Consider the following 56,453-nt stretch of genomic DNA (forward strand, 5'->3'; position numbering starts at 1 on the left):
CGGCCTGCCAGTAGAGCAGACAGGCCCGGCGGGCCTCGGGATCGGCCGCCACGACGATGCTGTCGGCCACTGCCGTGGCCAGGACGTGGGGGTCGGTGGCCATCAGGCCTCTCATCGGTGTCTCCTTCGTCGGCCGGTTCGTCGGCCGGGGTTCCTCGGGGGTGGGGCGGTGGCTTCCGCCGGGGGAGTCACGGGTGCGGAACGGGGTGGCCCGTGTGCGTGGCGTACGGCCTGCAGCAGGCCGGCGGCGACGAGGGCGAGGAGGGGGACGAGGTACAGGGCGGCCGGCAGTCCCCACACCCGGGCCAGGGTTCCGATGACGGGCGGTCCGGCGAGGAATCCCACGCCGCCGACCGCCGTGACGGCGGCGATGGCCCGTGCGGACGCGCGGCCGTCCAGGTGGCCCGCGGTCTCGACGGCGGCGGGCACCACCAGCGACAGGCCGATCCCCAGGACGGCGAATCCGGCGACGGCCGCTGCCGGCCGAGCGCTCGCCAACGCTCCCGCGAAGAGCACCGCCGCGCCGGCCGCGCCCCAGGCCGCGGACCGCAGGGACCCCCAGCGCGCGGTCAGGCGGTCGCCTCCGAGGCGCGCCGCCGCCATGGCCGCGCTGTAGGCCGCATAGCCGAGGGCGGCGTATCCGGTGCTGCTTCCCAGGTCCTCGTGGAGGTGGACCGCGGCCCAGTCGGCGCTCACCCCCTCGGCGGCCAGTCCGCACAGACAGGCCAGGGCGAGCAGGACCACCGGTGCGCGGCGGGCCGGTGGGGAGGGCGGCACCGCGCGATCGGGTGGACCTGAGGGTCCCGGCGGGTTCCCGGACCGTCCCAGGAGCACGCGGCCGGCGGCCAGGTTCGCCGCGCCCAGGACCGCGCCGACCGAGGCGAAGTGGACCGTGCACGTCACCCCGTGCGCGGCGAACCACGCGCCGGCTGCCGCACCCGTCAGCCCGCCGAGGCTGTAGGCGGCGTGCAGGGAGGACATCACGGAACGCCCGGCCGCCCTGCCGACCTCCACGCCCTGCGCGTTCATGGCGACGTCCGTCACGCCGAGCAGCACGCCGAAGACGGTGAGAGCCGCCCCCAGGGTCCACGGGTCGTCGGCCAGGGCCAGGAGGGTCGGCGACGCGCAGGCCGGCAGGACGCCCAGGCGGCACAGCGGGGCACTGCCGTGGCGGGTCACGAGAGGCCCTGCCGCCGCCTTGGCCAGCAGCGCTCCGGCGGCCATGGCCCACAGGCACACGCCCAGGCCGGCGGTCCCGACGCCCGTCCGTTCCTTGACGTCGGGAATGCGCGAGGCCCAGGACCCGAAGAGGACACCGCCGGTGAGGAAGACACACGTCAGGGCGGCCCGCGCGTCCCGTACACGCCGGTGGTGCCCGAGGGCCGTCGGTCTGAGCATCACACCCCGTCACGTTCTCGGATGGTTCGGCGCCCCCTTCCCCGCGGGGGGCTTCGGCGGCGCCGCTGGGAAACGTCCCCCGGGACTCCGGGAGCGAACCGGACCGGATAATGCAGGAAGTTGATGTTCCGGAAGAAGAACTTCCTAGGTCGGGAACGGCCACCGCATTACGGTGGCCGCATCACTTGATCTTCACCCGAATCGCAGTGACGTTTCCCCGATCAGCAGCAGAAGGGAGCGAACATTTCGTGCGCTTTGTCGACGAGGTCAACCAGGAGGACGCCGGCGCCGCGTCCCGACCGCTACCGGAAAACCGTTACCTCTCCGATCTGTTGAAGGCCTCCACCGGACCCGTGGTGCGCGACGAACGGGCCCTGCGCGCGCTCCTGGCCGACAGCGACCCGCTGTTGTACACGGCACAGCGGGACGCCGAGCCGCACCGCGTCCTGCCCGATCGGGCAGGATCCCTCTACTGGCGCGGTGACCTGGTGCACTACACCGGCGGCATCCTCGCGGACGGCGAACCCGTCCGCTCGATCGGGCACTGGAATCCCCTCGAACAACTGGAGGTCTTCCAGGTCGTCTCGGGCAGGGTCGTCCTCCTCATGGGCGACGACACCACACCGGCCACACTCTCGATCAGCGTGTACGGCCCGGGAGACACGGCCGTGGTGCCACGGGGCTGGTTCCACCTCACCGGAGCACCGTGGGGGCCCGCCACGGTCTTCAACATCTACACCGACCGGCGGCACGGCGGCGGTACCGACGTGGCGGGCAAGTACCACGCGCGGGCGCCGCTCCCCTACCTCGTCGTCATGAGCGACGGTGTCCCCGTGGCCGAACCGGCGGCGGGCGCCCCCGCCGAGGCGCCGGTACTGCTGACGGAGCCGTTGCGACCAGCCGGCCTGGCCCTGCCGGACGATCTGCGCCACTGGATGAGAGCGGGCAGTACGGCAGAACTCGAAGCGCTGCGACAGGAGTTGGAGGCGCTCTCCGCGACCGACTGGCCGCGGGCCGCATGACCGGGCAGCCGGCACCGCACACCGCCCGGCCCGCGCCCGGCCCGCCGCCTCCCCCGACGGCGTCCTCCCCGACGGCGTCCTCCCCGCTCGCGCGGCACGCCGCACGGCTCGGACTGGCGTTGGCCGGCCGCCTGGACAGCGGGGGGTCGGAGTCGGTGTGCGCCCTGCTGCGTGACGACACCGGGACACGATACGTCCTGAAGTACCTGGAAGCGGGCGCCGACCGTGTCGACGGACACGGTCTGGGCACGTTCCGGGCCAAGGAGCGGCAGCAGCGGTACCTGGCCGCGGCCGCTCCTCGGGCGGCGGCCCGCTACCTGCCCGTGCTGCACTCCGAGCACGGGCAGGGATGGTCGGCCTATCTGCTGCCGTACAGCCCGTACCCGTCACTCGCCGACACCGGCCGCACCGTGGCGGAGAGCGACTTCACCGGGCTGCTCTCCACGGTCCTCGGCTCCCTCGTCACGGACGGGTACACCACGGGCTGCCGTCCCGCGGACCGCGATCTGTGGCGCACGCTCTACCTGGAGCGTCTGCCGCGCCGGCGGTGGATCCTGCGGCGGCACCTGCCCGCCGACCTGTGGCAGGACTCGGTGGTGGTCAACGGAAGGCGGGTGGCCACCATGGAACCCCTCTGCCGGGCGGCGAACGCTCCGCGGATCGCCGCGCTGTTCGCGGACAGCCGGCTGTCCGTGCCCGTGCACGGGGACCTCAACCTGCGCAACATCCTGGCGGACCCGCACCCGCGAGACGACCCCGCGTTCCACCTGATCGACCCGCGCGGCACCCTCCAGCCCTGGGACGTCGTCTACGACCTGGCCAAGATGCTGTTCACGCTCACCCTCTTCGACGACACGATGCGCGGCGGCTGCGCGATCGCCTCGCCCGGCCCGGGCGAATACACCGTGGCGCTGTCGGAACCGAGCGGGCTGCGCCACGCCCTGCCCGGATTCCTCGGGCTGCTGCCCCGCGTGTGGTCCGGTCTCGCCGCGGGCGGCCTCGGTGAGGGGCCGTGGCTTCCCCGCCTGCTGCTCGCGCACGCCAGTCACGTCCTGGCCGAGTCGGCCTGCCGGCTCTCGGACCGCGCGGCGCCGCCGGCGACCCGGCTCAACCGGGCCCTCGGACTGCACCTGTACGGCCTCGTGCTCTTCGACGACCTGCTGCGGCGGCTGGACGGGCACGGGCCCGTGGACCCCGTGGAGCACCTGAAGGCAGCCGCCTCCTACCTTCCCTGACCCCGTGCGCGCTCGAACGCCGGCGGTTCACCGCCCCTCCCGCCTCCCGGCCGCCCCTCAGGCCCGGGACGCGGATCGATCACCGTCCCACGACGACACCCGGGAGTCCTGCATGCCGTCCGTCCACCGCGTGACCGCCCGAGAGGTGCTGGACGCCCGAGCCGTGCCCACCGTGGAAGCAGACGTGGTCCTCACGGACGGCAGCCGCGGCAGGGCCTCGGTGGCGGGCGGCATCTCACGCGGTTCCTTCGCCGTCGAACTGCGCGACGGCGGAAGCCGGTTCGGGGGCATGGGGGTCACCGCCGCGGTCCGGCAGGTCATCGGGACGATCGGTCCGGCGCTCGCCGGTCACGAGGCCCACGACCAGCGCGGCGTGGACGGCCTGCTGTGCGCGCTCGACGGCACCCGCGACAAGTCCGCGCTCGGCGCGAACGCGACGCTGGCCGTCTCCTGCGCGGTCGCCCGCGCCGCCGCGGCCTCCGCGGGCAGGCCTCTGCACGCGCTCCTCGCCGGGGACCGGCGCCCGACCCTTCCGGTGCCCCAGATGAACGTGCTCTCCGGCCGCGGCCCCGGCGCGTCGACGGACGTACGCGAGTTCATGCTGATGCCCCACGGTGCGGCCTCGTTCCGGGAGGCCCTGACCTGGTGCGCCGAGATCCACCGGTGCCTCGGCTCCCTCGTCCGCGCCCGGGGCTGGGACACGGCGGTCGACGACGAGGGCGCCTTCGCGCCCCCGCTCGGGAGCAACGACGCCGCGTTCGAGCTGCTGGTCGAGGCGATCGAGGCCGGCGGGCTCTCCCCCGGACAGGAGGTCGGGGTGGGCGTCGACATCGGTCCCGTCCGACGGCCGGACGGCCTGTACGACCTCGACGGCGCCGTCCACGACGTGGATTCGGTGACCTCCCTCTACCTCGGATGGCTGGAGCGCCACCCCCTGCTGCTGATCGAGGATCCCCTCGACGCCGAGGACTGGGCCGGCTGGACGTCCCTCACCGCCGCACTCGGCGACCGCCTGCAGCTGACCGGTGACAGCCTGTTCGCGGGCCGGGTGGAGCGGCTGCGCAGAGGAGTCGCGGACGGTGCCGCGAACGCCGTCCTGGTCAAGCCGGGCCAGATCGGCACGCTCACCGAGACCCTGGACACCATGGCGTGGGCCGACGGGGCCGGGTACCGCTGCACGGTCAGCCATCGCACCGGCGAGACGGACGACCCGCTGATCGCCGAACTGGCGGCTGCCACCGGGTGCGGGCAGATCAAGAGCGGCGCCCCCGTGCGGGGCGAACGGGTAGCCAAGTACAACGAGTTGCTGCGCATCGAGGAGGAGCTCGGCCCGGACGCCCGGTACGGCGGCGGGACGCACGGCGTCCCCGAGGGCATCGCGCCCCGGACGGAGAAGGCATGACCGGCGAACTGGTCACCGCACGGCTGGTCCTGCGCCGGTGGCGGCCGGACGACCTCGACGCCCTGACGGGTCTCTTCGCCGATCCGGGCTTCTCCTGGCATCCCTTCCGGCGCGCCCGTACCGCGCAGGAGGCCGAAACCTTCCTCACCGCGGTCCTCGACCACTGGCGGCGCAACGGCTTCGGCAGGTGGGCGGTGTGCGAGCGTCCGGGAGGCCGGCTCATCGGTTACGCCGGAGCCGCGACGGCGTCCTGGCCGCCTGACACGAGCGGCTGGGACATCGGCTGGCGTCTCGCCCCGCACGCGCGCGGGCGCGGCCTCGGCGGCGAGGCGGCGACGGCGGTGGTCGCCGACTGCTTCACCCGTGGGGCGGAGACACTCGTCGCCGTCGTCGAGTCCGGCAACGACGCGAGCCTGCGCGTCTGCCGCCGCCTCGGCATGCGGGACACGGGAACCCGGACGCACCCGGCCTTCGGCACCCCGCACACGGTGTTCGTCCTCGACCGTAAGGCCGGGCCCTCCCCCCGGCGGGCGGGGCGGACCGACGGTGATTCCCGGCCCCCGCCCCGTCGGCCCGCCGGCACACGACAGGCCGGCACAGCCCCTTCGTCACCCCCGCCGCGCCGAGCCGCGCCGCGGGACCGAACCACGGGAGTGGACATGCGCAAGGACGAGTCGACCACGGACGGGGCGAGGCCGCCCCTGGCCGCGGACCAGCGGATCGCACCGGCCCCCCTGCCCGCCGCGGGCCCCGGGACGGGCGCACCGCCGGCGCCCTCGCCCCTCTCCCCGGTGCCCGAGGCGACACCGGCCGCCCTGCTCCCCCTGCCGCAGAGCTGTACCGGCCGGACCGGACCCGGACTCGTTCTCGGCGCGGACACCTGGATCGACGCCGGTACGGGCACCGAATCCACCGCGCGGTGGCTGAGCGGCACCGTGGGCGCCGCCACCGGACTCCCCCTCCAGGTCCAAAGCGGCCCGGGCTCCGAGCCCGGTCCGGCCGTACGGCTCCGCCTGGACGAACACCTCGGAGAGCGACTCGGTGCCGAGGGCTACCTCCTGGAGTCGGACGCCGCGGGGGTGTCGATCACCGGTGGCGGACCGGCCGGACTGTTCTGGGGCGCCCAGACCCTGCGCCAGCTGCTGGGTCCCCCGGCCCACCGCAGGGCCCCGCTGCACCGGGGGGCGACCTGGACGGTTCCGCCGGTCAGCATCAGGGACGCGCCGCGATTCCGCTGGCGGGGCCTGATGCTCGACGTCGCCCGGCACTTCCTGCCCAAGGACGGGGTGCTGCGCTATCTCGACCTCATGGCCGCCCACAAGCTCAACACCCTGCACCTGCACCTCACCGACGACCAGGGCTGGAGGGTGCAGATCCGGCGCTATCCCCGGCTGACCGAGGTCGGCGGCTGGCGTCCGCGCAGCAGGATCGGCCTGACCGCCTCGACGCTGTGGGACGAGCGGCCCCACGGAGGCTTCTACACCCAGGACGATCTGCGGGAGATCGTCGCGTACGCCGCCGACCGGCACATCACCGTGGTCCCGGAGATCGACATCCCCGCCCACTCGCAGGCGGCCATAGCCGCCTACCCCGAGCTCGGGGTCACCGACGTCGTCGACACCACGGCTCTGCGGGTGTGGACCGAATGGGGCCTCAGTCCCAACGTGCTGAGCCCGTCGGACACCACGCTCCGCTTCTACGAGGGCGTGCTGGAGGAGGTCCTGGAGATGTTCCCCGGGCCGTACGTCCACATCGGCGGGGACGAGTGCCCGATGGAACAGTGGCGTGCCTCCCCGGCCGTGCAGGCGCGGCGGGAGGAACTCGGGCTGCCGGACGAGGTCGCCCTCCAGCACTGGCTGGTACGGCACTTCGCGGTGTGGCTGGCGCGGCGGGGCCGGCGCGCGACGGGCTGGGACGAGATCCTGGACCGGCGGGCACCGGCGTCCGGAGCCGGCGCGCAGGCGGCCGCCTGGTCCGACACCGGCGCCGCGTTCGGATCCGTGTCCGGGGCCGCACGGGCCGATGTGGGGCCCTCGGCGGGGCGGCCCGGCACGTCCGACCTGCCGCCCGGGACCACGGTGTTGTCCTGGCGCGGCACCACCGGCGGAATCGCCGCCGTCCGGTCGGGGCACAGCGCGGTGATGTGCCCGGAGGAACACCTCTACCTGGATCACCGCCAGGCCCCGGAGGGCGAACCCGTACCGGTCGGGTACGTATGCACGCTCACCGACGTCTACCTCTTCGAGCCGGTCCCCCGCGAACTGACGGCGGAGGAGGCGGACCTGATAGCCGGGGCCCAGGCCAACGCCTGGTCCGAGACCATGGAGACGCCCCAGCGCCTGGACTACCAGGTGTTCCCCCGGCTGGCCGCGCTGGCCGAGGTGACCTGGTCGCACCTGCCGGCGCCCCACGAACGGGACACGGCCGGCTTCCTGGCGCGCATGCGCACGCACTACGCACGGCTCGACGCCCTCGGCGTGGACTACCGCGCGCCCGACGGTCCGCGCCCCTGGCAGCGGCGTCCGGGCGTCCAGGGCCGCCCCATGGCGTGAGGCCTCACCCGGGCCCGCCGGTACCAAAGTGCCCCTACCGCTGCCCGGACTGCCCCGAACGCTGCCCGCTTTGACGCGATGGCCGCAAGGTTTCGAATCTAGGCTGGCCGTCCCACGGACAGACGACACCGAGGTAAGCGATGAGCGGCAACCGCCGAACCGGCGATGAACAGAGGGAGACGGGCGCCGGACGACCGCACCGGCGCACCGCCCCCGCACCCACGGGTCCCTCACCCACGGGCGGGCTGGCCGGGTTGCAGCAGAGTGCCGGCAACGCGGCCGTGGTGCAGATGCTTCGCCGGTCGGGCCACCTCCACGAACCGGGGGCGGGGGCGGAGCCGGCCGCGGATCCGCTGAAGGGCGTGCAGGCGGGAATCGCGGAGGTGATCTCCCGCAGCGGCAGCCGGCTCGACGACACCCGGCGCAAGAAGGCCGAATCCGTCTTCCAGGAGGACTTCTCCGACGTCCGTGTCCACACCGACGCGGTGGCGCAGCGGTCCGCCCGCAGCGTCGAGGCACACGCCTACACCGTGGGCGACAACATCGTCTCCGGAACCGGCAGCATCGACGACCGGACCCTGTACCACGAGCTGACCCACGTTTCCCAGCAGCGCAGAGGGCCCGTCTCCGGAACGGACCGGGGCGACGGCGTCCGCGTCTCCGACCCGCGGGACCCCTTCGAGCGAGCGGCGAGCGCCAACGAACGCCTGGCCGACGCACCGGCCGCCCCCCAGCACCACGCCGGTGACGGGCACGCCCACCACGGCGTCACGGCGCAGCGCGGCAGCGCGGCGCCGCTCACCGCGCAGCGCGTCCCGCTCGACGGCGACCGGGAGAACGAGCCCGCCCAGGCGGTCCGCCGCAACGTCCTGGTGGTCTGCGACGAGAGCGGGCTCGGGCTCGGCGGCGTCCCGGTCTTCAACATGGAACTGGTCAAGGGGCTCCACCACGACCACGACGTCACCCTGCTGACCGTCGACAACCACGGTGACTACGACGCCGCCAAGATGGCCGCCCAGCACGGCGGCGCCACCATCATCAACGCCAGTGTCCCCGGGGTGGAGGAGGGCAGGGACCGTCTCGACGTCGTGGCCGGCGGCTCACCCGGCCAACACGGCCTGCCCACCGCCGAGGACGCCTTCGACATCGTCATCGGCCACTCCCGCTTCTCCGGACCCGCCGCGCAGAAGATCCGCGACGCCTGGTATCCCAAGGCACGTGTGGTGCACTTCCTGCACACCAGCCCGGTACGGCTCGACAAGATCAAGCACCAGCCGGACAAGGGCGCGCGGAAGGCCACCACCGAACGCAGGCTGATGCACAAGGCCGACCTGGTGGCCGGTGTGGGGCCGCTGCTCGCCAGGGAGGCGGAGCGCCTCTCGGAGCAGGTCCTCAGGATCCCGGCCCTGCACGGGTTCGTACCGGGGACCGAGATCGGCACACCGGTCGATCCGTCGCTGCTCAACAAGACCAAGTACCTCCTGCACCTGCCGAGGAAGCTCAAGCTGCTGCTGCCGGGGCGGGCGACGGACGAGATCAAGGGGGTCGACGCGGCCGTCCGGGCGATCGGGATCCTGCGCCGTCCGCGTGCGCAGGGCGGCCAGGGCCTCGACGTCCGCCTCACCATCCGCGGCGGACCGCACCCGGAGAAGAACCCGGCGGAACACGCCCAGTGGACGTCCATCATCAACACCCACGGGGCGGGCGGCGTCACCATGCTGCCCTTCAGCACCAACCCGGCGGACCTGGAGCACGACCGCGAGACCACACACGCGCTGATCATGCCCTCGTTGCACGAGGGCTTCGGCCTCGTGGCCACCGAGGCCGCCGGCCGCAGCATCCCCGTCCTGGTCAACGGGGAGAGCGGCGCGGCCGAGTTCCTCCAGCAGGTGAGCAGCCGGGGCGCGGGCATGACCGTCGACGCCCCGTTCACCATCGACTCGCAGAAGGGCACGGAGGTCGAGGGCGGAACGGACCAGCGCGCTCAGGCCTGGGCCGCGGCCATCACGACCCTGCGCGACCGGTTGCCCGCGGCCCGCGGGGAGGCGGGGCAGCTGTACGACATCCTCAAGAGCTTCACCTGGCGGCACGCCGCGCAGGCGCTGGTCGCGGCGACCATGGCGACCGCGGAACCGCTCCAGGACCCCACCCGCCCCGAGCAGCACCCCCATCGGGGAGCGGTCACCCAGCAGGGCCCGAACGGTACGTACGCGACCCTCAAGGACCGGTCGGACTGGCAACCGCACGACTTCTGGGACGGCTCGACCCCCCAGCCGACCACCGGCCTGTGGAGCGAGGCGGAACAACTCGCCCGTCTGTCCGAGCTCGCCGGTGTCCTGGACCTGAGCGGTGCGCCCGCCGCCCCGCGGGTCCGGCGCCAGGACACCGTCTGACGGACCCCGAGTACAGCTGGACATCACGGCCGACAGGCACACAGACGAGGGTTGACATGGCACGAGGTGAACTGACGTCACTGCTCCGGTACCGCAGGACGCAGATCGATCCGGCGGACGTGGGACTGACCCACCGCGGCGGCAGAGGGCGCAAGGCGGTCGGCCTGTCCCAGGCGCAGGTGGCCCAGCTGCTCTTCCGCACGGAGCGGTGGTACGGCCAGTTCGAAAGGGGCGGGGTCAGCGCCCCGCACCCCGACCTGCTCGAGGACGTGGCCCGTGTCCTGCACATGAGTGAACACGAACGGGCCGCGCTCTACCTCTACGCCCTGGGCCAGGACCCTCCGGACCGGCCCGCGGGCACGCCCCGGGAGGAGACCGCCCAGGACGTCCGCGAGGACATGCCCTGGCTCGGCCTCCTGGACGACGTCTCGCCCCATCCGGTGGCCGTCACGGACGTGGCGTGGAACGTCATCGCCCACAACCGGCGTTTCGAGGCCTTCCACGACGCCGTCGGCGGCCCGGAGCGGAACCCGGCGACGCCGGACGGCTTCAACCTGCTGCGCTGGCAACTGCTGGACGAACGGGCACGGGACGTCCAGCTGCTGGACTGGGAGACCGGGTGGGCGCGGACGGCCGCCGCACGGTTGCGCTACTCGCTGGCCCGGCATCCGAACAACCGCTGCCTGAGGGAGATCGAGGAGGACGTACTGGCCGACCCCCGGGCGAACGCGCTGTACCGCGACTCCGCGCACACCTTCGAGGTGACGCAGCCCTGCCATCCGATCCACCTCGAGGGCTGGGGCTCGGGGAGCCTGGTCATCATGTCGATGCGTCTCTACAGCAACAACAGGGCCTGGCTCAACATCATGGTTCTCGACGAGGGCGGGACCCGGCGTCCGGGCATGTCCGTCCCGCGAACCGGAAGCCGACGGGAGACCTGACGGAAGAGAGGGCGGCGGCGCGGGCCGCCACGGCCGACACCGGCGGCTCCCGGCCCGGAGCGCTCCGCCCGCGGTCCGGGCCACGGCACGCGGCGTTCCCTCCGGCCGGCGGACCTGGCGCCCACTCCTCCCCTCGGCTCCCTTCCCCACCGAAGTTACCCGTGCGTTCCGCACGTCGGATTGATGACAGCGGCAACTGTGCGGGCCCCCGCGCCACGTGACAGCGTCTTGCCCTGTCAGCGATCGGTGGGAGGGAGAAGGCGTGAACAAGGGCTACGCCGTGTACTGCGACGCGGACCCGCACTTCTACGACGCTCCGTACCGCACGGTCCCCCGTACCGGCTCCGGGCGTTCCCGGTACGCCGCGGCCTCGTTGCCCGTCCCGGCGGGATGGCAGCGCAACGAGAGCGGGGACTGGCTCGCCCTGCGCCCGGTCGACGCCGCCCTGCCCGACCAGGGCTGGAAGATCCATGTGTCCGCCTGCCTCGACAACGCCGAGTCCGTGCTGGAACGCGTGTGGCGGCACTGCGTCGCCGGCGGCACGGCCTTCAAGTTCGTCCCCAGCCGCTACCTGCTGCACCAGCGCAACGCCAAGTACGCCGACCGGGCCGGCAGCGGCAAGTTCATCACCGTGTACCCGGCGGACGAGGCCCGGTTCGAACAGCTCGCGGGCGAGCTCTCGACCCTGCTGGCCGGCGAGGCCGGGCCGCACATCCTCAGTGACCTGCGGCTCGGCGACGGCCCCGTGCACGTCCGCTACGGCGGTTTCACCCGCCGCAACTGCTACGACGCGAACGGCGAGTTGCGGCCCGCCGTGACCGGTCCCGACGGAGAGCTGGTCCCCGACCTGCGCGGTCCCGTCTTCCGGGTGCCGGACTGGGTGAGCCCGCCCGCCTTCCTGCGCCCGCACCTGGACGCCCGCTCCGCGGTGACCGTCGCCGACCTCCCCTACGCCATCGAGTCGGCGCTGCACTTCTCCAACGGCGGCGGTGTCTACCTGGCCCGTGACACCCGCACCGGTGAGCGGGTCGTCCTCAAGGAGGCCCGTCCGCACGCCGGGCTGGCAGCCGACGGCGCCGACGCCGTGACCCGGCTGCACCGCGAACGCCGGGCGCTGGAGAGTCTGTCGGGTCTGGACTGCACGCCCGAGGTGCTCGATCACCTCAACGTCGGGGACCACCACTTCCTCGTGCTGGAGTACATCGACGGCAAGCCGCTCAACACGTTCTTCGCCCGCCGCCATCCGCTCATCGAGGCCGACCCCGGCGCGGAGCGGCTGGCCGAGTACACCGCCTGGGCGCTCGATGTCCACGCCCGGGTGGAACGGGCCGTCGAGGACGTCCACGCGCGGGGCGTGGTCTTCAACGACCTGCACCTGTTCAACATCATGCTCCGGGAGGACGGCAGCGTCGCCCTGCTGGACTTCGAGGCGGCGCACCAGGTGGACGAAGCCGGTCGGCAGACCGTCGCGAACCCGGCGTTCGTGGCGCCCTCCGACCGGCGGGGCGTGGCCGTGGACCGGTACGCGCTGGCCTGTCTGCGGCTTGCGCTGTTCCTGCCGCTCACCAGTCTGCTCGCGCTGGACCGGCGCAAGGCGGCGCATCTCGCCGACGTGGTGGCGGACCAGTTCCCGGTGGACCGCGCCTTCCTGGACGCGGCGGTCGAGGAGATCACGGCCGACGCCGTCGGCGCGCCCGCGGCCGGCGCGGTGCGGTCCGCCGCCGGGGCTGCGGCCGAGCCGTTCGTGCCGGTCCGGCCGGGCGACTGGCCGCGCAGCCGGGAGTCCATGGCCGCGGCGATCCACGCGTCCGCGTCACCGTCCCGCACGGACCGTCTCTTCCCCGGCGACATCGCGCAGTTCGCCACGGCGGGCGGCGGGCTGGCCTTCGGCCACGGCGCGGCGGGGGTGCTGTACGCCCTCGCCGAGAGCGGCGCGCGGCGCAGCGAGGACGGCGAACAGTGGCTGCTGGAGCGGACCAAGCAACCGCCGTCCGGCATGCCGCCCGGTTTCCACGACGGGCTCGCCGGGATCGCCTGGACGCTGGAGTACCTCGGCCATCGCGACCGTGCCCTCGACCTCACCGACCTGCTCCTCGACCAGCATTTCGACCATCTGACCCCGGACCTGCACAGCGGCACCGCCGGACTGGGCCTCGCCCTGGACTCCCTGGCCGCCGCCACCGGCGAGGCCGCACTGCACGCCGCGGCCCTGCGCTGCGCCGACCTGACCGCCCGCGGCACACCGGCCGGGAGCGGGAGCTCCGTGCGGCCGCGCGCGGGCCTGCTGCACGGCGCGGCGGGCGGCGCACTGCTCTTCCTACGGCTCTACGAACGCACCGGGGACCGCGCGCTGCTCGACCTGGCGGGCGACGCGCTGCGCCGGGACCTGGCGCGTTGCGTCCGGGGCGCGGGCGGCGCGCTGCAGGTCGACGAGGGGTGGCGCACCATGCCGTACCTGGGCGCGGGCAGTGTGGGCATAGGCATGGTGCTCGACGACTACCTGGCGCACCGGGACGACGAGGAGTTCGCGCGGGCGAGGAACGAGATCGTGGCCGCCGCACAGGCCATGTTCTACGCCCAGCCGGGCCTCTACCGGGGCGTGTCCGGGATGGTGCTGTACCTCGGCCGCACCGCCGCCGCGACGGCCGGCGCCACGACCGCCGGCACGACTCCCGGCACCGGGCCCGAGGCCCTGCGGCGCCAGCTCGACGCGCTGACCTGGCACGCCATGTCCTACCGCGGCCACCTCGCCTTCCCCGGCGAGCAGATGATGCGCCTGTCCATGGACCTCTCCACCGGAACGGCCGGATGCCTGCTGGCTGTCGCCTCCGTCCACGGCGACCGGCCCGCCGCCCTGCCGTTCCTCCCCCCGCCGCCGCCTCACCGGCCGGCGGCCCCGGACTCGGCCCTGTCAGGGGTCGTGATGAAAGAGCAGCACCCGTTGCCACACGAAGGGAAGATGTCATGAACCTGTTCGACCTGCAGTCGCTGGAGACCCCCAAGGAAGAGGCCATGGGGGACGTCGAGACCGGCAGCCGCGCGAGCCTGCTGCTCTGCGGCGACAGCAGCCTCAGCGTCACGACCTGTAACTGACGCCCGAGCCGACCGCCGCGGCGACGCGGTGAGCGACGCCGCTCGGCACCGGTGCCCCGGGTTCCCGCCCGGGGCACCGGTGCCCGCGCGCACGGGCACCTCCGCCACGCGCCCCGTCGCGTGCGCGAGCGGTGTCCCGGCAGGGGGACGGAGGGGAAGGGGTTCGTGCGGTGGTGGTGACGACCGGGCCACGGGCACGGCAGGTGCCCACGGAGCGTGACGGAGCCGACGGCAGCGAGCCGGGCCGTACGCCCGAACTGCTGGTGCTGCTCTCCTCGGTCGGGGCGGCGGTGGCGGCGGTGGCCCAGCCCTTCGTGCTCGGCCGCACCCTCGATCTTCTGCTGCGCGACGGTGACGCGGGACACTGGCTGACGCTCAGCGCCGCGCTGCTCGTCGGCGAGATGCTGCTGGACGGCCTCACCTCGCTGTTCACCGTCCGCTGCAACGCCGACTGGACGGCTGCCGTCCGTTCGCGCGCCTTCGCCGGGCTGCTGGGCGCCGTACCGGACCGCGCGCGAAGCCACACCCCGGGGGATGTCGGCACCCGTCTGACCCTCAACGCCGCCGACGCGGGCGGTGCCCCGGCGGCCCGCGCGGCGCTGGCGGCCTCGCTGGTCACACCGGTGGGCGCGCTCGCCGCGCTCGCCGTCGTCGACGTGTGGGTGGCGGCGTGCGTGCTGGCCGGGCTGCCCGCCCTGGCGCTGGTGCTGCGGTCGTTCGCCCGCGACACCGGTGCGTCGGTGGCCGCCTACCAGCGCGCCCAGTCACAGATCGCGTCCCGGCTGCTGGAGGCACTGGAGGGCGCGGCGACGATCGCCGCAGCGGGGACCGGCGCCCGTGAACGCGAGCGGGTGCTCGCGCCGTTGGGGGAACTCGCGGCCCTGGGCCGGCGCATGTGGGCACTGCACGGACGGGCGCTGGGCAGGAGCGGCGTCCTGGTGCCGCTGCTGGTCCTGGCCGCCACGGCCGTCGGGGGCCTGCGCCTCGCGTCGGGCGCCCTGAGCGTGGGCGACCTGCTCGCCGCCTGCCGGTACGCGCAGCTGACGGCCGGCGTCGGCGGTGCCGCGTCCCTGCTGGGCGCGGTCGTACGGGGCCGCCGGGCACGGGACCGGACCCTGGAACTGGAACGGCTGCCCGCGCTGGCCCACGGGACGCGCACCTTGCCGCCGGAGGGCCGGGGCGCTCTCGAACTGCGCGGTGTGCGCGTGGTGCGCGACGGCAGGCAGGTGCTGCGCGCCGACGGCGTGCGGATACCGGGCGGCACCACCGCCGCGGTGGTCGGCCGCGGCGGAGCGGGGAAGTCCGTGCTGGCGGCCGTGGCGGGGCGGCTGATCGACCCCGACGAGGGACAGGTGCTGCTGGACGGCGTCCGCCTCGACCGGCTGAGCCGCGAGGCGTTGCGCACCGAGGTCTCCTACGCCTTCGAGCGGCCGGCGCTGGGAGAGGGCACGGTCGCCGATGCGGTGGCCGCCGGGCCGCGCACCGTCTCCCGCGAGCAGGTACGGCAGGCCGCCCGGGCCGCCGGCGCCGACGGCTTCGTACGCCGGCTGCCGCACGGTTACGACACCCCGCTGCCCGCTGCGCCGCTGTCGGGCGGCGAGCACCAACGCCTCGGGCTGGCACGGGCGTTCGCGCACGCCGGACGGCTGCTGATCATGGACGACGCGACGTCCAGCCTGGACACCGCCACGGAGCACGAGGTGGACCGGGCGCTGCGCCGGTCGCCGCGGCCCGGGACCCGGCTGGTCGTCGCGCACCGCCCGTCGGTCGCCGGCCGGGCGGACCTGGTGATCTGGCTGGAGGACGGAAGGGTGCGGGCGGTAGCGTCGCACCGCGACCTGTGGCGCGAGGCCGACTACCGGGCGGTCTTCGGCATCGGCGGCGCAGACCGCGCCGACGGCGGCGGCAACGAGCGGAACGACAGCACCGGCGGCAGCGGCGCCGGCACCGGCAAGGCCCCCGCGCCCGGCGCGGGGGCCGCGCGGCTGCCCGAACCCGAAGAGCGGCTGCCCGAACCCGAAGAGGCGCGGCCGTGAGCCGCCGCGGCGACGGCCGGGCCCACCACGCGGGCGACGGGGCCGGGGCCCTGCGCCGGATCACGCCCCAGGCCCGTCGTTTCCTCGCCCGCCGCAGAGGAGTCCTCGCGCGGCTCGCGCTCTGGTCACTGGCGGAGGCGGGGCAGGCCTTCCTGGTGGGCTACGGCGTCGCCCACTCCGTCGACCAGGGGTTCCTCGCCGGTGACACCCGCAAGGGGCTGCTGTGGCTCGCGGTCGCGCTGGTCGCGGTGCTGTTCGGCGCTCCGGTGATCCGGGGTGTCTTCGCCCAGTTGGCCGGGCTCACGGAGCCGCTGCGCGACGGCCTGGTCAGGCGTGCCGTCGACCGGGCCATGGACCGGGCTCCGGACGCGCCCGGCGGGGCCGACCGGGCGGCCGTCTCCCGGCTGACGAACCAGGTCGAGATCGCCCGGGACAGCTTCGCCGGCCTGGTCCTGACCCTGCGTTCGTTCCTCTTCACCGCCGCCGGAGCGCTCCTCGGGCTGCTGTCCCTGCACCCGGCCCTGGTCGTGGTGGTCCTGCCGCCGCTGATCGGCGGCCTGGCCCTGTTCCTGGCCACGCTGCGGCCCATGGCCGCGGCCCAACGGCGCGCCCTGGCGGCCGACGAGGCGCTGGGCGACCACGCGGCCCGTGCCCGGGCGGCGCTGCGCGATCTGACGGCCTGCGGGACGGGCCCCGAGGCGGCACGGCGCGGCGCGGACCTGGTCGCCGATGCCGCCGCCGCGTCCCGTGTCCTGGCCGCCTGGGCGGCGGTGCGCACGGCGGCGCTCGGCATCGCGGGCCAGCTGCCCGTCCTGGCGTTGCTGGTGGCGGTGCCGTGGCTGCGCGGCCGAGGGGTGACGGCGGGCGCGCTGCTGGGCGCGTTCACCTATCTCGTCCAGTCGCTGCTGCCCGCCCTGCACACCCTGATGACCGCGCTCGGCGCGGCGGGTTCCCGGCTGCTGGTCGTCCTGGACCGGATCGCCGGTCCCGCCCCGTCACCGACCGCCGCGGACCGTACGCGGCCGGGCCCGGCGCCCCCTGCGGAGCCGCCCCCGGCCGTCGCCGGTGCCGCCACCACCGCCCCGGCGCCCTACCGCCACGGCCGTCACGCGCGCTCGCGGCCCTCCGCGGACGGCGGGCCGGCCGCGGCGGTGGAGCTGCGGTCCGTGACCCTGTCCTACGGCGTCCGTGCCGAGCCGGTCCTCGACTCGCTGGACCTGCGCGTCGCGCCGGGTGAGCACCTCGCCGTCGTCGGACCGAGCGGCATCGGCAAGTCGACGCTCACCCGCCTGGTCGCGGGGACGCTCGCGCCCAGCGGCGGTGAGGTGCGGGTGGCCGGACGCCGGGTGAGCGGGCGCGCCGCACTCGAACTCGCCGCACTGCGCACGCTGGTGCCCCAGGAGGCGTACGTCTTCTCCGGCACCGTGGGCGACAACCTCGCGTATCTGCGTCCGGACGCGGGCCGGACGGATCTCGACGCGGCCGTCCGGGCCCTCGGCCTGCGGTCGCTGGTCGATCGTCTGGGCGGGCTCGACGGCGCCGTGCGGCCCGGTGAACTCTCCCCGGCCGAACGGCAGTCGGTCGCGCTGGCGCGCGCGTACCTGTCACCCGCGCCCCTGCTGCTGCTCGACGAGGCCACCTGCCATCTGGACCCCGCGTCCGAGGCCCGGGCGGAGGAGGCTCTCGCGCGGCGGCCGGGGACGCTGCTGGTGGTGGCGCACCGCCTGTCGTCGGCCGTCCGCGCCGACCGGGTGCTGGTGCTGGACGGCGTGGCGGCGGTGTGCGGCAGGCACGAGGAGGTGCTGGCCCGTTCGGCTCTCTACCGCGACCTGACGGGCCACTGGAACGGCGGTCCCGACCGGGAGGCCTGAACGCGGGACGACGGGCGGGCGCGGGTGGGGCACCGCACGGTTCCTCAGGTCCAGCCGGCGTTCTGGACTATGCGTATCGCGTCGACCCGGTTGCGGGCGCCGACCTTGCGGATCGCCGTGGCCATGTAGTTGCGGACGGTTCCCCTGGACAGGTGCAGACGGGCCGCTATCTCGGCCATCGGCGTCCCCTCGGCCGCCAGGGACAGCACGCTCAGCTCACGGGCGGTCAGGGGCATGACCGCGCCTTCGAGCAGGGCCACGGTGAGGGCCGCGTCGAGGAAGCGCTCCCCCTTGGCCACGGTGTGCACCGCCGTGATCAGCCGCTCGGCCGGGGCGTTCTTGTCGACCAGACCGAGTGCGCCGGCGTCGAACGCCCGGCGCAGGACGCCCGGACGCCTGGGTGTCGCCAGGACGACGAGCGGCTCCCCTCGCCGCGCCCGGAACGGCGCGTCGTGCCCCTCCCCCGGCCCCTGCAGGCACTCCCCGTCCACGACGCACACGTCCGTCGGCAGCACCTCGTCATCGCCGACGTCGGCGTGGGGGGACGTGGCCGAGACCTCCAACGTGTCGTCGGATCTCAGCAGTTCCACCAACGCCGAACGCAGTAATTCCTCGTCGTGCACCACGCGGATACGGACCATCTCCCCCACCCCTGTCAGCGGCTGTTTCGCCAGGCCTCCGGCCGGGCTGCTCACGCACCAGGGCCATGTGCCCTGTTTCGTCAGGGGAGAACACCGCACAGGAGGACGGGGACGGCGCATCGGATGCAATCCGCCGCTTCCGGCGCGCGAAAGGGCGCGCGAAGCCGCTGCTCGCGCCGTCGAAAACGGCGGAGACGTTCTCCGGCCGCCGACGGGGACCGACGCCCGGAGGTCCGGACGGCGGGCCGACACGCGCCCCGTCACCGTCCTCGGCTCCCTGGCCACGGCGGCGGACCGCCCCCGCGGACCGGCGGTACCCCGCCGGACGGGAGGTAAGGGACAGCGGTGCGGCACCGCCCGGAGCCCGGCCGGAAACGGTCCTCTTCCCATCTGACGCGAAACCGTCGGCCCACCGGACAGCTCCCCTGCCGCCCGCTGTCGCGCGGGACGGGTCCCCGAGGAGGCGCGTCGCGGCCCCCGAGGGTTTCCGGATCCTCCACAGCGGCTGGGGGGCACGGGAGTCGTTCAGGAGGTGAGAAGGCCGGCCCGGCGCGGCCGGGCAGCGATCTCCCTGTCCGCCTGGTCGACTCCTTCACCCCGCACGGCCGGTCCGGTTCCGCGGGCGGGCCTCAGACCGGGCCCAGGTCGGCGTGGAACACGTGGTGGTCCGAGTACGGGGTGGGGCGCACGCGGTGTGCGAGGGGGGCGATGCCGCGCAGGAAGACGTAGTCGAACTTGCTGTGCCAGTCGGTGGTCGGCGCGCAGCTGCCGGTGGACGAAGGACGGCACCGCGGGTCCGCGTCCGCGGCCAGTGCCCACATCCGGGTGAGTTCGGGGGCGTCCGGCACCGCGTTGAAGTCGCCGAGGACGATCGCGCGGTCGTGGCGGGCGACTTCCTCGGCGAGCACCGCGGCCTGCTCCGCCCTGACCGCTTCCTGGCGCCGTTCGGCGAAGTGGGTGTTGAAGACCCGGACGGACCGGCCGCCGACCGTGGTGGTGACGGCCATGTACCCGCGGTCCTCCGATCCGCCGTCGGGATACTCCACGACGACGCGGTCGGTCATCGGGGCCGCCGAGAGCAGTGCCTGGCCGTAGGCTCCGGGGCTCCAGGGCATTCCGCCGCAGCGGCCCCAGTTGCGCAGGACCGTCCCGTACTCGACGCGGTAGACCAGCCCGTAGAGGTTCTCCAGGTGGTCCCGGATCCTCTCGACGTCACGCGCGCACGCTTCCTGCACCGCGATGACCTGGGGCGCGTACGTGGCGATCTGCAGCGCCCGGTCGGCATTGTCCGTGTCGCAGGGATTGCAGAGGTTCCACGTCATGACCCGGTTCGGTACGACGTCCCGGACGGCGTGGGCGGGCAGTGCCCTGCCGGAGAGGTCGTCGTCCGGCGCACCGCGGCCGACGAGCGCCACACAGACCAGGGCCAGGATCGCGGCGCCCGCGAGCAACGGCATGCGCCTGCGACTTCCGGACACCCTTGCCTCCTCGCTGTGGGGCACGCACGGCAAAAGACGGCCCCGGCAACGAGATTACGGGACGGGGCGGTCGGCGACACGTGCTCGCCCCCCTCGAGCCCGCGGCGCCGACCGCGCCGGCCCCCCGGGGCCCGGCCGTGAGGGGCCGGCCCCCCGGGGGGCGGGGCGGGGGCGTCAGCTCACGGTGCCGATGCGCTCCACGCGCTCGTCGACGCCGTTGCGGAGTTCACCGAGCGTCGTACCGGGTGGGGCCGTCTTCGGCGTCGAGGACGGCGGCTGCGTCTCGTCCGCGCAGGTCGTGCCCGAGGCCGGGACGTCGAGGTCCACCAGGTAGCCGACGACCGCGTCCGTCGCGCAGGCGCTGCGGCCGAACGCGGTGTGCCCCTCGGCCTCGAAGGTGAGCAGCGAGGCGTTGTCGAGCCGCCGGGACAGCGCCACCGCGTCCTGGTACGGGGTGTCCGGGTCGCCGGTGGTGCCGAGAACGAGGATCGGCGACGATCCCTTCGCCCGGTAGGAGCCCTCGTAGCGGCTGACGTGCTCGCCGGGCCACTGGGCGCAGGCGGTGGCGTGCTGGTGGTCGTACGTGGGCGGGCCGTACGCCATCGCCGGGCCGAGCAGGGGCGCCGCCTTCGCGTTGGCCGTGACGTTCCGCTTCAGCAGGCGCGGATCGTGCGGGTAGTCGCGGTCGACGCACTCGACGGCCACGTTCGGGCCCAGGAAGTCGAAGCTGGCCGGGGACGGGGGCCGCAGCAGGAAGGAGGTGTTGTCGCGCAGTTGGGCCTTGCGCAGCGCCGCGCCGAACGAGGGCCAGATGACCTTGCCCTCGTTGATGTTGAACATCAGGCGGTAGACCAGCGTGTAGCCGTTCGCCAGGCCGCCGTTCGCGGTCGGTACGGGATCGGCGTCCAGGTCGGCCTTCAGCTTCTCGAACGCCGCGCGCGGGTCGCCGTCGCCGAACCCGCAGGTGGCCTGGTCGGCGGCGCACCAGTCCAGGAAGCGGCTCATCGCGCCGTCCAGCGCCAGGTACTGCGGCCGGTCGTAGGCGTACGGACGGTCGGCGTAGTGCACCGGGTCGTACGCGCCGTCGAGGGCCAGGGCCCGCACCCGCTTGGGGAACAGGGCGGCGTAGACGGTTCCGATGTAGGACCCGAACGAGCGCCCGTAGTAGGTGAGTCGTTCTTCCCCGAGCGCCTCGCGCAGCAGGTCGATGTCGCGGGCGACGTACGCGGTGCCGATGTGGGGGAGCAGCTCGCCCGCGTTGTCCACACAGGCCTGGTCGAACTCGGCCGCCTGACGCAGCGCCGGCTCGTAGGCGTCCGGGCCGGGCACGCCCTTGGCCTCCGTGACCGCCCGCGTGTACCGCGCGTCGTCGAAGCAGGTCAGCGGTGAACTGCGGCCGACGCCGCGGACGTCGTAGCCGAAGACGTCGAACGAGTCGCGGAGCGCGGCCGGCAGGCCCGCGTGGTTGTTCCGCACGAAGTCCACGCCGGAGTTGCCGGGCCCGCCGGGCTGCATGAAGAGCGTGCCCTTGCGCTTCGCCGGGTCGGCGGCCGGCTTCCGGATCACCGCGAGGGTGATGGTCCTGCCGTGCGGATCACGGTAGTCGAGCGGAACGTCGGCGTTCGCGCACTCGAAGCCGCCCTGGCAGTCGGTCCAGGCGAGGGACGGCACGGGTGGCTTCGCGGGCGGCTTCGACGAGGCCGCCGCCTGGGTCGCGGTCCCCGTCACGGCGGCCGCGAGCGCCGTCAGCGCGGCCGCGGCGGCGGTGAGCCGTCGCAGCCGTCTCGGTATGCGATGTGGAGTGGTCATGGTCCTCTTCCCCCTGGGTCGGTATGGGGCCGAGTGCTCGCCGCGCAGGGCGAGTTCGGCCAACTGGACAGAGGGGAAACGAAGGGGAACGGTGCCATCGGAGCGGGCCTTTCCCCGATCTCGCCGAAAAGGCCCGAGCGTGCACCGGCCGTCATGCTCCGTGCCTGGTACGGGCGGCACGCCTGGTACGGGCGGCCGTCAGACCCGTTCCTGGCGCGGGCGCCGGACGCGGTTCACTCGTCGTCCGGTGACACCGTCCGGACCGCCTGCCGGGTGATCGCCTGTGCCTCCTGCGTGGCGGCCCAGGAGGCGAGGAGACGCAGGCCCTCGTCGGAGGGGGAGCCCGGCTCGGCGGTGCAGACGGTGAGGGTGAGACCGGGTTCGGCGGCCATCTCGAGGCCTTCGTAGGCACCCGGGACGGCCGACGGTCACCTGCAGGCAACGCCGAGAGGCAACCCCATGGAATTCGTCAAGCCCCCGTCCACCGGCAAGGCGCCGGCCGACCGGTTCACCGGAGACGTGTGGTGGGACGTCATCGTCGCCGGTCAGGAACCGTCCCGGATGCGGGCGAACCTCGTCCGCTTCGCGCCCGGCGCCCGCACCCACTGGCACTCCCACGCCGTGGGCCAGACGCTCCACGTGGTCTCCGGCATCGCGCTGACCGGTGTCCGCGACGGCACCGTCCTCGATGCCCACCCCGGTGAGACCGTCGGCTGCCCGCCCGGCGAAGAGCACTGGCACGGCGCCGCCCCCGACCGTTTCATGGAACACATCGCCCTGTGGGAAGGCCCCGGCGACGACACCCCGGAGACCGTACGGGCCGAAGCCGTCGCCGACGAGCAGTACGGGGGCACCCGCCTCCGCAACCGGTGGCCGGCGGGCGACCGCGCGAAGGCGCCGGCCGGCGTCGTGCGCACTCTCCCCGCCGCGGTCGGCGCCCACGCCGGCGCGCCGCTCGCGCGCCCGCCGGGAACCGGACCCGGTGCCGTGGCGCCGGGCGCCGCCGGCCGTCAGGCTGGTGACAGGGACGACCGTGGCGCGGGCCCACCCGGAGCCGGCCGTGCCGGGCTCGGACGGCAACGGACGCTCGCGGGGGTGCCGGCGGTGTCACGAGGACAGGCCCTGGTGCACGGCCCAGAGCCGGCCGTGTCGCGACGACAGGCCCGCCTTCGCGGCCCGGACGGTCCCGCCCGCCGCGGCGGGCGGGCCAAGGACGGGGAGGTGGTCGTCGTCCCCGCGACGGGACCGGCACCCACCGGCACGTTGGCGGCACGCGCTGGTCAAGCGGCTGCTCGCGGTGGAGGCGCTCGGCTCGACGACCGTGATCTGCACCGACAAGACCGGCACGTTCACGCAGGCGGAGATGACCGTCACGAGGGTGTGGGCCGGCGGCTCGCCGCACCCGGTGTCGGGGGTGGGCTACGCGCCCGTCGGCGAGGTGGAGGATCCGGCGCCCGTGCGGGAGCTGCTGCGCGTGGCGGGGTCGTGCTGCGACGCCCGGCTGGTCCCGCCGGCGGGTCTGCGGCCCTGGAGGGTGCTCGGCGACACCACCGAGGGAGCGCTGCTGGTCGCGGCGGCCAAGGCCGGTGTCGACCTGGACGCGGCGGAGGCGGCCACGCCCCGCGTGACGGAGTTCCCCTTCGACTCGGACCGCAAGCTGATGACCACGGTGCACCGCGGGCCCCGGCGCGGAACCACCACCGGCGGGGCGGGACACGGCGGGCACGGGGGTGTCGCGAGCGGCGGCCGCGCGGGCCGACAGGCCCCGGGCGGGGCCGGACTGCCCTCGCGGCGTCGCGTCGGAGCGGTCAGGCTTGTCACGAGCCCAATCCGGCGAATCACCGACACGCCGGAGTGAAGGAGCTGATCGCCATGGCACACCTGGCCGCGTTCCCGGAGCGCCCGGTCCGGGTGAACGCCCGTGTCGACGCGCCGCTGTCGCGATGGCTGTGGCTCGTGAAGTGGATCCTCGCCGTTCCGCACTACGTGGTGCTCTTCTTCCTCTGGATCGCCTTCTGCGTGGTGACGGTGATCGCGTTCTTCGCCATCCTGTTCACCGAGCGATACCCCCGCGCCCTGTTCGACTTCAACCTGGGGGTGCTGCGCTGGAGCTGGCGGGTGGCCTTCTACTCGTACGACGCGTTGGGAACCGACCGGTACCCCCCGTTCAGCCTGGGCGAGGAACCGGACTACCCGGCCCGGCTGGACATCGCCTACCCCGAGCGGCTCTCCCGCGGCCTGGTGCTGGTGAAGTGGTGGCTGCTGGTCATCCCGCACTACCTGGTCATCGGCTTCCTCGTCGGCGGCGCGCACCTCGGCTGGTGGTCGAGCGGGCTGATCGGCGTGCTGACGCTCGTCGCGGCCGTGATCCTGGCCTTCACCGAGAAGTATCCGAAGGACCTGTTCGACCTGATCATCGGCCTCGACCGGTGGGTGCTGCGCGTCTTTGCCTACGCCGCGCTGATGACGGACGCGTACCCGCCGTTCCGTCTGGACATGGGCGGCCCGGAAACGCCGGCCGTCGAAGAACGGGGCTGACCGCCGCGCCGGAGAACGGGCCTGACCGCCGCGCCGAGGGGCGCGTCCTCTCCCCGGGCGCCGCCCGCACGGCCGCTCATCCGTGCTCGGACCGCAGTTCGCGGACCCGGGCGCGGAACACGCGCCAGCGCCTGTCGTTGTCGTGCACGAGCATCGCCGACTCCGCCATCAGGTCGGCCGCCCGGTCCAACAGTTCGGAAGCCGCGTAAAGGTAGCGGGGGGCCTCGCGCTCCCCCGCCAGGTCGGCCCTGAGCGCGGCCGGGGAGAAGTCGACCCGGGCCAGCAGGTCGAGGGCGCGGCGCAGCAGCCGCGCGAGCAGGGTCTGCAGTCCCGCCGACTGCCAGTCGTTGGCGATGATCCGGTGCCGCTCCCCCAGCAGGTCGGCCAGCGCCGGGTAGGCGGCCAGGCTTCCCGCGATCTCCCAGGCCTGCTCCATCGCCCGGGCCAGCCAGGCGGCGCCCTGCTCGGTGTCGTCGGCGATCGTGCCGACTTCCCTCTTCAGTCTCCGGAGTTCCGCGGGCTCGTCCTCCCCTTCCATGAAGAGGATCCCCGACTCCGCCACGAGACCCGGGGCGTTCAGGTCCTCGGTGCCGGCGAATCCGATCGTCGACGTCCGCTCACCGGCCTCGGCCTCGCTCCACCGGTCGGCCAGTGACTTCAGCGCCCGAGAGCGCGCCTGGAGCTCCACGGCCTGCCGTAGTGGCGCCTGTGAGTAGTACTCCTCGTGCTCCCGGTGGAACCGCGCCAGGTTGTCGATCACCCGCAGCAGTGGGTCCGAAGGGGTACGCCGCGTCTCGTCCTCGGGCATGCCAGCAGTGTGTACCAGCGCTGAGGCACGGGCACCGGGGCCGCGTCCGTCAGGGCGACCCCGGTGAGGGCCATCAGGCCGTCCTCTGCCCGCTCATCCGCTTGCGGGCCCGATAGGCCGCGGCCTTGATCTTGTTGCCGCACGGATCCATGGCGCACCATTCCCGCCGCGCCCCCCGGGACCGGTCGACGTAGACCTGCGAGCACTCGGGATTGCGGCACTCCTTGAGCAGGGAGGCTTCCGGCCCGCCGAGCACCGCGACGGCGTCCCGGGCGACGGCGGCGAACACCTGCTCGAGGGAGGCCTCGACATGCCGCCCTGTCGCGCCGAGCTGCGGGACGGGGGTGGGCCTGCGGGCGTACGCGTTCACGAGCGCCAGCGCGTCGTGGTCGTAGGCGGCACCGGCCATCCGCGCCAGGACCAGCTGGTGAACGGCCTCGCGGAGTGCCAGGGCCGCACGGAGATCCGTGGCCTCGCAGGGGATCTCGTGCTCCGCGATCCCGCTCTCACGGAACCACGCGCTGAGGCTTTCGGGCGAGGAGAGGTCCTCACGGGGCTCGGGGCGGTGCCGGTAGCGCAGCGTTCCCGCGAAGTCGAGCGCGGGGGCACCTCCGGGGAAAGCATGCATCATGTCACCATTCTGGACGGTGACGCATCGAGATGCAAGGAGCCTCTCCTCCCGGGGCGCGGTCAGGGGCCGGCTCCCGGTCCGGGCGCGGTGGGAGAGGGCCGGGGACCTGGCAGGCGCCCGCGGGCCGCCGTACGGCCCACGCGGCAGGGTCGTACGTCCCCTGGAAGAACGCCGGTCGGCGCGGTGTGATGGAGGGGAATGGAACCGAAGGCGGCGGTCGCGACGGCCGGACGAGGTGTGCCATGGACGACTCCACCAGCCTCACCCCCACCGGGCGGCTGCACCGCCTGACGGGCGCGGTCCTCTCTCCCCGGTGGGAACCGGTGCTCCTGGCCGTCACGGCGGCGGCACTGGCGGCCGGTGGCATCGCCCGGCTCGTCGGCGCCGACGGTCTCGCGGACCTGTTCTGGGCTCTGGGCACGGTGTCCGCCGTCGTCCCCGCGGTGGGGTGGGTGGTGGCCGCGCTGCGGCACGGGCGCGCCGGCGTCGACCTGATCGCCGTGCTGGCCCTGGGCGGCACCCTGGCCCTACTTCTCGCTGGCCCCGTGAGAACGCGCCCCGCTCCGGGCGAGCGCACCCGGCCGCAGTGCGGCCCGGCAACGAGACAGGCCGGCAGCACCACACCGGGAAACCCGGCGAGGCCGACCGGCATCCGCCCGCTCCGTCCCGTGCACCCGGCCGCCGGGCCCGCATCAGGCGTCCCGGGTTCCACCCCGGTGACACCTCACGCGCCGTGCGCGGCGAGATCCCGTGTGCCCACCGGTACAGGCCGGTTTCGTTCCTGTCCCGCAGCCGGCGGCGGGCCGTCGCCGACCCCTTCCTCCTCGCCCAGGTGCTCGGGCAGGCCGAAGAGCGGGAAGAGGCGCTCGGTGTCGCGGAAGGCCGTGATGCCGGTGATCCGGTCGCCGGAGAAGTCGATGACCTGGAGGGCCCAGGGGGTGAAACCGCCGCCGTCCGGGCGGGGCCGGTACTGGCCGAAGGCGGGAGAGCCGTTCGCCGTGGTCGGGATCAGGCGGGAGCCGCGGCAGCCGACGGCAGGGCCGGTCAGCCACGCCTGGATGTCGGGGACACCGCGCATCCACTTCGCGTACGGCGGCAGGCACAGGGTGGCGTCGACGTGGAGCAGCATGTTCAGCTCCTCCATGTCGTAGCGGGAGAAGGCGGTGGCGTACCGGTCGGCCAGTACCCGGCGGATGGCGTCGGCCGGCTCCAGGACGGTGTCCCCGGCGCGCTCACGGTGGCCGGCGAGCGTGGCCCGGGCCCGCTGCAGTGCGCTGTTGGCCGAGGCGACGGTGGTGCCGTGCAGGTCGGCGACCTCCCGGGCCGAGAAGCCCAGGACGTCCCGCAGGATCAGCGTGGCCCGCTGCTTGGGCGGGAGGTGCTGGAGCGCGGCGACGAAGGCCAGCCGTACGGACTCGCCGGTCGTCGCGCTCGCCTCGGGACCGTCACTCGGGCAGGGCTCCACCCACAGGGCGGCGTCCGACGGAGCGGCGGGCGGAGTGCTCCCCCCGCTCGGAGCGGAAAGGTCCATGGGCAGCGCACGCCGCTTGCGGGAGGCGAGAAGGTCCAGGCACACGTTGGTCGCGATGCGGTACACCCACGACCGCAGCGCCGACCTGCCCTCGAACCGCTCGATGCCGCGCCAGGCCCGCACGAGGGTCTCCTGCACGGCGTCCTCGGCCTCGGCGTACGCCCCCAGCATCCGGTAGCAGTAGCCGGTCAGCTCCCCCCGGAACGCCTCGAGCCCCTCCGCCGCCGCGTCGGCCGCGCCGGTGTCCCCCATACCGCACTCCTTCGAGACAGCGTTCCAGGCGCCGTCGGCCCGGGGCTTCACTGTAGGACGGAGCGCCTGCCGCGCGAAGGCCGCCCGCCGCGTCGCCCGGCCGCCGCGGGCGGGCGCTCGCGGGCGTCCCTGCGGGGGACGTCACGAACCGGCCGATGCCGGTGCCCGTGGCGGGCGTGTGGGGACGCGGGTGCGCCGCCGAGGCGTGCGCGGCGGTACTCGGCTGGTTCGCGGACGCGTTTCCCGGTGAGCCGGTGGTGCTCTGCACCCGGACCGCCGACGACCGCTCGATGCGCCTCGCGGCGAAACCGGGGTTCACCGAGGTGCGACGGTTCGAGGAGTGGGGCGCCGAGCAGTGGATGGGCGTGTGGTCCTCGCTCACGCCGTCCGGTTGGGTCCGGCCGCCTGCCGAACACCGTCGGGCGCCGCGTCCACGAGCTCGGGCGCCACCGCCCACACCTTGCCGAGCAGTCATACAATGTTGCGCATGACGCAAGACAACGGTGAGCTGGACAGTCTTGTGCGCAAACGCATCCGTGCGCTGCGCCTGGCTCAGGGGTGGTCCCTGGAGGACCTGGCCGGCCGCGCCAACCTCAGCCAGTCCACGCTGTCCCGCATCGAGAACGGACAGCGTCGCCTCGCCCTGGACCAACTCGTCACCCTCGCCCGCGCCCTGGACACCTCGCTCGACCAACTCGTCGAGAACGCCGCCGACGACGTGGTCTCCCACCCGACGGTCGACGCGACGCGCGGGCAGATGCGGTGGCCCGTCAAGGCCGAGCCGGGCATGACCGTCGTACGCCGGCGGATGACCGACCCGCCGCCCGACGATCCGTCACGGATGCGGGCCCACCCCGGTCGCGAATGGCTCGTCGTCCTGTCCGGCACCGCCGTCCTGCTCCTGGGCAACCGGCGCCTGCGTGTCGAGACCAACCAGGCGGCGGAGTTCCCCACGATGCTCCCGCACGCCATCGGCGCGGAGGGCGGACCGTGCGAGATCCTCGGCATCTTCGACCGCGACGCGCGCCGCGGCCACCAGCGCGGCGGCGACACGGACCGCAAGGACCGCCCGGCGCCGTGACGGCCCCGTGGACGTGACGGTTTGCGTGTTCCGCGCTCCAGCGGGCCGTTTTCTTGCGCATTCCGACACGGAGCGGGCCGCACGCCGATCGCCTGCCTAGCGTGGCCGCATGAATCAACCCACCCCTGACACAGCGTTCCTCGGCGCCCGCCACGCTCACGGGCACGACACGGGCGACCAGACGGAGATCCTCGACCTGGACGCCGAAGTGCTCGCCGAACACACCGCGTCCATCACCGCCTGGCTCCCCGTCGGGTCCGCCCCTCGCCACATCGTCGACCTGGGCTGCGGCACCGGAGCGGGCACCCTCGCTCTGCTCGAGCGTTTCCCGCAGGCCGAGGTGACGGCCGTCGACTCCTCCGCCGTGCACCTGCGTCGCCTGCGGGAGAAGGCGGCCGCCGCCGGAGCGGCCGAACGCGTTCACGTCGTTCACGCCGACCTCGACGCCGCGAGGTGGCCGGACCTCGGCACGCCGGACCTGGTGTGGGCGTCGGCCTCCCTGCACCACATGGCCGACCCCGACCGCACGCTGCGCCAGGTCCACGACCTGCTGTCACCGGACGGGCTGTTCGCCGTCGTCGAACTGGCCGGCTTCCCCCGGTTCCTGCCCGCGGACGCCCCGGAAGGCGCTCCCGGTCTGGAGGAACGCTGCCATGCCGCACTCGCCCACCACCACGCCGAGCACGTCCCCCACCGTGGTGCCGACTGGGCGGGCAAGCTGACGGGAGCCGGCTTCACCGTCGAGGGTGAGCGCACCGTCACGGTGGCCATCGGCCCGCCCCGGAGCGAGGCGACGGGCCGCTACGCCCGCAGCAGCCTGCGCCGCGTGCGCGGCGGTGTCGCGTCCGTCCTGACGGCCGGGGACCTGACCGCCCTCGACCAACTGCTCGACGACGACAGCCCTCGCAGCATCCTGCGCCGCGACGACCTGACCGTGCGCACCGAGCGCACGGTGTGGGCGGCACGCCGCACCCGGTGACCTGAGTCGGAGATTCGTCGGCGGTGGGCGGCGACTTCGTCGAGGATCTCGTGGGCGGTCTTCGTCCGGATGGGCGGCCCGGGGTGTTCGTCCAGAGGGACGGCCCGGGGTGTTCGTCCCAGTCGGCGAGCCGGCTGCGGATGTCGCGTTCCAGGACCTGGACGAAGCGGTGGACGCCTCGCTTGACAGACCCCCGGACCGGCCGAGACGCGACGCGGAGCGTGCTCACCTGACCGGGACGCCGGACGGGGATGCCACGCTGTCACGCCGGATCGGCCCCGGAGCGGGGGTTCGGGGCCGACCCGGCATCCGAAAAAGCATTCCGTCCGGGCGTTCTGCAGGTGCTCTCGCGTGGTGGGCCTGCCGGGCGTGACCGCACGCGCCGCCACGGCCCGCATCCGCCGCCACCACGCGGTTCGGCGGCCTGTCGACCAGCGGTGTCACGGCCGACTCCTCGAGCCGGCCGTGCCCGGTCGAGGTCATCCTGACGGTGCCGTTCCAGAACACCGCCTGCGTGCGCTCCTGGACGGCCCGCACCACCGGACCCTCGCGGGGCTCGCCGCCGTTCCCGTACGACTGCCGGGCCGGGTCGGTTCCCTCCGGGAACCGGAACCAGCGGTGGTCGGCCGGGTGGCCAGGTCGGCCAGGTCGGCCAGGTCGGCCAGGTCGGCCAGGTCGGCCAGGTCGGCCAGGTCCAGGCTGCCGCGATGGGCCGGCGGGTCGTCGGCGCGCAGCAGTCTCCGCCGGAAAGCACGAGCGCCCGTTGTCCGGTCGCGGCGGCCCCGGCACCGGCCGCCGGTGCCCGGTCGAGGGGGAAGCCGCTGGAGCGGAGGCGACGCCGACGGCCTCGGCCTGAACACCCCGTGCTTTGGGCGTCCTCGCCATCTGTACCAGGGTGACCTGCGAGAACGGGAACCGGGAGTGCATCTTCCCGTCACCGGGCGGCGCCCCGCCGGTACGTTGTCCGTGTCAATCCAGGTGTAGCGTCCTTGACATGGACTTTCGTACCACCGTTGAGCGCGCTCAACGCCTCAAGCAGCTGCACGCCGAGTACAAGCCGCTCGTGCTGCCGACCGTCTGGGACGTCTGGTCCGCGCGGACGGCAGCCGCCGCCGGGTTCCCCGCGCTGACGATCGGCAGTCATCCGCTGGCCGACTCCCGGGGGGCCGGCGACCATGAGGGGCAGACCTTCGAGGAGGTGCTCACCGCCGTCAGGCCGATCATCGCGGCGGTCGACGTCCCCGTGTCCGTGGACCTGGAGGCCGGGTACGGGCAGAAGCCCGCGGATCTCGTCGCCGGGCTCATCGAGGTCGGCGGCGTCGGTCTCAACGTCGAGGACACCGTCCACTCGGACGGCGGCCGCGTGCGCAGCACGCAGGAGCACGCGAGCTACGTCGCAGGCCTGCGCGCGGCGGCTGACGACGCGGGGGTCCCGGTCTGGGTGAACGGGCGCACCGACCTCTTCCTGCACGCGCAGGACGCTTCCGGCGTCCTCGACGAGGCGATCGAGCGACTGCGGGCCCTGGAACAGGCCGGCGCCGACAGCGTCTACCCGGTGGGTATTCAGGACGACGACGACCTGCTCACGGCGGTGACCGGCGCCGTCGCCGTTCCCGTCAACTCCACGGCCCATCCCGTCAGGCACGATCTTGAGCGTTTCCGCCGCCTCGGCGTCGGCCGGATCACCTACGGCCCACTGCTGCAGTTCGCGATGACGGATGCGATGAAGAACATGCTCGGGCCGTGGGCGCCCTGAGGAACTGACCGAGCGACGGGGCCGGCCGTCGGTGTCCTTCACCTCACGGCGAAAGCGACGCGTGTGCTTGTCGAACTCGGCTGTGCCGAACGGGGCTTCCCCGGTGCAGTCGTCGGCTTCGACGGACAACGGCGGCCGCCCGGCCTTCGGGGCGACGAGGCCGGTGTCTGCCCGCGCACACCCCGCGTCGGGGTTCTTCCAGGTGCCCGTCGCGGGAAGGACGACCTCGGTGACCCACCGATCCCGTCGGGGCGTCGGCACAGGCAACGTGGCCGCGAAGGCTTCGGCCGGCTCACCGGCCACCGGGTGACGGCCGAGCTTCGGGCGAATCGTCGTGACGACCGTCATCGCGTGCGAGGAACTCGAGCGGCCCGCGCTCCTGGGCGAGGCGCCCGTCCCCTCGGGCCCCCGGTCCCACTCGGGTCCGGCGGCGGCCGGCCCGTCCTTGGTGAACAGGCTCGCCTCCTGCCCGCCCCGGGTGCGGCCGCCGTCGACGGACAGGCCATGCCGTCGCGGATCGTCGGCACTGACGGCGTGGCAGTTCCTGATCGACGTCGGACACGATCACCCCTCGCCCTTCCAGGAGGTGAGGCATCGCCCGGTGCCGCTCGACGCCGACACCACGGTGTTCGTCGACGGCGCCGCGGGCGGCGTGGGGAACTTCGCGCTGCAACGGGCCGAATGGAAGGGCGCACGCGTCATCGCGGTGGCGTCGGGCGCCCACGAGACGTTCCTGCGCGAGCTCGGCACCGACCGGTTCATCGACTGCACCAAGGGCCGTCCCGCGGAACTCGTGCGCGACGTCGACCTCGTTCCCGACACCGTCGGCGACCCCGGCGGCAGGCGCTTCCTGCGCACGCTCAAGGCAGGCGGCGCCCAGTTCCCCGTGCTCCCCGGGACTTCGACGAAGAAGAGACCGCGAAGCCGGGCGTCCCGGTCTCCAGCGCCCAGGTCCGCTCCAACGGCGCGCAGCTCGCCGAACCGGGACGACTGCTCGACACGGGCACGGTGCGCGTCGCGATCGACCGCGCGTACTTGCTCATGGACGCCCGGGCCGCGCGCGAACGCGCCGCCCGAGGACACGTGCAAGGCAAGATCGTGCTCACTGCCGCCCGGTGACGAGCCGTTCCGGGAACAGGCAGCCCGGCGGTGGCACCTGGGAAAGTCGACGGGCGAAGCGGCGGGCCCCTTCGGCCATGCCCGGCGCATGCGCCGGGCGACGGGCTGACGCGGGCCGGACGGGGCATCCGCAACTGCACCAGGAACAGCCCACCCACCGGGAGCCACCCGTGACCCGACACCTCGCCCTCGCCCGCGCCTGCCGCGTCCTCGCCCTCGCCGAACTGGCCGCCGCGGCCTGGCTCCTCGTCAACCACGAGTGGCTGCTCGGCATCCTCGTCGCCTGGGCCGCGCCCAGCCTGCTCGCCGCCGACGCCGTATGCCGGTGCGCCCACCACCGCGCGCGGGCCCAGGCGCAGCGCGCGGCACGGCTGGAGGCCGGCGAGCAGGTCCGGCCGCTCACGCCGTGCTGCCCGTTCTGGAAGCACTCCGACGGCCAGGCCCACGGACCGGGCTGCACCCGCCCGCCCCTGCCCCGCCGCGACACCTACCGCCTCGACGACGCCGGCCGAGCCGCGTTCGACGAGATCGTCCGCCACTACAACGACCGGAGCGCGGCCTGACCGGCCCGTCGTCCGCGCCGAGTCGAAGGTGCGGAGGCGGCCTGGCCGTCGCGGTCGAAGAGCTGCATCAGCAGCAGCTCCTGTCCCGGGTGCAGGTTCAGGACGCGCAGCATGGCGGCGGCGTGGCCGCGGTGGGCGCGGGCGAGCTGGAAGACGGCGTGGCTCAATCGGCCGTCGCGCACGGCGTCCGGTGGCTCCGACGAGGTGGTGACGGACATCGCTGCTCCCTCGTCACAAGAGTGGGGTGATCGGTCAGTCGACGGTGAGGACGATCTTGCCGCGGTTGTGGCCGCCGTCGCTCGCCTGCTGCGCCTTGGCGGCTTCCGCCAGCGGGTGGACGGCGCCGATCGTGGTCACCGGTGTGCCGTCGGCGGCCTGCTGAGCCAGCTCGGCCAGCCGCGCGGCGGAGCGGCGCTGCGGGCCCTCGGCGAAGACGATGCCGAGTTCACGGGCGCGGAAGTCGGCGGTGGTGACGATCCGGTCGGTGCCGCCGCGCAAGGTGATGGAGCCCTCCAGCGCGCCCTTGCCCGCGGTGTCGAAGACGGCGTCCACTCCGTCGGGGGCGAGCTCGCGGACCCGCTGGACCAGGTTGTCCCCGTAGACCAGCGCGGTCGCGCCGAGCGAGGTGACGTACTCCTGGTTGGCCGGTCCGGCGGTGCCGATGACGCGGGCGCCGCGGGCGACGGCGAGCTGGACGGCAATGGTGCCGAGCGCGCCGGACGCTCCGTGGATCAGGAGCGTCTCACCCGGGGCGACGCCGAGCAGGTCCAGCACGCGTTCGGCACCGTCGCTCGCCACGGGCAGGGCGGCGGCGCGTGTCCAGTCCAGGCCTGCCGGCTTGGGCGCGAGGACGGCCGCGGACGCCAGGGCGTACTGGGCGTAGGAGCCGGTGTCGGACCAGCCCAGAACCTCGTCCCCCACCTTCAGGTGGTCGACGTCCTCGCCGACGGCGTCGACCACACGACCGGGAAGGTTTTCCGAGTCACCGGGTACGCGTCACACGGTGTCCGCGGCCGGTGCGCCCGCCGGCCAGACGGCGTGCCGGCGGGCGGCCACGACAAACACCGTTGCAGTGCTGACCCCGGCCGTGTGGCTCGACGGCCCCCGCGGCCACCGGCCTCGCACTCCTCGCCGGGTCGGGTCAGGCCAGGTCCGCCTGTCCCGACCCGAGGGCACCACGACGGGGGACGGGTCAGGAGCCGACGACGCCGCGGACGTTGTCCAGCGTGCCGCAGCCCGCCTTCAGTTGACGTTCCCGCTCCGCCAGGAAGGCCTCCCCCAGCTCCTCGCGGCGCTCCATGGCGACGTTCTCGCGTGCGCCGTTGAGAATCGTCCGCTCTTCCTCGTCGGCGTGGTGGGTGACCGCCTCCACCAGTGCTTCCAGCTTCTCGTCCCACTCCTCGGAGCCGACCTCCTCGACCTCCAGGAGTTCGAGGAGCGCCTTGTTGCCCTCCTCGTGCTCCTCCTCGCCGTGCTCGACCTCGTCGTCGTCGATCTTCTTGTAGCGCTTGAGGGCGGGATACACCTTCGCCTCCTCGGCCAGCGCGTGCGCGATCAGCAGGTCGGCGAACTCGCGCAGGGCGGCGGCCCGGTCGGCTTCGACGCTGCGCATCAGGCGGAAGAGGTCCTCCATCCGGCGGTGGTCCTGGAGGATGAGTTCGACGACGTCTCGTGTCTCGGCCATGGAACAGGCTTCTCTTTCGTACGAGGGAACCTTGCCGGAACCGACTACCCCCGCCCGACGACTTCAGTGTTCCCGGCACCGCGGCGGGGCGCGGGAACGGCGGACGGCCCCGCCCCGAGCCGGCAGGACCGGCGCGGCGGGCGTCGGCGCCGCCGAGCACCCACGGGCAGGTCCACCCTTTCGCGACCCCTTGCGCAGTACCCGCCCCCACCCGTCCCGCGCCTTTCGAGACGGGCCACGGAACATCGGGCGGGGAGACGCGGCACCGACCTCCCCGGGCTGCGCCGCGTCTCCCCGCCGCTCCGCGCACCTGCCCGAAAGATGTCGGCTCATCCCCGCCTGTCGTGGTGCGGCAGCCGGATCGGCCGGACCGTCCCCCGTCCGGCCCGGGAACCGGCCGACTACTGCGGCCTGGTCGCGATCTGGATCAGGTTTCCGCAGGTGTCGTCGAAGACGGCCGTGGTGACGGGGCCCATCTCCAGCGGCTCCTGGGTGAAGCGGACGCCGAGGGCGCGCAGGCGCTCGTACTCCGCCGTCACGTCGTCGACGGCGAACTGGGCGAGCGGGATACCGTCACCGACGAGTGCGTCGCGGTAGGGCTTGACGGCCGGGTGCCCGGCGGGCTCCAGGAGCAGTTCGGTGCCGTCCGGCTCGTCGGGCGAGACGACGGTCAGCCACCGGGCGTTCTCGCCCAGTGGGACGTCGTACTTCTTCACGAAACCGAGAATCTCCGTGTAGAAGTGCTCGGCCTCGGCCTGGTCGTCGACGAAGACGCTGGTCAGATGGATCTTCACGGGGTGCTCTCCTGCGGTCCGGAGGGGTCGGGCACGAGCCAGCGCTCGGCGATCTGCCGCAGCGGCGTCGTGTTCAGGTCGTGGAACTTGTAGCGGCCCTCCCGCCTGGTCTCGACGAGCCCGGCGGCCTCCAGCACGGCGAGGTGCTGGGACACGCCCTGGCGTGAGATGCCCAGCCGGTGCTTCATGGTCAGCCGCGAGCAGATCTCGAACAGTGTCTGCCCGGTCTTCTCGGTGAGCTCGTCGAGGATGGCACGGCGGGTGGGGTCGGCCAGAGCTTTGAAAACGTCATCGGCCACATCCCCCAGAATAGGCAAGAAACCACTTGCCTATCAAGCCGTCGCTCCGGCGTCGGCGCCCCGATCCGGTCGACGCCTCCGCATGGGTGCGGCGCGGACCGAGTGGCCGCACCAACTCAACCGCGACTGAACTTAACCGGTTTCGCTCGGATGGTTGTCGTGCGCCGAGTCTCCTTCCAGCCTCTCTCACGACCGCCGGACGAAAGATCGCCCCTGCCACCCTTTCCCCCTCCGACCGCGGGAAACGGGTAGTGGTCCGCGGCGGTCGTCCGACGTCCCGCCGCCCGGTGCGAGTCGCGCTTCGGATCCGGGCGACGGGATTCCCGGCAGGCGCGCGGCACCCCTTTCCGGGCCGGAGCACAGCCCGGTCCGGCGAGCACGCGTGTCCGCGCCCGTGACGACTTTGGGAGCAGCGATGAGAAGAGGACCGGCCACCGCGGCGGGAGCGCTGCTGGCCCTCGCGGCCTCGCTACCGGCCGCCCCGTCCCCGACGCAGGCGCAGACGCGGGCGGTATCGGGGTTCCACGTCGACGACGGCCGTCTGCTGGACGCGAACGGCGACGACTTCGTCCTGCGCGGCGTGAACCACGCGCACGCCTGGTACCCCACCCGGACGCCCCAGGCGCTGAAGGAGGTCAAGGCGCTGGGCGCCAACTCGGTGCGCGTGGCCCTCGCCACGGGGGACCGCTGGACCGGGACCACCGCCGCCGAGGTGGCCGCCGTCATCACCGCGTGCAAGCGGAACCGCCTGATCTGCGTCCTGGAGGCGCACGACACCACCGGCCACGACGAACAGGCCGGGGCGGCGTCCCTCGCCCGCGCCGTGGACTACTGGATCGGCGTCCAGGACGTGCTGTGGGGTCAGGAGAAGTACGTCGTCCTGAACCTCGGGAACGAGCCGTACGGCAATTCCGGCTACGGGGCGTGGACCTCGGACACGCAGAACGCGATCGCGCGCATGCGTGCCGCCGGTTTCGACCACACCCTCATGGTCGACGCGCCCGACTGGGGACAGGACTGGTCCTTCACCATGCGGGACAACGCCGGAAAGGTCTTCGCGGCCGACCCCGACCGCAACACGGTCTTCTCGGTCCACATGTACGGCGTCTTCGACACCGCCGCGGAGGTGAACGACTAACTGAACCGGTTCACTTCGCAGAAACTTCCTCTTGTGGTGGGTGAATTCGGCAACGACCACTCGGACGGCGACCCGGACGAGGACGCCGTCATGGCCGCCGCCCAGCGGTTCGGCATCGGCTATCTGGGCTGGTCCTGGAGCGGCAACGGCGGCGGCGTCGAGTACCTCGACATGGCCACCGGCTTCGACGCCTCCCGGCTCACCGGCTGGGGCCGCCGCATCTTCGACGGCACCGACGGCATCAAGCAGACCGCACGCGAGGCCGGCGTCTTCGGCTCCGTCCCGGACGACGGTTCCACCGGGGCAAGCTGTGCGGTCACCTGCCGGCTCGGCGACTGGGGCGACTCGTTCAACGCGGACGTGACCATACGCAACACCGCTGCCACGGCCGTCGAGGGCTGGCGGCTCGACTTCGCCCTCCCCGGCGAGCAGAAGCTCGACCACGCCTGGAACGCCCGGGCGACCCAGCAGGGGCGCCAGGTGCGGGCCACCGGCGAGTCCTGGACGGAGACGATCCCGCCCGGCGGCACGGTGAGCTTCGGCTTCAACGGCTCCTCCACCGCGGGAACCAACGGCGTTCCCGCGTCCTTCACCCTCAACGGCAGCACCTGCAGAACGAGTTGACGGCCGCAGGCCGACGCGCGCAGGGCCGCGTCCCCCGGTGGAGCGGCCCTGCGCGCGTCGGCCGGACTACCCACCCGCCCCGGGCGCCCGGGCGGTGGAGCCCCGTGGTGTCAGCGTGGGTGTCGGGGCCTGGTGCGGACCGGTCCGCGTCCCGTCGACCACGTCGAACAGGACCCGCGCCACCTCCGCTCCGAAATGGTGCACGTCGTGGCTCATCGCCGACAGCGTCGGATGGGTGATGCGGCACAGCTGGGAGTCGTCCCAGGCGACCAGCGACAGGTCGTCGGGGACGGTGAAGCCCATCTCGGCGGCGACGCCCGCGCCCGCGACCGCCATGATGTCGTTGTCGTAGACGATGGCGGTGGGCCGGTCGGCGGCGAGCAGCAGCGAGCGGGTGGCGCGGGCGCCCTCCTTCTCCTCGAAGCCCGTGGCGATCTGCCGGGCCTCCTCCAGCCCGAGTTCGCGCATGGTGGTCGCGAACGCCCGCGTGCGGATGGCGCTGTGGCCGAGGTCGGCCGGGCCGCCGACGCGGGCGATCCTGCGGTGGCCGAGCGCGGCCAGGTAGCGGACGGCCTCGCCGACCGCGGAGGCGTCGTCGGTCCACACCGCCGGGAACGGACCGGTGAGGGAGGGGTGGCCGACGGCCACGGCCGGCAGCCCGGCACCCTTGAGGGCGGGCAGCCGGGGATCGTCCTCACGGAGGTCCACCAGGATCGCCCCGGCGATCATCCGGCCGCTCCACCACGCCTTGTGGACGGCGACCTCCTCGTCGAGGTCGCGCACCAGTCGCAGCAGCAGCGAGCACGACCGCTCCGCCAGGACGCTCTCGATGCCGGAGATGAACTCCATGTAGAACGGTTCGAGGCCGAGCAGCCGGGCGGGCCGGCACAGCGCGAGCCCGACGACGTCCACCCGCCGGCTGGACAGGCTGCGCGCGGTGGCGCTGGGGGCCCAGCCCAGTTCCCGGGCCGCCTCGAAGATCCGCTCGCGGGTGGCCGCGGAGACGCCGGGCTTGTGGTTGAACGCCAGCGACACCGCGCCCTTGGACACCCCGGCCCGGGCGGCGACGTCCTTGATGGTGACCCGGTCCGTCGAGCTGTTCACGTCACGTCCACGCAGTGCAGGGCGGCCCGGACGTCCTGTACGTCGACGCTGTCGCAGCCGGTGACCCGGATCCGGACGTGTTCGCCGGGCAGCAGGGTCGCAAGGCCCCGGTCGCCGACGGCGGCCGGGCCGAGCCGGTCTGCCTGGAGCAGGAGGTCTCGGACGAGGGTACGGGCGCTCACCACGACGTCGACTCTATCCCGCTGTCCGGGAACGGGCTCCACGCCGACGTCGTAGACGGGCCGCGGGTAGGCGAAGTCCTTGTCGGCGACCGGGAAGTGCAGGGCGCGCAGTCCTTCCCCGCTCCCGTCCCCGTCCGGGCGGGGGGACGCCCCCGCGTCGGCGACCAGGAACTCCTTCGCCGACCGCGCGTCCGGGACGAGGTCGCGGGGCACCGGGAGCCGGACGACCGAGCGGGGCCCGACGGTCACGTCGAGGACGCTCTCGTGGACCAGGGTTCCGTCCGCCCGCCACCGGCGCAGCGTCACCGCCGTCGGCCAGGGCTCGGCGGCCTGGTTGACCGCGGCGAGCACCGGGCCGTCGGTGCCGGGCTGCAGGGTCAGGAGCCGGTCGGCGTAGACCCGGCGCAGCTCGTGGTAGAGGGGCTTGGGGCGGCCGTCGCTGTCGACGGCCGCCCAGGAGGTGACGGGCCAGCAGTCGTTGAGCTGCCAGACGATCGTGCCCGCGCAGACGGGCCAGTGTGAGCGCCAGTGTTCGATGCCCGCCGCGACCGCCCGGGCCTGCACGAGCTGGGTCAGGTAGTGCCAGCGGTCGAAGTCGCCCTCGGGCAGCGGGAAGTGGCGTGCGACGCCGCGGTCGAGCTTGCCGTTGCCGTCCTCGGCCTTCTGGTGGTGGAGCATGCCCGGGGAGTCGGGGGCGAGCCGCTCGCCGGGCAGGGCGCGCCGCAGGGTGGCCTGCGCGGGCGGCGCCTGCCAGCCGAACTCCGCCACGAACCGGGGGACGTTCGCCCGGTACTCGGCGTAGTCCTGGCGGTTCCACACCTCCCAGGAGTGGTGGGTGCCGTGGGCGGGGTCGTTGGGGTGGTGGTCCCAGGAGCCGGACCAGGGGCTGCCGGCGGTGTAGGGGCGGGTCGGGTCGAGTTCGGCCACGACGCGGGGCAGCAGGCCGAGGTAGTAGCCCTCGCCCCAGGAGTCGCCGGCGAGCGCGCCCTCCCAGCCCCAGTCGCGAAAGCCCCACAGGTTCTCGTTGTTGCCGTTCCACAGGATCAGGGAGGGGTGCGGCATGAGCCGGACAACGTTGTCGCGCGCCTCCGCCTCCACCTCGCCGCGCAGCGGCTGTTCCTCCGGGTAGGCGGAACAGGCGAAGAGGAAGTCCTGCCAGACCATCAGCCCCATCTCGTCGCAGGCGTCGTAGAAGGCGTCGTCCTCGTAGATCCCGCCGCCCCAGACCCGCACCAGGTCGATGTTGGCCCCGGCGGCCTGGGTGAGCCGGGTCCGGTAGCGCTCCGGGGTGATCCGGGAGGGGAAGGCGTCGTCGGGGATCCAGTTGACGCCGCGGGCGAAGATCCGCACGCCGTTGACGACGAGGGTGAAGCCGGTGCCGTGCTCGTCGGCCGAGCGGTCGAGTGCGACCGTGCGGAAGCCGATCCGGCGGTGCCAGGTGTCCAGCGGGCCGCTCTCGTCGTCGCTCAGGACGAGGTGGAGGTCGTACAGGGGCTGTTCGCCGTATCCGCGGGGCCACCACAGGCGGGCACCGGGCACCTCCAGGTACAGCACCGCCTCGTCGCCGGTCAGGACGGCCTCGGCGCGGGCGCCGGCCAGCCGGGCCTCGGCGCGCAGCGTGCGTTCCCGCCCCCGCGCGGTGCGTTCGACCTCCAGCCGCACCTCCACCCGGCCGGTGCCCTCGTCCACGGTGACGAGCGGGCGTACGCCGGCGATGCGGGCGGTGGACCAGTGCTCGAGTCGCACGGGTCGCCAGATGCCGGCGGTCACCAGCGTGGGACCCCAGTCCCAGCCGAAGCTGCAGGCCATCTTGCGGATGTACTGCGACGGCTCCGGGTAGACGTTGGGCCGCTCCCCGGTGACGGCGCGGACGGCCGCGGCCTCGTCGTAGGCGGAGGCGAAGCGGATCTCCAGCGGCCCGGTGCGGCCGGTGACGTCGAAGCGGTAGCGGCGGTGCATGTTGCGGGTCGTGCCGACCGGGCGGCCGCCGAGGGTGAGGTGCGCGGCCGTGTCGAGGCCGTCGAGGACCAGGTCGGTGCGCTCGTGCGCGCCGTCGTGGGTGAGATCCGCGAGATCCGCGAGATCACGGACGTAGGTCCAGGCGCGGCGGCCGACCCAGGCGACCTCCGTCTCGTTGAGTCCGGCGAAGGGGTCGGGGATGACGCCGGCGGCCAGCAGGTCGGTGTGGACGCAGCCGGGCACCGTGGCCTCCAGCAGTTCCCCTCCGTGGCGCAGGCTCCAGCCTTCCGTGAGCTGGGTGACGTCCTTCATGGTGCGGCTCCAATCGCCTGACTCAGGCCCCGGTGGAGGGACAACGGCCGACAACCTAACCGGCTGATCAACGACTGTCCATAAACCGGTCTAGTTGCCTTCGCGATCTCTTCCGGTGCCCCAGAGCGCGTCAGTATCGGCTGCGCGCCACCCACGGTAACGATTGCGTATCGTGCGGGAAATCCTAGCTTTACCGGTTAACCAGCGGCTGCCATAGTGCCCACATCCCACCCGCAGCGCTGAGCCGCGATCCTGAAGGAGCTGGGCACATGGGGAAGAAGAATTCGTTCACGGGAGCGTTTCTGGCCGCCGCGGTCCTGACCGTCGCCGGCTGCAGTGGCCAGGGCACGGTCTCCGGTGAGGCGGCGGAGGCACCCGCCGATCCCGCCGACGCCTCGGGCACCATCAAGGTTCTGACGCACCGCACCGATCTCGTCCAGAACGGGACGATGGACGAGTACGCCGCCGAGTTCCGCAAGACCCACCCCAAGGTGAAGGTGAAGTTCGAGGCCCTCACCGACTACGAGGGGGAGGTCAAGATCCGGATGAACACCGAGGACTACGGTGACGTCCTGATGATCCCGGCCGTCGTCGCCAAGAACGACTACCCGAAGTTCTTCGCCCCGCTGGGCAGCAGCGCGGAGCTGGGCGGCAAGTACCGCTTCAGCGACCGGACCGACGTCGGCGGCAAGATCTACGGCATCACCACCTTCGGCACCGCGAACGGCTTCCTCTACAACAAGGCCGTGTGGAAGAAGGCGGGCGTGACCGCCTGGCCCACCACGCCGCAGGAGTTCCTCGACGCCCTGAAGGCGATCGGGTCGAAAACGGACTCGGTGCCCTACTACACGAACTTCAAGGACGGCTGGCCGCTGACCGCGTGGAGCAACAGCATCGGCTCGGTCACCTGCGACGCCCGGGCCAACGACAAGCTGGCCGGCGCGGTGTCGCCCTGGAAGAAGGGCGGCGAGCTGCACACGATCGACTCGCTCCTCCACGACATCGTCAAGTCCGGACTGTCGGAGAAGGACCCCAACACCACCAACTGGGAGGCGTCCAAGGGCATGGTCGCCAAGGGCGAGATCGCCACCATGCAGCTGGGGTCCTGGGCCATCACCCAGATGCGCGACGCCGCCCGGCAGGCCGGCACCGATCCCGACGACATCGGCTTCATGCCCTTCCCCGCGCAGAAGGACGGCAAGTACTGCGCCGTGCTCGGTTCCGACTACCAGCAGGCGGTCAACGCCCACTCCGGGCACAAGGCCGCCGCACGGGCCTGGATCGACTGGTTCGCGGAGAAGTCCGGCTTCGCCGCGAAGGAGGGCGCCGTCTCCGCGCTGAAGTCCGCCGAGATGCCGAGCACGCTCGCGGACTTCGTTGACAACGATGTCACCTTCCTGGAGCGCTCCGAGGCGAAGACCGGCGAGGTGAACGCGATCGACAACGCGGCCGAGATCGGCCTCAACAAGCCGGACTACCGGCAGAAGCTGGTCGACACCGCTCGCGGCGCGCAGAAGGGCGACCTGGAGGACTTCTTCGCGGACCTCGACAAGCGGTGGAACGAGGCGGCCGGGACCGTCGGCTCCTGACCCCGGCCGGCTCCTTCCCCTCCCCCAGCCGCAACCGGCCCCGCCCCGGACCGAAGGACGGGGCCGGCCGCCCGCCGCGGACCCGTGGACCAGCGGACCAGCGGACCGGCGGACCGGCGGACCGGCGGACCAGCGGACGACGAAAGGCCCGACATGCCCGAGACGACCGAGACGACCGAGACGGTATCCGCGAAAGTGCCGCGCACCACCACCCCGCCCCCCGGCAGGCCACACCGCCCGTCGCCCCGCGGCGGCCCCCCGCTGCTGCGCCGCCTCACCCCGTGGCTCTTCCTCGCCGCCCCCCTCGCCCTGCTGATCACGTTCACCTACGTGCCCGTGGGAAACATGGTCTTCTACAGCTTCACCGACTGGGACGGCGTCAGCCCGGACCGCGACTTCACGGGCTTCGACAACTACCGTCAGATCTTCACCCGGCCCGAACTGTTCCGGGTGTTCTTCGTCAGCTTCTACTACCTCGCGGCCTCCGCCGTGCAGATCGTGATCGCCCTGTACTTCGCGACCGTCCTCAGCTTCGACCTGCGCTTCCGTAACCTCTTCAAGGGCATCCTGTTCTTCCCCTACCTGGTCAACGGCGTGGCCATCGGCTTCGTCTTCCTCTACTTCTTCCAGGACGGCGGCACGCTGGACTCGGTGCTGTCCTTCCTCGGCGCCGGCTCCGACCACGCGTGGCTGGGCGACCCCGCGTCGGCGAACACCTCGCTGGCCGGGGTGTCCGTCTGGCGCTTCACCGGGCTCAACTTCGTGCTGTTCCTGGGCGCGATCCAGTCGATCCCGGCCGAACTGTACGAGGCGGCCCAGTTGGACGGGGCCTCCCGGTGGCAGCAGTTCCGCCACATCATCGCCCCGGGCATCCGACCGGTCGTCAGCCTCAGCGTCATCCTGGCCGTCTCGGGATCGCTGTCCGTCTTCGAGATCCCGTACATCATGACCGGCGGCGCGACCGGCACCTCGACCTTCGTCATCCAGACGGTCAAGCTCGCCTTCCAGTTCAACAAGACGGGCCTGGCGTCCGCCGCCGCCGTCGTCCTGCTCCTGATCATCCTGCTGGTCACCTGGATCCAGCGCCGCCTCGTACCCGACGAGAAGGTGGACCTCACATGACCACGCCGCCCGCCGCACGCCGTCGCCGGATCGGTCCGGCGCTGACCTACCTGTCGCTGGTCGCCGCGTCCCTGATCGTGCTGGTCCCGCTCGCCGTCGTCTTCCTGACCTCGCTGAAGACGTCGAAGGAGGTCGCCGACGGCGGTGCCCTGACACTGCCGCGCGACTGGCTCAACTTCGGCAACTACGCCACGGCCTTCACCGACGGCCACATGCTGTCCGCCTTCGCGAACACCGCGTTCATCCTGCTCTTCTCGATCACCGGAACGGTCCTCATCGGGTCGATGACGGCCTACGCCGTCGACCGCTTCGCCTTCCGCGCGAAGAAGCCGGTCATGGCACTGTTCCTGATCGCCACCCTGGTGCCCGGGGTGACCACCCAGGTCGCCACCTTCCAGGTGGTCAACAGCTTCGGCCTGTTCAACAGCCTGTGGGCGCCCGTCCTGCTCTACATGGGGACCGACATCGTCTCGATCTACGTCTTCCTGCAGTTCATCCGGGGCATCCCGGTCTCCCTCGACGAGGCCGCGCGCCTGGACGGGGCGAACTCCCTCACCATCTACTGGAAGATCATCCTGCCGCTGCTCAAGCCGGCGATCGCCACGGTCGTGATCATCAAGGGGATCACCGTCTACAACGACTTCTACATCCCCTTCCTCTACATGCCGTCGGAGGACCTGGGCACCGTCTCCACCGCGCTGTTCCGCTTCAAGGGCCCCTTCGGCGCGCACTGGGAGAACATCTCGGCCGGCACGATCCTGGTGATCGTCCCGACCCTGCTCGTGTTCCTCTTCCTCCAGCGCTACATCTACAACGGGTTCTCGCAGGGCGCGACCAAGTGATCCCCGGCTCCGCGGACGGCGGCCGTAGAGCCGGGGTACCGCTCCGCGGCCGCCGGGTCGCACGGGACGACGCCCCTCGGTCACCCGCTCAGGCGGCCGGGGCGGGCGCCGCCTTCGTGAAGGGCAGTACGAGCCGGGAGGGGTGGGCGGCGCCGCGGTAGACCTTGTGGGTGCCGGGACGGCCCACCGGCAGGTGGAAGGCGTCCGGCGCCTCCCGTGGGTCGGCGGCGATCGCGCCGGGCGTCGTGCCGGTCGCCTCCGGCACCGGCGTGCGCATGGGCCGGGGCGGCCGCGGTCACCGTCGTCTCCCCGGTGGTGACGACCTCCTGCCGGTCAACGGCAGTGGGGAGCGGCTGCTGGAGCGGCACCTGGCGGGCCGCCCCGGCCGTGCCGCGTACGCGGCACGCACCATCGGTCCTTCCCGCTGCCGCAGAGGTGACGTTCGAGGGCGGGCCGGGCCCCGCCGGCACCGGCGGGGCCCGGCCCGTTCGGGTCCGTTCAGGCGGTGAACACCATCACGGCGACCGGCTCGGAGGTGGGCCGCCGCGAACCGCCCTCGGGTTCCACGGTGATGCCCATTCCGGACGCGCCGTCCAGGGCTCCTGCCATGACGACGGCCTGGTCGGTGCGGTCGGGGTCCATCAGACCGGCGGACCGCATGGTGCCGTGGTCGTCGAACCAGAGTTGGTACACCTTGCCGGAGGGCGGCCGGTCCATCCCGGAGGCGAGGAAGACGGCCTTGTCCCGGCTGCCGGAGACGACGACGGTGCCGGTGGCGCCGTCGGCCAGGCGCGCCGTGCTGGTCCTGGCGTCCGGGGCCGTGAGGACGGCGGCGATCTCGTCGACGCCGCGTTCGGCCCTGCGGGCCTGTTCCCGGGCGTCGTCGGCACGTTGGTGCTGCCACACGGTCGCGCCGCCCAGTCCGGCGGCGGCCGCGACGCAGGCGGCCAGCGCCCACCGCGACATCGTCCGCATGCGCCGGGCGGCACCGGCCGAGCGCGGGGGCACGGGTCCGCCGGGGCTGTCCTGCCGAACGGTGGTGATGCGGCGCAGGACCTGCTCGCGCAGTGCCGGGCCGGGCGTGGCGGACGTCGCCAGTCCGAGGCGGGCGGCGGTGGCGGACAGCTCCGCGGTCTCCTCCACGCACGGCGCGCAGTCCTCGAGGTGCCGCTCGAAGTCCTCGCGTTCGTCCGCGGGAAGCGCGTGCAGGGCGTAGGCACCCGTCATGCGGTGCAGATCGGCGGTCGTCACGCGCTCACCCCCAGGCAGTCGCGCATCCGGATGAGCCCGTCGCGCAGTCGGGTCTTGACCGTGCCGAGCGGAAGCGTGAGCGCCTCCGCCACCTCGCGGTACGTCAGGCCGCGGTAGTACGCGAGCGTGACGGCCTGCCGCTGGATGTCGGTCAGGGTGCGCAGACAGCGCCGCACCTGCTCCCGCTCCAGGCGTGCCTCGACCTGCTCGGTCACCTCGTCGTACGCGGGTGTCCGGTCCAGCAGCGCCGCCTTGTGATCGCGGACGGCCGCGGCTTCCACGGAGCGCACCCGGTCGACGGCCCGGCGGTGCGCCAGCGTCAGGATCCAGTTGATGGCGGTGCCCCGCTCGGCCCGGTAGCGCGGTGCCGTACGCCACACCTCCACCAGGACCTCCTGGGCCACCTCCTCCGACTGGGCCTGGTCGCGCAGGACGGCGCGGGCGACCCCGAGGACCGACCCCACCACGGCGTCGTAGACCACGGCGAACGCCTTCTCGTCGCCGAGAGCCACCTGGCCCAGCAGTTCCTGCAGGTCCGGCTTGGCCGAGGGGTTCGTGCCGATGTAGACGGCTTCTTTCACAAAGGTCCTCCGAGGTCGGGCTTTCCCGCTGGTAATCCGGTCCCCGGAGGGCGGCGGATTGGTCCCAGTCGTACCCCGCTCGGGCACGGCCACGAGTGGGGTACGAGGAGGCGGGCACGAGGACGGGCGAAAGCGCGGCGCCCGCGGACCGAGCCGTCGGAGCGCCGGCGACGAGTCATCGGTGGATCACCGGTCGTCCCGGCCGGGAGGCCCCCGCGAACGCCGAGGAGCACCGTTGCCCGCGTCCGAGAACGAAGCGCCCTCGCAGGTGGCGGTCGAGCCCGCCGACGCCTTGCTGACACGCCGCGTTCCCCGTGCGGCCCGCGCCGCGGTGCTGTTCCTGCACGGCGGCAGGTCCGACAGCCGGGACCCCTCACGTCCCTGGCATCTGGCGGCCGTGCGGATGAGGCCCGTGGTGCGGGCCGTCGCCGCCGCCGTGCCGGACGACGTCTTCCTGGGAGCGGTGCGCTACCGGGTGCGGGGCTGGAACCAGGATGCCGCCGATCCCCTGCGGGACGCCCGGCGGGCGCTGGCGGAACTGACCCGTCTCGTCGGCGACGTCCCGGTCGTCCTGGTGGGCCACTCCATGGGCGGGCGGGCCGCCCTGCGCGCCGCCTCGGCGCCCCAGGTGCGGTCCGTGGTGGCCCTGGCCCCGTGGTGCCCCGCCGGGGAACCGGTCGCGCACCTGCGGGAGAAGGGCATCATCGTGGTCCACGGGGACCGCGATCGCGTCACCGACCCGCACGCATCGGCGGCGTACGTACGGCGGGCCCGCCGGGCGGGCGCCCGGGCCCACTTCCTTCCCGTGACGGGCGGCGACCACGCCATGCTCCGCCACAGCGGAACCTGGCACCGAACGACGGGCTCGGCCGTCGCCGATCTGCTGGCGGCCGGGCGGGGCCCGGCGTAGGGCCCGCCCCGGCGCGGCGCGAGGGGTGGGCGGACGGTTCGGGGACGGAGGCCGGGATGCGGTCCGCCGGAGCGCGCTCCAAGGTGGAAGCAGCGACCGCGACCCCGGCACGAGACCTCCGGGGCCGCGCCGCGACACCGGGAGGCGCGGCCGTGGCCGAGGACGACAGCGGAGCAGGGCCCCGGGCGGGGGCGACACGTAGGACCGGCGCCGCGCGACGGGCGGGCCGGCTCCGCGCGACGGGCGGGCCGGCTCCGCGCCCGTGACGCGACCCGCGAGGACGGCTCGGCGCACCGGTGCCGCCTTTCTCCACTCCCTCCTGCAACCTTTCACCCTCTATGTCCCGAATGAGGGGGTGAGAGGGAGCGGCGCCAGGCTCAGCGGTCCGGCGGCCAACCGTCTTCCCGGCCGGAAAGGAAAAGCCATGAGGCTTAGCGACGAGCTTCCCGTCGATCACAAGCTCGCCACGGTGTACCGCTACGGAGCCGCGTTCTGCGGCGTGGTCCTGCTCGTCTTCGGCGTGCTGGGCTTCGCGAACCGGCTCGCCCCGTTCACCACCGACGGCGAGAGCCTCGCCGGGCTGACCACGAACGGCGTCCTCAGCCTCGTCTCCGTCGTCGTCGGCCTCGCCCTCGTCGCGGGCGGCGTCATCGGCGGCAACTTCGCCTCCACGCTCAACATGACCGTGGGCGCTCTCTTCCTGCTCAGCGGCTTCGCCCACATCTTCATCCTGGACAAGCCCGCCAACGTCCTCGACTTCGGCATGACCAACGTGATGTTCAGCTTCGTCATGGGTCTGGTCATCCTGACCTTCGGCATGTACGGCCGCGTCTCCAGCAAGCTGTCCCACGACAACCCCTACTGGCGCCGCCGCCACCCGCGCGAGGCGGCCAGGGAGTCCCTCGCACGCCGACGCGCCGTCACCGCCACCGCCAGCCTTCCCGGGAGCCATGCCCACACCGCGGCGGGCCCTGCCCTGACCGGCCGTGTCGGCCGTGCCGAGTGACACCCCACCCCGGGCCGCCCGGCTGCACCTGCCGCCGGGCGGCCATAAAACGGTGGAGCACCGGTGCGCACCCGTCCGTCACGACGACCGGGCGCGCACCGCCCTGCCGCCGGGGTCCCACCTCGACGGCGAACGGTTACCGCGACGCGCGGGCGAGCACCGCCGCCCACGGGCGGCGGGCACCCGCCCAGGAAGCCGAATCCTCCCCCAGGGCCGCCGACGGCACGGGGACAGTGACTGTCCGCCGATGCCGCGGCGCCGCGACACCGGCAGATCGCCGGAACCGAGCACGCACCGGCCGAGCCCTCCGAGGGAAGCGGTCATGACCACCACCCCACAGACGGCGACCCCCATGCGACGCCTCACCGTCTTCCTCCCCTACGATCCGCACGCCCCACGTACCGCGCGCCGCTACACCACCAGGTGGCTCGCCGCCGAAGCCGGGGGGACGCGCCGCGCCCCCGACGTGGTGCTCATCGTCTCCGAACTGGTCACCAACGCCGTCCACCACACGCGCGGCCCGTGCGTGCTGACCCTCACCATGCGGGGAACGCTGCTGGACATCGGCGTCGCCGACGAGAGCGAGGACCTCCCCGAGCGGCAGAGCGTGCCCGGGGAGCGGGGCGGCTTCGGGCTGGCTCTCGTCGCCCTCCTCGGCGACACCGTCACGGTCGTCCCCGCCCTGGGCGGCAAGACCGTGCACGTCACGCTCGACACGGATGCCGCTACTCCTTGACGAAGGCCAGCAGGTCGGGGTTGAGGACGTCGGGGTGCGTGGTCAGCATGCCGTGCGGCAGCCCTTCGTAGCTCTTGAGCCGGCCGTTCCGCAGGAGCTCGGCCGACAGGGGTGCCGAGTCGTCGTAGGGCACGATCTGGTCGTCGGTGCCGTGTGCGACGAGGACCGGGACCTCGATCCGCCCGAGGTCTTCGGTGAAGTCCGTCTCCGAGAAGGCCTTGATGCACTCGTAGTGGGCGTTGGCCGCGCCCTGCATGCCCTGTCGCCACCAGTTGTCGATGACGCCCTGCGACACCTGCGCGCCGGGCCGGTTGAAGCCGTAGAACGGACCGGCCGGTACGTCGCGGTAGAACTGCGCGCGGTCGGCGAGGAGGGCGGCGCGGAAACCGTCGAAGACCTCCATCGGCAGACCCCCGGGATTGTCCGGCGTCCTCAGCATGATCGGGGGCACGGCGCCGACGAGGACGGCCTTGGCCACCCTGCCGGGCTTCGCGCGCGCGACGTAGCGGGCGACCTCGCCGCCACCGGTGGAGTGGCCGATGTGGACGGCTTCCCGGAGGTCGAGGGCATCGGTCAGGGCCGCGACGTCGGCGGCGTAGGTGTCCATCTCGTGGCCGGTCGGGCTCTGGGAGGAACGGCCGTGGCCCCGCCGGTCGTGGGCGATCACGCGATGTCCCTCGTTGAGGAAGAACATCATCTGAGCGTCCCAGTCGTCGGCGCTGAGCGGCCAGCCGTGGTGGAAGACGATCGGCCGGGCATCGCGCGGACCCCAGTCCTTGTAGAAGATACTGGTGCCGTCGTTCGTGGTGACCGTGCCCATGGCAGATCCTTCCCACTTGTCTTTCCCGGTCGGGGGGTTCACGAGAAGCGGCAGTCGCGCAGGGCGGTCGGGGCATGTCGACCTGCCGACCGGGACCGTCACGATTGCGGGCAGATTCGGACATTACCCCCTCGCGAGAGGGTGCGCTTCCGGGAGCACGGCGCGGGACGGTGCGCGGTGCTCCCGGATGCCCGCCCTGCGGCGTCACCCGCGTCGTCGGCGCGACGCGGGCGGATGTCAGCCGGCGGGCGGTGGGACGAGGACGTTGTCACTGGTGCGGCCGGACAGGTGGTCGGCGACGTTGGCGACCGTGGTCCGGGCGATCTGGCCGACGGCGTCCTCGGTGAAGTACGCCTGGTGCGAGGTGATCAGGACGTTGCTGAACGTCATCAGCCTGGCGAGGCGTTCGTCCGTCATCACCTCCAACGACTTGTCCAGGAAGAACACCCCGGCCTCCTCCTCGTACACGTCCAGCCCGACCCCGCTCAGCCGTCCGGCGCGCAGCGTCTCCAGCAGGGCGTCCGTGTCGACGAGACCGCCGCGGCTGGAGTTGACCAGGATGGCGTCGCTCTTCATCAGGCCCAGGGCCTTCGCGTCGAGGAGATGGTGCGTCTCGGGCAGCAGCGGCACGTGCAGGCTCACCAGGTCCGCCTCGGCGAACAGTTGCTCCCGTTCCACGTACTCCATGCCGAGGGCCAGGCAGTCGGGGTTCTCGGCGATGTCCCAGCCCAGCAGGCGCATGCCGAATCCGTGGGCGATGCTCGCGAACGCGGCACCGATCTTGCCGGTGCCCACCACCCCGGCCGTCCGGCCGCGCAGATCGCGGCCCATCAGACCGTCGAGCCGGAAGTCGAACTCACGGGTGCGGTGCGCGGCGCGCACGATCCGGCGGTTGACCGCCAGGGCCAGCGTCCAGGCGAACTCGGCGACGGAGTACGGCGAGTAGTACGACACCCGCGCCACGGCGATCCCCAGCTCACGCGCCACGGTCAGGTCGATGTTGTTGTAGCCGGTGGCCCGTTGGGCGATCATCCGCGTGCCGCCGGCAGCCAGTGCGCGCAGCACCTCGGCGTCCAGCGTGTCGTTGACACTGCTGAGGACGATCTCGTGCCCGACCGCGGTCGGGACGGTGTCCCGGTTCAGGAAGAGCCCCAGGCAGCGCAGGTCGTGACGGTCGGCGAGCACCCGCTCGAACTCCGCCTGCAGCAGCGGCTGCTCGTCCGCCAGGACTCCGTACGCAACGATCTCCACGTGCACTCCTCGGTAGCGGCTGTCGGCCTCCCACCTTAGGCAAGGTGACCGGCGGCCGGGGACCGGCGCACGTTTCGCCGGGGTGGGTCACCTGTGAGCCGCTCACGTGGTCACCGTCCGTCCGTGGCGCTGACGCCCCGTCGTGCCGCTAGTGTGGTCGAACCGGTGACGGAGGCGGTGGTGACGGTGGAATGGCGTGAGTACGCCGAACAGATGGCCGTGCTCGCGCGGGATCTGCTGGCCCAGGACTCCGTCCGGGCGACACTGGACGAGATCGCCGCGGCGGCCGTGAAACTGGTGGACGGCTGCGACGCGGCGGGGATCCTCGCGGTCCGCAAGGGACGGGCCGTGACCCTGGCGGCCTGCGGTGACATGGTCGAGGAGTGCGACCGCCTGCAGGGCCGGCTGGGCGAGGGTCCCTGTTTCGATCTCGCCCGCCGCACGGACGGCGAGCGCGTGTACCGGATCACCGACCTCAGCCGGCCCCAGCCGGCCTGGCGGCGGTTCGCCGCGGAGGCCCAGGGGCTGGGTGTGGGCAGCATGACCGGTGTCCTCCTCTACACCGACAACGAGGACTTCGGCGCGCTGAACCTGTACGCCCGCCGCCCCGGAGCCTTCCGCGAGGAGGTGGAGACCGCCGGCTGGCTGCTCGCCTCGCACGCCGCCGTCGCCCTGGCCGGCGCCCGCACCGTCGACCAGCTGGAGCACGCCATGGAAGCCCGGCACGCCATCGGTGAGGCCATGGGCATGCTCAGGGAACGCCACAAGCTGAGCGAGGCCGACGCCTTCAGCGTGCTGCGCCGGTTCTCCCAGCACCACAACGTCAAGCTGCGTGACGTCGCCCAGCAGATCCGGGACGAGGGCCCCGAGGACTCCTGATCGCCGGTACCGGCCGGCCGCGGCCCGTCACAGCGGGCTTCGTCCGGCGTGACCCCGACACGGAGCCGGTCGGCGAGCCGGTCGGGCGCGGCACGGCCGGGCGGTTCCCGGAGGCAGTCGCTGTCCTGGAACTCCCGTGCCGCGAGGTAGTCCTGGAAGGTGCGGTGGATGAACTGGATGCTGTCCCGGTCGCGGCCAGGAGGAGCTGGTCGCGGACGGCTTGGACCGCGTCCGCCGGCTCGATGCCGTTCCGACCGTCGGTGTCGCTCATCGCGCTCCCCCGTGACTTTCTGCCAGGTGGCGGACGTACCGGGGGTGGTGCCTCGAAGTGAGCGGAACGAGAAGGGAGTTCGGTGCCGGCTCGCCCGCCGGAGCGGGCCGGCACGTCCGCGAGCGGGTGCCGCCCGGCCTCGGGGACCCGGACCGGACGGCGGTACCGCTCTTCGCTCCCGCTCCTCAGCCGGTCGCGAGTTCCGGGCGGACGAGGGTGCCCGAGCGGCCGTGCACGATCTCGTACGCCGCGTCCAGGGCCCCGATGGCGGCCAGTCCCCCGGTGCGTTCGACGAACCGGGCGGCGGCCTCGGCCTTCGGCCCCATGGAGCCGCCCGGCAGCCCCTTGCGGCGCAGCTCCGCGGGGGTGGCGTCGAGGACGGGCTGCTGTGCGGGGGTGCCGTAGTCGTCGTAGACGCAGGGGACGTCGGTGAGGACGAGCAGGAAGTCGGCCTTCAGGCCCTCGGCGAGCGAGGCGGCCGCGAGGTCCTTGTCGACGACCGCCTCCACGCCGGTCAGCGCGCCGGTGTCCCGGTCCTCGACGACCGGAACGCCTCCGCCGCCGGCGCAGATCACCAGGGTGCCGCCGTTGAGCAGCTCGTGGACGGTGTCGGTCTCCAGGATCCGTTCCGGTGCCGGCGAGGGCACGACACGGCGCCAGCCGGCGGTGTCCTGGGCGATGTGCCAGCCGCGCGTGCGGGCCAGGGCGCGGGCCACGTCGCGGGAGTAGACCCGGCCCACGAACTCGGTGGGCCGGCGGAAGGCCGGATCGTCGGCCCTGACGAGGGTGTGGGTGACCAGGGCGGCGACGCGGCGGCCCGGCAGGGCGTCGTGCAGGCCGGTGGCCAGCAGGGAGCCGATCATGCCCTGGGTCCGGGCCCCGAGCAGCTGCAGGGGGCAGGGGGTGCCGAGGGCGGGATCGGCGTCGCTCTCCACGGCGGGCAGGCCGATACGGGAGCCGTTGCCGTGGGTGAGGACGAGTTCGTGTTCGCGGGCGAGCGCGGCCAGGGCGATGGCGACCCGGTCGGCGTTCGACTGCCGGACGGCGGCGTCGGGGCGTTCGCCGCGGCGCAGCAGGGCGTTGCCGCCGAGGGCGACGACTATGCGCATGGCTTCGGTCCTCCAAAGTGGCGACGAGTACGGCCTTGATGGTGTGCGGTCGGTCCGGGGCCCGCTCCTCGCGCGGGGCGGCAGCGGCGGGGTCCGGCCGTGCCGCGTCGCCGTACCTCCCCCGCCCCCGTTTCGGCGACGGTGGCGTCACGGGCGGGGCGCCGCGGACCCGGGCCGGGCGCCGGCAGCCCGGGTTCTCCCCTCGCTGTGGTGCCGGGCGTCCCTGTGGTCCTGGGCATCCCTGTGCTCCTCGGGAACTCGCCGCAGATGATGCGTTCCGTGATCGATACTCGTCCGCCGTGGCCCGTCAGGGCAGTGGCCGTACGGGCCCGCGGCGGTGCCGATGGTCCCCGCCGCCCGGCCCGTGCAGCCCGACCTGGGCCGCGATCGGGGCACACGGCGTCCTCATGGCACCGCCGCGGGCCCGGAGGGCAGCGACCGTGCGCCGCGCAGGGTCAGTTCCACGAGGAGCACGGTGGACGCCACGCCCAGGCATGTGCCGTCCGGCGGTCGCGGGCATGGGCCGGACGGCCCGGTTCACGGGGCCGCCCGCCCCTGCCCGCCCGCGGGCCGCGCCGCCGCGACGACCGCGGGCCCCGACGGTTCGCCGCCCGCCCGGCCCAGCCGGGATTCGGGATGTGCGCGCCGTGCTCTGGCCTGACGTATCCCGGCGCCGGTGGGCGCCGCACGCCCGTCCGCCGGCCGGCCCGTCCACGCCGGCGGACCGCCGAACGGCTCCCCGGCTGGCGCGCTGGCGCGCGGCCCGGCAGCGTGGATACGCGGATACGCGTATCCACGGATACGCATGGACAACGACGGCTGAGCGAGGTGACCATGCAATCCGAGCCGGTACCACGGGTGGTCGTGGGTGTGGACGGATCTCCGACGTCGTACGCGGCGCTGCGGTGGGCGGACCGGTACGCACGGACCGTCGGCGGTGTCGTGGAGGCGGTCCACGTCTGGGACACGCCGTCCTCCGCGGGCTGGAGCGGGCCGGCGATCGATCCCGACTTCGACCTGCAGCAGGCACGGGAGCGCTTCGCGGCGGAGTTGCGCTCCGTCTTCCCCGGGGAGCGTCCGGCGCGGCTGAGGGAGCACCTCGTCGAGGGCGACCCGTCCGAGGCCCTGATCCAGGCCTCGGAGGGAGCCGAACTGCTCGTCGTCGGCCGCCGGGGCCGGGGCGGCTTCGCCCGGGCGATGCTGGGATCGGTGGGCCAGCGCTGCGCCCAGCACGCGGCCTGCCCGGTCGTCGTCGTCCCCAGGGCGGAGGACACGGCTCACTGAACGCCCGGCGGGAGGCCGTCGTGCCCCCGGTCCCCGTGCTCCCACCCCGCGCGGAACGGCCAGAGGGTACCCCCGGCGCGAGCCGGCACCGCCCGCCGGGAATCTCGGCGCGTCTTCCCGGCGGGACGCGGCCGGTTCACGTCCGGGTACTCGCACGGGGGCCCGCCTCGGCATCGCCGTCGGCCTCGTCGCCGGTGGCGCAACGGACCTCGAGCTGCACCTCGGGGGCCTGGGCCAGCGTGTTCGTCACCGTGCAGTGCGAGACCACCGCGCGCAGCGCGGCCAGCCGGTGCGGCGGCAGGCCCGGGGCCAGGACGGTGAGGGAGATCGCGGCCACCCGGGGCGGCCGGTCGTCGGCCATGCGGAACTCCGCGCGGACGGACAGGCCGTCCCGGTCGGCGCCGTGGCGGTCGAGGAAGCGGCCCGCGTAGTGCGCCGCGCAGGAGGCGGCGGCGGCCACGAGGAGTTCCACCGGGGTGGGGGCGGTGTCCTTGCCCCCGTCGGACAGCGGTTGGTCGACCGTCAGGACGTGTCCGCGCACCCGGACCTCGTACGCGTCGCCGGCGATGGGCACCACCTCGGCCGCTCCGGGGCGGCCGCCGGGTCCGGGGTCCACCGCGGCGGCCTGGAACAGCAGCAGTCCGGCGAGCCGCCGGGCCTCCTCGGCCGTGAGCGACGCCCACAGTTCACCGCCTTCGTCGTGGGCCTCGAAGGAGGTGTCCAGGACGACGCGGCCCATCGGGGCCGGCAGTCCCTGTGGCGCGAAGCGGGTGACGTTGAGGGTACGGCCACAGCGTGTGTGCATCTTCATCTCGGCTCCCTGTCGGCCGGTGCCGCCGCGGCGGCCGGGCGCTGCGCTTTCCCCTGCACCGCCCGGGCGTGGAACGCGGTCCGGAGCGGAGCGCGGTCCGGGGGCGAACGGGCCCCGCGGGGTCCCGGACGTCACCGGGGCGGCTGCGGTCTGCCTGCCCCCTGCCGCCGCGGGCGTTCAGGCGTCGTCGGCGGGGGTGATGCGGCGGCCGGTCAGCCGTTCGACGGTGATGACCACCCACAGCGTGCGCCGTCCCCCGGCCCAGGGGGCGCTGTGTGCCCGCTCGTCGAGCCGGCGTACCGCGGCGGGATCGGTGACGGCCCGCGCGGGTCCCACCACCAGGACGCTCCAGCCCTGGCTCATGGCCTCGTCGATGTGGTCGGCCTCGAAGGCCACCTCGTGGCCGACGGCGGTGGCGAGGGCGGTGTCGGGTGCCGTGCGGAAGGCGATCGTCCCGTCGACCACCTCGTAGTTGACGGGGAACACGGCGGGGCCGTGCTGCGTGGTGAGCGAGACGCGCCCCACGCCGTGCGTCGACAGCAGGGCCCTGCACTCCTCCTCGCCGAGGTCCCGCAGGCGGGGGTGGTAGAGCGCCTGCCCCTGTCCGGGAGGCCTCTCCTGGCTGCCGCCCTGGAGTTCGAGGAGCGTGGTTCCCAGCGCGTCGGCCAGACGCATGAGGGTCCCGGAGCTCGGATCGGCCGAGTGCGTCTCCAGGTAGTCCAGGTAGGCCGGTGAGATACGGGCGCGGTCGGCGGTCTCCGTCAGG

The 56,453-nt window shown here is 73.4% G+C and carries 47 protein-coding genes and 8 pseudogenes (2 of these 55 cut by a window edge); 30 read left to right on the forward strand and 25 right to left on the reverse strand.

Features of this window, described 5'->3' with window-relative positions:
* Positions 1 to 115: the 5' portion of a galactosyltransferase-related protein gene (locus ACGFQC_RS18230; RefSeq protein WP_363090547.1), read on the reverse strand. It extends 1,097 nt beyond the left edge of the window; 115 of the gene's 1,212 nt are visible here — the first part of the coding sequence; it begins with the start codon at positions 113 to 115; its stop codon lies beyond the left edge, outside the window.
* Entirely contained in the window at positions 112 to 1,398 is a 1,287-nt protein-coding gene (locus ACGFQC_RS18235) for an MFS transporter (protein ID WP_363090546.1), read from the reverse strand. The genes ACGFQC_RS18230 and ACGFQC_RS18235 overlap by 4 nt, the downstream gene beginning before the upstream one ends.
* A 248-nt stretch (positions 1,399 to 1,646) precedes the next feature.
* Here ACGFQC_RS18235 and ACGFQC_RS18240 point away from each other — a divergent pair, with 248 nt between their 5' ends.
* From ACGFQC_RS18240 to ACGFQC_RS18290, 11 genes and pseudogenes are all read left to right on the forward strand, one after another.
* The gene (locus ACGFQC_RS18240; RefSeq protein ID WP_363090545.1) at positions 1,647 to 2,420 is read left to right on the forward strand and encodes a hypothetical protein; all 774 of its coding nucleotides are present in this window, start codon (positions 1,647 to 1,649) and stop codon (positions 2,418 to 2,420) included.
* Positions 2,417 to 3,655, forward strand: a complete 1,239-nt coding sequence (locus ACGFQC_RS18245; RefSeq protein ID WP_363090544.1) for a phosphotransferase — start codon at positions 2,417 to 2,419, stop codon at positions 3,653 to 3,655. Before ACGFQC_RS18240 ends, ACGFQC_RS18245 begins: the two co-directional genes overlap by 4 nt.
* 112 nt (positions 3,656 to 3,767) lie before the next feature.
* Positions 3,768 to 5,057 (forward strand): phosphopyruvate hydratase, encoded by a 1,290-nt coding sequence (locus ACGFQC_RS18250; protein WP_363090543.1) that lies wholly within the window; start codon positions 3,768 to 3,770, stop codon positions 5,055 to 5,057.
* Positions 5,054 to 5,488: pseudogene (locus tag ACGFQC_RS18255) on the forward strand (GNAT family N-acetyltransferase); the annotation flags it as partial. The gene ACGFQC_RS18250 and the pseudogene ACGFQC_RS18255, both read left to right, overlap by 4 nt.
* 360 nt (positions 5,489 to 5,848) lie before the next feature.
* Positions 5,849 to 7,609, forward strand: coding sequence for a beta-N-acetylhexosaminidase (locus ACGFQC_RS18260; RefSeq protein ID WP_393288414.1), 1,761 nt, complete (start codon positions 5,849 to 5,851; stop codon positions 7,607 to 7,609).
* Positions 7,610 to 7,863: 254 nt separating this feature from the next.
* Complete coding sequence (locus tag ACGFQC_RS18265) at positions 7,864 to 10,002, forward strand: DUF4157 domain-containing protein (RefSeq protein WP_363090542.1); 2,139 nt, start codon at positions 7,864 to 7,866, stop codon at positions 10,000 to 10,002.
* Between the two features lie 56 nt (positions 10,003 to 10,058).
* Complete coding sequence (locus ACGFQC_RS18270; RefSeq protein ID WP_363090541.1) at positions 10,059 to 10,943, forward strand: helix-turn-helix domain-containing protein; 885 nt, start codon at positions 10,059 to 10,061, stop codon at positions 10,941 to 10,943.
* Between the two features lie 262 nt (positions 10,944 to 11,205).
* Positions 11,206 to 13,911 (forward strand): class III lanthionine synthetase LanKC, encoded by a 2,706-nt coding sequence (lanKC, locus tag ACGFQC_RS18275; protein WP_363090540.1) that lies wholly within the window; start codon positions 11,206 to 11,208, stop codon positions 13,909 to 13,911.
* A complete protein-coding gene (locus ACGFQC_RS18280) occupies positions 13,908 to 14,036 on the forward strand; it encodes a SapB/AmfS family lanthipeptide (protein WP_016827684.1) in 129 nt (42 codons plus the stop codon). The genes lanKC and ACGFQC_RS18280 overlap by 4 nt, the downstream gene beginning before the upstream one ends.
* A gap of 173 nt (positions 14,037 to 14,209) precedes the next feature.
* Positions 14,210 to 16,072, forward strand: coding sequence for an ABC transporter ATP-binding protein (locus ACGFQC_RS18285; protein ID WP_393288416.1), 1,863 nt, complete (start codon positions 14,210 to 14,212; stop codon positions 16,070 to 16,072).
* Positions 16,069 to 17,943, forward strand: coding sequence for an ABC transporter ATP-binding protein (locus ACGFQC_RS18290; RefSeq protein ID WP_363090538.1), 1,875 nt, complete (start codon positions 16,069 to 16,071; stop codon positions 17,941 to 17,943). The genes ACGFQC_RS18285 and ACGFQC_RS18290 overlap by 4 nt, the downstream gene beginning before the upstream one ends.
* Positions 17,944 to 17,987: 44 nt before the next feature.
* Here ACGFQC_RS18290 and ACGFQC_RS18295 read toward each other — a convergent pair whose 3' ends face one another.
* The 4 genes from ACGFQC_RS18295 to ACGFQC_RS18310 all read right to left on the reverse strand — a co-directional run bounded on the left by ACGFQC_RS18295 (position 17,988) and on the right by ACGFQC_RS18310 (position 22,263).
* Entirely contained in the window at positions 17,988 to 18,584 is a 597-nt protein-coding gene (locus ACGFQC_RS18295; RefSeq protein WP_363090537.1) for a response regulator transcription factor, read from the reverse strand.
* A gap of 629 nt (positions 18,585 to 19,213) precedes the next feature.
* Positions 19,214 to 20,041: an endonuclease/exonuclease/phosphatase family protein gene (locus tag ACGFQC_RS18300; protein ID WP_363090628.1), complete on the reverse strand. Its 828-nt coding sequence runs from the start codon at positions 20,039 to 20,041 to the stop codon at positions 19,214 to 19,216.
* A 195-nt stretch (positions 20,042 to 20,236) separates the two neighbouring features.
* Complete coding sequence (locus ACGFQC_RS18305; RefSeq protein ID WP_363090536.1) at positions 20,237 to 21,871, reverse strand: alpha/beta hydrolase; 1,635 nt, start codon at positions 21,869 to 21,871, stop codon at positions 20,237 to 20,239.
* 233 nt (positions 21,872 to 22,104) lie between these two features.
* Positions 22,105 to 22,263, reverse strand: a complete 159-nt coding sequence (locus ACGFQC_RS18310; protein ID WP_393288363.1) for a hypothetical protein — start codon at positions 22,261 to 22,263, stop codon at positions 22,105 to 22,107.
* A gap of 67 nt (positions 22,264 to 22,330) precedes the next feature.
* On the opposite strand from ACGFQC_RS18310, the pseudogene ACGFQC_RS18315 reads away from it, so the two are divergent.
* The 3 genes and pseudogenes from ACGFQC_RS18315 to ACGFQC_RS18325 form a co-directional block, all read left to right on the forward strand.
* A pseudogene (locus ACGFQC_RS18315) lies at positions 22,331 to 22,738 on the forward strand (cupin domain-containing protein); the annotation flags it as partial.
* Between the two features lie 430 nt (positions 22,739 to 23,168).
* Positions 23,169 to 23,729: a hypothetical protein gene (locus tag ACGFQC_RS18320; protein ID WP_393288417.1), complete on the forward strand. Its 561-nt coding sequence runs from the start codon at positions 23,169 to 23,171 to the stop codon at positions 23,727 to 23,729.
* A gap of 14 nt (positions 23,730 to 23,743) precedes the next feature.
* Positions 23,744 to 24,409, forward strand: coding sequence for a DUF4389 domain-containing protein (locus ACGFQC_RS18325; protein ID WP_363090626.1), 666 nt, complete (start codon positions 23,744 to 23,746; stop codon positions 24,407 to 24,409).
* A gap of 76 nt (positions 24,410 to 24,485) precedes the next feature.
* Here ACGFQC_RS18325 and ACGFQC_RS18330 read toward each other — a convergent pair whose 3' ends face one another.
* A complete protein-coding gene (locus ACGFQC_RS18330; protein WP_363090535.1) occupies positions 24,486 to 25,217 on the reverse strand; it encodes a hypothetical protein in 732 nt (243 codons plus the stop codon).
* Between the two features lie 73 nt (positions 25,218 to 25,290).
* Entirely contained in the window at positions 25,291 to 25,848 is a 558-nt protein-coding gene (locus tag ACGFQC_RS18335) for an ABATE domain-containing protein (protein WP_363090534.1), read from the reverse strand.
* 242 nt (positions 25,849 to 26,090) lie between these two features.
* On the opposite strand from ACGFQC_RS18335, the pseudogene ACGFQC_RS18340 reads away from it, so the two are divergent.
* Positions 26,091 to 26,378, forward strand: a pseudogene (locus ACGFQC_RS18340) (heavy metal translocating P-type ATPase); the annotation flags it as partial.
* 194 nt (positions 26,379 to 26,572) lie between these two features.
* Here ACGFQC_RS18340 and ACGFQC_RS18345 read toward each other — a convergent pair.
* A complete protein-coding gene (locus ACGFQC_RS18345) occupies positions 26,573 to 27,631 on the reverse strand; it encodes a sigma-70 family RNA polymerase sigma factor (RefSeq protein ID WP_363090533.1) in 1,059 nt (352 codons plus the stop codon).
* A gap of 179 nt (positions 27,632 to 27,810) precedes the next feature.
* Between ACGFQC_RS18345 and ACGFQC_RS18350 the strand changes: the two are divergent.
* The 3 genes and pseudogenes from ACGFQC_RS18350 to ACGFQC_RS18360 all read left to right on the forward strand — a co-directional run.
* Positions 27,811 to 28,023 (forward strand): annotated as a pseudogene (locus ACGFQC_RS18350) (GNAT family N-acetyltransferase); the annotation flags it as partial.
* Between the two features lie 95 nt (positions 28,024 to 28,118).
* Positions 28,119 to 28,712 carry an XRE family transcriptional regulator gene (locus ACGFQC_RS18355; protein ID WP_363090532.1) on the forward strand — a complete coding sequence of 198 codons (594 nt, stop codon included), beginning with the start codon at positions 28,119 to 28,121 and terminating at the stop codon, positions 28,710 to 28,712.
* Positions 28,713 to 28,821: 109 nt separating this feature from the next.
* On the forward strand, positions 28,822 to 29,691 hold the full coding sequence (locus ACGFQC_RS18360) for a class I SAM-dependent methyltransferase (RefSeq protein ID WP_363090531.1): 870 nt from the start codon (positions 28,822 to 28,824) through the stop codon (positions 29,689 to 29,691).
* A 399-nt stretch (positions 29,692 to 30,090) separates the two neighbouring features.
* On the opposite strand, the pseudogene ACGFQC_RS18365 reads toward ACGFQC_RS18360, so the two are convergent.
* Positions 30,091 to 30,428, reverse strand: a pseudogene (locus tag ACGFQC_RS18365) (hypothetical protein); the annotation flags it as partial.
* Between the two features lie 257 nt (positions 30,429 to 30,685).
* On the opposite strand from ACGFQC_RS18365, the gene ACGFQC_RS18370 reads away from it, so the two are divergent.
* The 3 genes and pseudogenes from ACGFQC_RS18370 to ACGFQC_RS18380 all read left to right on the forward strand — a co-directional run bounded on the left by ACGFQC_RS18370 (position 30,686) and on the right by ACGFQC_RS18380 (position 33,129).
* Positions 30,686 to 31,447 (forward strand): isocitrate lyase/phosphoenolpyruvate mutase family protein, encoded by a 762-nt coding sequence (locus ACGFQC_RS18370; protein ID WP_363090530.1) that lies wholly within the window; start codon positions 30,686 to 30,688, stop codon positions 31,445 to 31,447.
* 520 nt (positions 31,448 to 31,967) lie between these two features.
* Positions 31,968 to 32,566, forward strand: a pseudogene (locus tag ACGFQC_RS18375) (zinc-binding dehydrogenase); the annotation flags it as partial.
* 170 nt (positions 32,567 to 32,736) lie between these two features.
* A complete protein-coding gene (locus ACGFQC_RS18380) occupies positions 32,737 to 33,129 on the forward strand; it encodes a hypothetical protein (RefSeq protein WP_363090529.1) in 393 nt (130 codons plus the stop codon).
* A 32-nt stretch (positions 33,130 to 33,161) separates the two neighbouring features.
* Here ACGFQC_RS18380 and ACGFQC_RS18385 read toward each other — a convergent pair.
* The 5 genes and pseudogenes from ACGFQC_RS18385 to ACGFQC_RS18405 all read right to left on the reverse strand — a co-directional run.
* Positions 33,162 to 33,347, reverse strand: a pseudogene (locus ACGFQC_RS18385) (MarR family transcriptional regulator); the annotation flags it as partial.
* 34 nt (positions 33,348 to 33,381) lie between these two features.
* Positions 33,382 to 34,089, reverse strand: a complete 708-nt coding sequence (locus ACGFQC_RS18390; protein WP_393288366.1) for an NADP-dependent oxidoreductase — start codon at positions 34,087 to 34,089, stop codon at positions 33,382 to 33,384.
* Positions 34,090 to 34,321: 232 nt separating this feature from the next.
* Entirely contained in the window at positions 34,322 to 34,813 is a 492-nt protein-coding gene (locus ACGFQC_RS18395) for a hemerythrin domain-containing protein (protein WP_363090528.1), read from the reverse strand.
* A gap of 401 nt (positions 34,814 to 35,214) precedes the next feature.
* The gene (locus tag ACGFQC_RS18400) at positions 35,215 to 35,607 is read right to left on the reverse strand and encodes a VOC family protein (protein WP_363090527.1); all 393 of its coding nucleotides are present in this window, start codon (positions 35,605 to 35,607) and stop codon (positions 35,215 to 35,217) included.
* Complete coding sequence (locus ACGFQC_RS18405; protein ID WP_363090526.1) at positions 35,604 to 35,906, reverse strand: metalloregulator ArsR/SmtB family transcription factor; 303 nt, start codon at positions 35,904 to 35,906, stop codon at positions 35,604 to 35,606. Before ACGFQC_RS18405 ends, ACGFQC_RS18400 begins: the two co-directional genes overlap by 4 nt.
* 415 nt (positions 35,907 to 36,321) lie before the next feature.
* Here ACGFQC_RS18405 and ACGFQC_RS18410 point away from each other — a divergent pair.
* Positions 36,322 to 37,668 (forward strand): annotated as a pseudogene (locus tag ACGFQC_RS18410) (cellulase family glycosylhydrolase).
* Between the two features lie 66 nt (positions 37,669 to 37,734).
* Here the strand turns inward: ACGFQC_RS18410 and ACGFQC_RS18415 are convergent.
* A complete protein-coding gene (locus ACGFQC_RS18415; RefSeq protein ID WP_363090525.1) occupies positions 37,735 to 38,772 on the reverse strand; it encodes a LacI family DNA-binding transcriptional regulator in 1,038 nt (345 codons plus the stop codon).
* Entirely contained in the window at positions 38,769 to 41,225 is a 2,457-nt protein-coding gene (locus ACGFQC_RS18420) for a glycoside hydrolase family 2 protein (protein WP_363090524.1), read from the reverse strand. The genes ACGFQC_RS18415 and ACGFQC_RS18420 overlap by 4 nt, the downstream gene beginning before the upstream one ends.
* A 269-nt stretch (positions 41,226 to 41,494) precedes the next feature.
* Here ACGFQC_RS18420 and ACGFQC_RS18425 point away from each other — a divergent pair, with 269 nt between their 5' ends.
* From ACGFQC_RS18425 to ACGFQC_RS18435, 3 genes are all read left to right on the forward strand, one after another.
* Positions 41,495 to 42,814 carry an ABC transporter substrate-binding protein gene (locus tag ACGFQC_RS18425; RefSeq protein WP_363090523.1) on the forward strand — a complete coding sequence of 440 codons (1,320 nt, stop codon included), beginning with the start codon at positions 41,495 to 41,497 and terminating at the stop codon, positions 42,812 to 42,814.
* Positions 42,815 to 42,967: 153 nt separating this feature from the next.
* The gene (locus tag ACGFQC_RS18430; protein ID WP_363090522.1) at positions 42,968 to 43,936 is read left to right on the forward strand and encodes a sugar ABC transporter permease; all 969 of its coding nucleotides are present in this window, start codon (positions 42,968 to 42,970) and stop codon (positions 43,934 to 43,936) included.
* A complete protein-coding gene (locus ACGFQC_RS18435) occupies positions 43,933 to 44,778 on the forward strand; it encodes a carbohydrate ABC transporter permease (protein ID WP_363090521.1) in 846 nt (281 codons plus the stop codon). The genes ACGFQC_RS18430 and ACGFQC_RS18435 overlap by 4 nt, the downstream gene beginning before the upstream one ends.
* A gap of 88 nt (positions 44,779 to 44,866) precedes the next feature.
* Here the strand turns inward: ACGFQC_RS18435 and ACGFQC_RS18440 are convergent, their stop codons facing one another.
* From ACGFQC_RS18440 to ACGFQC_RS18450, 3 genes are all read right to left on the reverse strand, one after another.
* Complete coding sequence (locus tag ACGFQC_RS18440; protein ID WP_363090632.1) at positions 44,867 to 45,055, reverse strand: hypothetical protein; 189 nt, start codon at positions 45,053 to 45,055, stop codon at positions 44,867 to 44,869.
* Between the two features lie 221 nt (positions 45,056 to 45,276).
* On the reverse strand, positions 45,277 to 46,029 hold the full coding sequence (locus ACGFQC_RS18445) for an anti-sigma factor (RefSeq protein ID WP_363090520.1): 753 nt from the start codon (positions 46,027 to 46,029) through the stop codon (positions 45,277 to 45,279).
* Positions 46,026 to 46,610 (reverse strand): sigma-70 family RNA polymerase sigma factor, encoded by a 585-nt coding sequence (locus ACGFQC_RS18450; protein WP_363090519.1) that lies wholly within the window; start codon positions 46,608 to 46,610, stop codon positions 46,026 to 46,028. The genes ACGFQC_RS18445 and ACGFQC_RS18450 overlap by 4 nt, the downstream gene beginning before the upstream one ends.
* Before the next feature lie 235 nt (positions 46,611 to 46,845).
* Between ACGFQC_RS18450 and ACGFQC_RS18455 the strand changes: the two genes are divergently transcribed.
* From ACGFQC_RS18455 to ACGFQC_RS18465, 3 genes are all read left to right on the forward strand, one after another.
* A complete protein-coding gene (locus tag ACGFQC_RS18455) occupies positions 46,846 to 47,520 on the forward strand; it encodes an alpha/beta fold hydrolase (RefSeq protein ID WP_363090518.1) in 675 nt (224 codons plus the stop codon).
* Positions 47,521 to 47,944: 424 nt separating this feature from the next.
* Positions 47,945 to 48,526 carry a DUF4383 domain-containing protein gene (locus ACGFQC_RS18460; RefSeq protein ID WP_363090517.1) on the forward strand — a complete coding sequence of 194 codons (582 nt, stop codon included), beginning with the start codon at positions 47,945 to 47,947 and terminating at the stop codon, positions 48,524 to 48,526.
* Positions 48,527 to 48,848: 322 nt separating this feature from the next.
* Complete coding sequence (locus ACGFQC_RS18465; protein ID WP_363090516.1) at positions 48,849 to 49,262, forward strand: ATP-binding protein; 414 nt, start codon at positions 48,849 to 48,851, stop codon at positions 49,260 to 49,262.
* Here the strand turns inward: ACGFQC_RS18465 and ACGFQC_RS18470 are convergent.
* Both ACGFQC_RS18470 and ACGFQC_RS18475 read right to left on the reverse strand, forming a co-directional pair.
* Positions 49,252 to 50,082, reverse strand: a complete 831-nt coding sequence (locus ACGFQC_RS18470) for an alpha/beta hydrolase (protein ID WP_363090515.1) — start codon at positions 50,080 to 50,082, stop codon at positions 49,252 to 49,254. The two genes, ACGFQC_RS18465 and ACGFQC_RS18470, sit on opposite strands and share 11 nt — an antisense overlap.
* 237 nt (positions 50,083 to 50,319) lie before the next feature.
* Positions 50,320 to 51,333 (reverse strand): 2-hydroxyacid dehydrogenase, encoded by a 1,014-nt coding sequence (locus ACGFQC_RS18475; RefSeq protein WP_363090514.1) that lies wholly within the window; start codon positions 51,331 to 51,333, stop codon positions 50,320 to 50,322.
* Positions 51,334 to 51,546: 213 nt separating this feature from the next.
* On the opposite strand from ACGFQC_RS18475, the gene ACGFQC_RS18480 reads away from it, so the two are divergent.
* A complete protein-coding gene (locus tag ACGFQC_RS18480; protein ID WP_393288419.1) occupies positions 51,547 to 52,212 on the forward strand; it encodes a GAF and ANTAR domain-containing protein in 666 nt (221 codons plus the stop codon).
* 456 nt (positions 52,213 to 52,668) lie between these two features.
* Here ACGFQC_RS18480 and ACGFQC_RS18485 read toward each other — a convergent pair whose 3' ends face one another.
* Complete coding sequence (locus ACGFQC_RS18485) at positions 52,669 to 53,592, reverse strand: carbamate kinase (protein WP_363090513.1); 924 nt, start codon at positions 53,590 to 53,592, stop codon at positions 52,669 to 52,671.
* Positions 53,593 to 54,426: 834 nt separating this feature from the next.
* Here ACGFQC_RS18485 and ACGFQC_RS18490 point away from each other — a divergent pair.
* Positions 54,427 to 54,876, forward strand: a complete 450-nt coding sequence (locus ACGFQC_RS18490; protein WP_363090512.1) for a universal stress protein — start codon at positions 54,427 to 54,429, stop codon at positions 54,874 to 54,876.
* Between the two features lie 136 nt (positions 54,877 to 55,012).
* Here the strand turns inward: ACGFQC_RS18490 and ACGFQC_RS18495 are convergent, their stop codons facing one another.
* Positions 55,013 to 55,687 carry an OsmC family protein gene (locus ACGFQC_RS18495; protein ID WP_363090511.1) on the reverse strand — a complete coding sequence of 225 codons (675 nt, stop codon included), beginning with the start codon at positions 55,685 to 55,687 and terminating at the stop codon, positions 55,013 to 55,015.
* A gap of 177 nt (positions 55,688 to 55,864) precedes the next feature.
* Positions 55,865 to 56,453, reverse strand: the 3' portion of a protein-coding gene (locus ACGFQC_RS18500) for a pyridoxamine 5'-phosphate oxidase family protein (RefSeq protein ID WP_363090510.1). The gene runs 335 nt beyond the window's last position; the window shows 589 of its 924 coding nt (coding positions 336–924); its start codon lies beyond the right edge, outside the window; it ends in the stop codon at positions 55,865 to 55,867.

This window comes from Streptomyces sp. NPDC048734 (assembly GCF_043198675.1).
Lineage (GTDB): Bacteria > Actinomycetota > Actinomycetes > Streptomycetales > Streptomycetaceae > Streptomyces.

Bases quoted from the DNA above. Each gene is read 5' to 3' on its own strand.
- ACGFQC_RS18430 (WP_363090522.1), top strand. From the start codon at position 42,968: ATGCCCGAGACGACCGAGACGACCGAGACGGTATCCGCGAAAGTGCCG.
- ACGFQC_RS18395 (WP_363090528.1), bottom strand. From the start codon at position 34,813: ATGGCCGAGACACGAGACGTCGTCGAACTCATCCTCCAGGACCACCGC.
- ACGFQC_RS18465 (WP_363090516.1), top strand. From the start codon at position 48,849: ATGACCACCACCCCACAGACGGCGACCCCCATGCGACGCCTCACCGTC.
- ACGFQC_RS18495 (WP_363090511.1), bottom strand. From the start codon at position 55,687: ATGAAGATGCACACACGCTGTGGCCGTACCCTCAACGTCACCCGCTTC.
- ACGFQC_RS18305 (WP_363090536.1), bottom strand. From the start codon at position 21,871: ATGACCACTCCACATCGCATACCGAGACGGCTGCGACGGCTCACCGCC.
- ACGFQC_RS18330 (WP_363090535.1), bottom strand. From the start codon at position 25,217: ATGCCCGAGGACGAGACGCGGCGTACCCCTTCGGACCCACTGCTGCGG.
- ACGFQC_RS18245 (WP_363090544.1), top strand. From the start codon at position 2,417: ATGACCGGGCAGCCGGCACCGCACACCGCCCGGCCCGCGCCCGGCCCG.
- ACGFQC_RS18235 (WP_363090546.1), bottom strand. From the start codon at position 1,398: ATGCTCAGACCGACGGCCCTCGGGCACCACCGGCGTGTACGGGACGCG.
- ACGFQC_RS18420 (WP_363090524.1), bottom strand. From the start codon at position 41,225: ATGAAGGACGTCACCCAGCTCACGGAAGGCTGGAGCCTGCGCCACGGA.
- ACGFQC_RS18370 (WP_363090530.1), top strand. From the start codon at position 30,686: ATGGACTTTCGTACCACCGTTGAGCGCGCTCAACGCCTCAAGCAGCTG.
- ACGFQC_RS18480 (WP_393288419.1), top strand. From the start codon at position 51,547: ATGGCCGTGCTCGCGCGGGATCTGCTGGCCCAGGACTCCGTCCGGGCG.
- ACGFQC_RS18470 (WP_363090515.1), bottom strand. From the start codon at position 50,082: ATGGGCACGGTCACCACGAACGACGGCACCAGTATCTTCTACAAGGAC.
- ACGFQC_RS18360 (WP_363090531.1), top strand. From the start codon at position 28,822: ATGAATCAACCCACCCCTGACACAGCGTTCCTCGGCGCCCGCCACGCT.
- ACGFQC_RS18485 (WP_363090513.1), bottom strand. From the start codon at position 53,592: ATGCGCATAGTCGTCGCCCTCGGCGGCAACGCCCTGCTGCGCCGCGGC.
- ACGFQC_RS18280 (WP_016827684.1), top strand. From the start codon at position 13,908: ATGAACCTGTTCGACCTGCAGTCGCTGGAGACCCCCAAGGAAGAGGCC.
- ACGFQC_RS18310 (WP_393288363.1), bottom strand. From the start codon at position 22,263: ATGGCCGCCGAACCCGGTCTCACCCTCACCGTCTGCACCGCCGAGCCG.
- ACGFQC_RS18300 (WP_363090628.1), bottom strand. From the start codon at position 20,041: ATGCCGTTGCTCGCGGGCGCCGCGATCCTGGCCCTGGTCTGTGTGGCG.
- ACGFQC_RS18250 (WP_363090543.1), top strand. From the start codon at position 3,768: ATGCCGTCCGTCCACCGCGTGACCGCCCGAGAGGTGCTGGACGCCCGA.
- ACGFQC_RS18325 (WP_363090626.1), top strand. From the start codon at position 23,744: ATGGCACACCTGGCCGCGTTCCCGGAGCGCCCGGTCCGGGTGAACGCC.
- ACGFQC_RS18335 (WP_363090534.1), bottom strand. From the start codon at position 25,848: ATGATGCATGCTTTCCCCGGAGGTGCCCCCGCGCTCGACTTCGCGGGA.
- ACGFQC_RS18460 (WP_363090517.1), top strand. From the start codon at position 47,945: ATGAGGCTTAGCGACGAGCTTCCCGTCGATCACAAGCTCGCCACGGTG.
- ACGFQC_RS18345 (WP_363090533.1), bottom strand. From the start codon at position 27,631: ATGGGGGACACCGGCGCGGCCGACGCGGCGGCGGAGGGGCTCGAGGCG.
- ACGFQC_RS18435 (WP_363090521.1), top strand. From the start codon at position 43,933: ATGACCACGCCGCCCGCCGCACGCCGTCGCCGGATCGGTCCGGCGCTG.
- ACGFQC_RS18425 (WP_363090523.1), top strand. From the start codon at position 41,495: ATGGGGAAGAAGAATTCGTTCACGGGAGCGTTTCTGGCCGCCGCGGTC.
- ACGFQC_RS18270 (WP_363090541.1), top strand. From the start codon at position 10,059: ATGGCACGAGGTGAACTGACGTCACTGCTCCGGTACCGCAGGACGCAG.
- ACGFQC_RS18355 (WP_363090532.1), top strand. From the start codon at position 28,119: ATGACGCAAGACAACGGTGAGCTGGACAGTCTTGTGCGCAAACGCATC.
- ACGFQC_RS18440 (WP_363090632.1), bottom strand. From the start codon at position 45,055: ATGCGCACGCCGGTGCCGGAGGCGACCGGCACGACGCCCGGCGCGATC.
- ACGFQC_RS18295 (WP_363090537.1), bottom strand. From the start codon at position 18,584: ATGGTCCGTATCCGCGTGGTGCACGACGAGGAATTACTGCGTTCGGCG.
- ACGFQC_RS18490 (WP_363090512.1), top strand. From the start codon at position 54,427: ATGCAATCCGAGCCGGTACCACGGGTGGTCGTGGGTGTGGACGGATCT.